We start from the raw sequence: 57420 nt of genomic DNA, 5'->3' as shown, positions 1-57420 counted from the left end.
CGCTGACGTCGACGCCCTGGCCGACGTGTTGGTGCGCGCCGTGGTGCCGATCGGGGTCGCCGCCGTGCTCGCGATCGCGGCGACCGTGATTGTCGGAATCATCTCGGTGCCCGCCGCCGGCATACTCGCGATCTGTCTGGTGGTCGCCGGAGTAGTCGCGCCGTGGCTAGCGGGCCGTGCCGCCGCGGCGCAGGAAACCCTTGCCCGCCAGCATCATTCCGAGCGTGACACGTCCGCGCTCGTCGCACTCGAACATGGACCCGAACTTCGTGTCGCCGGCGCACTGCCGCGGATCATCGCCGAATCGCAACGGCGGCAACGCGCCTGGGGTGCAGCCCTCGATGCAGCCGCACGGCCCGCCGCCGTCGCCGAGGCCATGCCGACGGCCGCAATCGCGGTCAGCGTGCTCGGTGCGGTGGTGGCTGGAATTGCCATCGCGCCTACGGTTGCGCCGACGACGCTGGCAATCCTGATGTTGTTGCCGCTGTCGGCATTCGAGGCGACCAACGCCCTTCCCGCCGCCGCCATCCAGATGACGCGATCCCGAATCGCCGCACATCGCCTGCTGGACCTGGCCCCGGCCCACCCCGCTGAACCCACAGCGCCGCTATCGCCACCCGCTGTCCACGGCCGGCTATCGGCTGATCTCCGTTCCGGTCACACTGCGGCGCAGTCGATTCATGCGGCGGTCGACCTCACACCGGGGGCCCGGCTGGCTGTCACCGGCGCCAGCGGTTCGGGCAAGACGACACTGCTGATGACGTTGGCCGGCCTGCTGCCGCCAATATGCGGGCAGATATACCTGGACGGAATTGAGCTGAGCCGCCTCGATGAAGCCGAATTACGCAGCAGGATAACATTTTTCGCCGAGGACGCGCACATCTTCGCCACCACGGTCCGGGACAATTTGCTGGTCGCCCGGGGCGACTGCACCGACGAGGAACTGACGGCCACCCTGCAGCTGGTCGGCCTCGGCGGGTGGCTGACCGGCCTGCCGGCGGGCCTGGCGACCGTGTTGACCGGTGGCGCACAAGCGGTCTCGGCCGGTCAGCGCAGGCGGTTGCTGCTGGCCCGAGCGATCCTCTCGCCCGCCAAAATCGTGCTGCTCGACGAACCCACCGAGCATCTCGACGCGGCCGACGCCGAGCTTTTGCTCACTGATCTACTGAGTAGCGATTCCACGTTGCTACCACAACGGACCGTCGTGGTGGCGACTCACCAGCTGCCCGACGACACGTGCTGTGCCACGCTGGCCATCACAGATGTCGCCGGCGCGGCATGAACTCCAGCGACAGCAACACGAACATCAACGGAACTACCTGCCTCAGCGTGACCAATGCATACCGGCGGCAGTCCATTGCGTGAAACTTGCGCAGGTACCGGTACAGCGACTCCAGCGCGATCAGCGGATCCAGCACATGTATCAGCCGGTAGAACATGCGGTGCAACCAGCTGCGCTGCCCTTCATCGAACAGTTCCGGGAACGCCGCGAAGGCCAGCGATACCCGTTGTCCCCCAGCATTTTTGGTGGCTTCGATCATGTCGATGGTGAGACGTTCGTCCAGGCCGTTGGGCGCCCCGCGGCGGCGCCACGGCACGTCAAGCGAGATGTCACTGCCGGCGCCGGCCGTGGTGAAGCGGTCGAAGCCCTGTGCCTTGCCCGACGCGTCCCTGGCGATGATCAGCTGCACTCCCGGGAATCGGCCCTCCAGTACGCCGTCCAGGTTCATGCAGAAGCCACGATCGGTGCGGGTCCCTTTGGGTGAAGCCACCAGCACCTCGGTCAGCTCGGCCCGCTGCTCGTCGTCGAGCGCCTGTTCGGCCACGATCTCGGTGGTGATGCCGGCGTTATGGGTACGCCGCACTGCCTGACGGAGATTGCGGAATTTGCGGCCAACCATCTCGAAGCTGGAAACGTCGACAACGACATCTCGCCCAATCGGGATGGCCCGCAACGCTTGTCCGATTACCGCGGGGTCGGTCCACAGGTCCAGCCGCCGCTCACTGCAGCCGACCACAACCATCCGCCAGCCACGGGTGTGGCACATCGCGGCGAAATCGGCTACCAGTGTGCGAAATTGCGCTTCATCACCGACGGGATCCCCGCTGACTACCGCGAACCCCAGCCGGGTCCGGTAGGCCAGCGCCGCTGCCCCCTCAGCGCTGAAGTGGTAGCACTTGCCCGTCTGCATGGCGAAGGGCGCCAACGGGTCTTCCTTGGTCGCGCTGATCAACGCCCACACCCGGAGCAGATCTTGTTGCCGTGGATGCGCCGTCGTCGACCACATCAGCACCAGGCCCGAACCGGCGACCAACACGTCACCGAGCAAGTCGAACGACAGCACATGGGCACCCAGGCCCACCAGCAGGAAGCCGGCCGCCGCACCAGCGTGCATCGCCGTTACCGGACGGCCCAGAAAGATTCCGCGGGCGATCAAGGCCACCGCGGCCAACACCGTCAGCGACCAAGCCAACCGGCCGGCGGCCTGCCAGTTTTCGTGCCGGTAGTTTCGGGCCAGCAGTGAGATCAGCCAGCACGCCGCGCAGAAGACGGCCAAAGCACCGACCCAGCGCGCCCGCACCGAACCGACGTTTACGACAACACGCTGGTGGGCGCGCAGCCTCGCGAGGACGTCGACCGACGACTCTTTCACACTCACCTCCCGATGAGCTGCGTCTACCCGAAAACGTTACGCCGAATCACCGCCGTGACGAGGGTCTTCGGCACCTGACCTGTCTATCGGCCGGCGGCCGGAAAGTATTTCAGGACGCCTTCTTGCACCACGGTCGCGACGAGTTGCCCCGAGCTGTCGAAGAAATGCCCGCTGCCCAGGCCACGCGAATCCGCGGCCACCGGCGACGACGTCGAATACAGCACCCAGTCGTCGAAATTGACCTGCCGGTGAAACCACACCGAGTGGTTGGCCGAGGCGGCAAAAATTCGGTCGAAACCCCAGGACAGGCCGTGGGTGGTGATCACCGAGTCCAGCACGGTGGTATCCGATGAGTAGAGCATGGTCGCGGTGTGCAGCACGGGATCGTCAGGCATCGCGCCCAACGCCTTGACCCAGACCCGGTTGTAGCCGAGCCGGTCACCCTTGTCCCGCATCACCCACGACGGGTCATTCGTGTAGCGCCATTCGATGGGCTGCAGCGCGTTGACGAAATGCGGAACGGTTTGCTCGTAGCCCCGCAGCAACTCGCCGATCGTGGGCAGCGCGTGCGGCTTGACCACCTCTGGGGGTTCGACGGCGTGCTCGAGGCCGGCGCCGCCGGACATGTAGGAGACCAGCGCGGAGGACAACAGCACACCGTCCTGCACCGCATCGACGCGCCGGTTGGCGAAGCGACGCTCGTCGCGCAGCCGCTGCACGTGGAACTCGATGTCCTTGCCGGTGTCACCGCCATTGATGAAGTGCACCGAAAAAGCGCTCGGCGGCAAGTCGGCACGGATCAGGCTGCGGCTGCTGGCGACGAACGACTGCGCCATGAGCTGGCCACCGAATGTCCGCATCGGGTTCTTGCTGGGATGGGAACCGACAAACCGGTCCTCGGAGATGCGATTGAGATCCAGTACGTCCAGCAGTTCCTGAAAGTCCGACACGCTCTAGACGTCGTCCTCGCCGATCCGGTGCACATGGATCAGGTTCGTCGAACCCACTGTGCCCGGCGGCGCACCCGCCACGATGACAACCAGGTCACCGCGCTTGTAGCGGCCCATTTCGAGCAGCGACTTGTCCACCTGGCGGATCATGCCGTCGGTGGACGTCATCATCGGGACGATGAAGGTTTCGGTGCCCCAGGTCATCGCGAGCTGACTGCGCACCTCGGGCCACGCGGTAAAGGCCAGCAGCGGCAGCGGGGTGTGCAGACGCGCCAGCCTTCGCACGGTGTCGCCGGATTGGGTGAATGCGACCAGCGCCTTGGCGTCCAGCCGCTCGCCGATGTCGCGCGCGGCGTAGGAGATCACTCCGCGCTTGGTGCGCGGCACGTGAGTCAGTGGCGGAGCGGCCGTCGAGTTCTCCTCTACGGCGCACACGATCCGCGACATCGTCTGGACCGCCAGCAGCGGGTACTTCCCCACCGACGTCTCACCGGAGAGCATCAACGCGTCGGCGCCGTCCAGCACGGCATTGGCGACGTCGGAGGCCTCGGCCCGGGTCGGCCGGGAATTCTCGATCATCGAGTCGAGCATCTGGGTAGCCACGATGACCGGCTTGGCGTTCTCCCGGGCGATCTGGATCGCCCGCTTCTGCACCAGCGGAACCTCTTCCAGCGGCAGCTCCACACCCAGGTCGCCGCGCGCCACCATGACGGCGTCGAAGGCCAGCACGATGGCCTCGAGGTTGTCGATGGCTTCCGGCTTTTCCAGCTTGGCGATCACGGGGACACGCCGGCCGATCCGATCCATGATCTCGTGCACCAGCTCGACGTCCGACGGCGAGCGGACGAAGGAAAGCGCCACCATGTCGACGCCGAGGTCCATCGCGAAGGTGAGGTCCTCGATGTCCTTTTCCGATAGTGCCGGCGCCGAGACGTTCATCCCGGGCAGGGAGATGCCCTTGTTGTTGCTGACCGGACCGCCCTCGGTGACCGTGCAGACCACGTCGTCACCCTCGACGTGATCGACCAGCAGCCCGACCTTGCCGTCGTCGACCAGGACCCGGTCTCCGGCGACGGCGTCCTGGGCCAATCTCTTGTAGGTGGTGGACACCCGGTCGTGGCTGCCGTCGCAATCGGCGACGGTGATCCGGACGGTTTCGCCGTCGGCCCAGTAGGTGGGCCCGGTGGCGAAGCGGCCCAGCCTGATTTTCGGGCCCTGCAGGTCGGCGAGCACGCCGACGGCCCGGCCGGTGGCGTCGGAGGCTGCTCGGACCCGCTCATAAGCGGCCTTGTGGTCCGCGTAGTCGCCGTGGCTGAAGTTCATTCGGGCGACGTCCATTCCGGCTTCGACGAGCGCCCTGACCAAGTCATCCTGCGCAGTGGCCGGACCGAGAGTGCAGACGATCTTTCCGCGTCTTGTCACGACGACAAAGCATAGTCGTGCTTAGCTGCCTGCGGTGCGCCTCGGCGATGCTACGCATGCCGCCGAGGCGCCTCCCCGGCCCAAAAGACTTGAGCACGATCGATTGATCAGGTGTATCTTTTTGTCTGACAACAACTTTGCAACAGGAGTCGAGTCTATGTCCGGCAGGGATGGCCAACCCGCCCCAGACGGTTCGGGAGTGGTTTTACCGATGTGCAATTGTGGCCGAAAAAGTCTGTTTGAGCAGGCGCTTACGTGGGCAACTACTGCGTCATGATTGCACGCCCGTTCCTTCGTATCGCAGGTCCAGCGGCTGCGGCCGTGTGGACCGTCAGCGCATCCGTCCTTTCCGGCATCGCCGTTCCGTCGGCGTCGGGCGAAGCCTGCCCCGATGTCGAGGTGGTGTTCGCCCGCGGCACCGGTGAGGATCCCGGCGTCGGCCCAACCGGTCAGGCCTTCATCGACAACCTGCGTCCTCGCATCGGCGCGAAGTCGTTAGGCGTATATCCGGTCAACTATCCCGCCAGCGACGAGTGGGCCACTGGCGTCGACGGCATCAGAGACGCTGGCGCCCACGTCGTTTCGATGGCCGGCACTTGTCCCAATACGCAGATGGTGCTCGGCGGCTATTCGCAGGGCGCGGCCGTGATGGGCTTCGTCACCTCGTCTGCCGTGCCCGACGGGATCGATCCGACGACCGTTCCCAAACCGCTTGATCCCCAAGTCGCCAGCCACGTCTCGTCGATCGTGCTCTTCGGCCTGCCCAACGTCCGCGCGATGGAATTCCTTGGACAGCCGCCGGTCGCCATCGGTCCCCTGTACCAGGCGAAGACCATCAAGGTATGCGCAACCGACGACCCGGTGTGCTCGCAGGGGCTCAACTTCGCGGCCCACAATGCGTACGCGGATGACGGCATGATGATCGACCAAGGCGCGGCTTTTGCCGCCAGCCATCTTGGCGCCAGCGCCCCTGCGCCGGGTGGTTTTGGAAGCTGAGTCACGCTGACCTCGACAACCGACGGCGGTGAGCCGGCTGACCGTGCGTTGCCGGGAGTCGAGGTTACCCGCTGAAAACGGTTGGCACCAAAGGGAAACCGGGTAGGTTACGCAGTACCGTCCACGCCGTCATCGCCACCACGATCGTGATCGCTGTCGGTATTGACCGCAATGACTGGCCGCGGCTGCGGCGCAGCAGAACCCAGCCCGCCAGCAGGGGAAGGCCGACGAGCAAGAAGACATTGTCGTAGATGCTGGCGACGAAATCGCCGTGCAGCAGATCGTGGGTCATTCGCAGGCCGCCGCAGGCGGGGCAATTCCAGCCGGTGAGCCATTTGAACGGGCATTGCGGGTACACCGACTGCGTGTTGTGCGGGTCGACGAAGCCGATATAGCCGAGCGCGCCGGCCAGCAGCGCGGCCGAACCGGCGGCGCCATAAAGGCCCGGGCGCCGTCGTCGATGATTCCGGGCGTCCGACGTCGGGAAGGTTCGATCAGGTTCCATCGCGCAATGGGCGTCCTTGGGCGTCGCTGACCTTGTCGGTCAGCATCAATACGGCGTCGATGATGCCCCAGATGATTGCGCCCAATCCGCACGTCACCCAGCCCACCAACAGCTGCGCGATACCCAAACCCGTTTCACCGATGTAGATGCGCCCGATACCGGCGATGCCGAAAAGTCCAAGTAGTTGCAACAGGCCCGCGACGACCTTGGACTTATCCGAATAGGGTTGCCCGGTAACCGGATGCCGGCCATACGGCGCGGACGGGTCGTAGTTCCCACCGAAGTACTGCGGGGGGAAGGGCGGCGGGTATCCGGGTTGCTGTTGGTAGGGGCCAGGCTCTGGCGCACCGGACCACGGCTGGTCAGTCACCGTTTCAGCATGCCAGATCGGTCTCTATCGACGCTGCCGACGGCTCCTCAACCGGGCTCTCCAGCCCTGGCGGGCTGTGACGGGAGTTGGGGTCGGCTCTTCGACTTCAGGTTCTTCAGCTTCGGGCTCTTCGGCTTCGGCTTCGGGCTCGTCGGCCTCGGGCTCTTCGGCTTCGGGCTCTTCGGCCTCGGGCTCTTCGGCTTCGGCGACCTCAGGCTCCGCCTCCGCCTCTTCGATCTCAGGCTCTTCGGCCTCAGCCTCTTCAGCCCCGTCCTCTTCGGCCTCGGTTTCTTCGGCCTCAGGTTCTTCAACCTCGACTTCTTCAGCCTCGGCTTCGTCAGCCTCAGGTTCTTCAGCCTCGACTTCTTCAGCTTCGGCTTCTTCGTCCTCAGCCTCTTCCGCCTCGGGTTCTTCGGCTTCCGGCTCCTCGGCCTCAGCCTCCCCCGCCTCGACTTCTTCAGCTTCGGCTTCTTCGTCCTCAGCCTCTTCCGCCTCGGGTTCTTCGGCTTCCGGCTCCTCGGCCTCAGCCTCCCCCGCCTCGACTACTTCAGCCTCGGCTTCTTCAGCCTCAGCCTCTTCCGCCTCGGGTTCTTCGGCTTCCGGCTCCTCGGCCTCAGCCTCCTCGTCCTCAGCCTCTTCAGCCTCAGCCTCTTCGACCTCGGGCTCCTCAGGCTCTTCGACCGCAGGCTCGACAACCTCAGCCTGGACGGTTTCGGGTTCTTCCGCCTCGACCTCGGCGGCCTCCGTCTCCGCGGCTTCCGTCTCCGATGGCTCAGAACGCTCAGATGGCTCTGATGGCTCCGGTGACTCAGATGCCTCAGATGGCTCTGAAACTTCAGCCTTTGCCGTGTCAGCCTCCGCTACTTCGGCAGCGTGAACCGTGTCCGCCGAATCACCTGCGTCGTCGCGGCCCGAAGTAGCCGCAGTTCCCGCAACGGTCGCCGCCGCGGCCGTCTCTTCCGAAGCGCTGACCTCTGCCGGCTCGAGTTCACGCTCTTCCTCGGCGACCTCCACATGACCACGCACCGTCGCCCGATCCTCGCGGCCCTTCGGCGCCAAGATGACGTACACCACCGCGCCGATGAACACGAAGGTCGAAGTGAACGAATTGATCCGGATGCCGGCGATATGTGTGGCGGTGTCATCACGCAGCAGCTCCACACAGAATCGGCCGACGCAGTACAAGGCGACGTAGAGCCCGAACAACCGGCCGTGCCCGATCGTGAATCGGCGGTCCAAATAGATCAATGCGGCGAATACCAGGACGTTCCAAATCAATTCGTAGAGGAACGTCGGCTGCACAACGAGCGCAACCTGCCCCGTCGAGACACCGTCCAGCGAATGGACGTCAACGAATCCCGCGGGATCGCGCCGATAGAAAATTTCCAGTCCCCACGGCAGCGTGGTCTCCCGGCCGTAGAGCTCTTGGTTGAAATAGTTTCCGAGACGGCCGATAGCCTGCGCCAGTACGACCCCGGGTGCAACCGCATCCAGGAAGGCCGGCAACGGAATTCCGCGTCGCCGGCAACCGATCCACGCGCCGACCGCCCCCAGGGCGACGGCACCCCAGATACCCAGGCCGCCATCCCAGATTCGCAGCGCCGCACCCAGTCCGGCCCCGCCCGGTCCGAAATACGTCGGCCAATCGGTGGCCAAGTGGTACAGCCGGCCGCCTATCAACCCGAAGGGGACCAGCCACAGTGCAATGTCGTAGATAACGCCGCGCTCACCACCGCGGGCGACAAAGCGCCGGTCACCGATCAACAGCGCGACGATGATGCCGGTGATGATGAAAAACGCGTAGGCACGCAAGGGCAGCGGCCCAAGGTGCCAGACCCCGCGCGGCGGGCTGGGAAAATACGCGAGCCACGTCGTCGTCATGCGGACACCCTCCGACGCACACCGGCGGCAAGTTCCTCGGTCAGCGCGCGCAATCTGGGCAACCCCTCGCCCAACGCCGACACCAACGCCGAACCGACGATGACACCGTCGGCATAGCCGCCGATCTGCGCGGCTTGCTCTCCCGACCGCACACCCAGGCCGACGCCGACGGGTATGTCAGAGACCGCCTTCACCCGGGCCACCAATTCGGGGGCAGCATGCGACACGGCATCGCGGGCCCCGGTCACACCCATCGTCGAGGCCGCGTAAACGAATCCTCGTGAGGCCTCGACGGTGGTCGCCAAACGTTCGGGCGTGGACGACGGCGCCACCAGAAATATGCGATCCAATCGATGCTCCTCGGATGCCGCCAGCCACTGTTGGGCCTCGTCGGGAATGAGGTCGGGAGTGATCAAACCATGCCCGCCGGCCGACGCCAGGTCCCGCGCAAATGCGTCAACCCCATAACGCAGCACCGGATTCCAATAGGTCATCACCACCGCACGACCACCGGCGCTGCTGATCGCCTCCACCGCGGCCAACGTGTCGCGCACCCGCACTCCCCCGGTCAGCGCGGCTTCGGTCGCCCGCTGGATGGTGGGGCCGTCCATTCCGGGATCCGAATAGGGCACGCCGACTTCGATTATGTCGCAACCGGATTCGACGAGTGCCGTCATCGCGTCCACGGATGCCGGGACGTCGGGATAACCGGTGGGCAGGTAACCGATCAGTGCCGCGCGGCCCTCGGCGCGGCACGAATCGAAAAGCCCACTGAGCCTGCTTGCTTCGCTTTGTTCGGTAGTCTTCATCGCTTATCCGCGTCGGGGCTCAGCAGGCCGAACCACTTGGCGGCCGTCTCGACATCCTTGTCACCGCGACCGGACAGATTCACCACAATGACTGCGCCCCTGCCCAACTCGACACCCAGCTTCAAGGCACCGGCCACCGCATGCGCGGATTCGATGGCCGGAATGATGCCTTCGGCGCGACACAGCAGACCGAACGCTTCCATCGCTTCCGAGTCGGTGATCGGTTGGTAGTCGACGCGGCCTATCTCCTTGAGCCAGGCATGTTCGGGACCCACGCCCGGATAGTCCAAACCCGCTGATATCGAATGGGATTCGATGGTCTGGCCATCCGCGTCCTGCAATAGGTAGGAATACGATCCCTGAAACGCCCCGGGCGAACCGCCGGTGAATGTCGCCGCGTGCCTTCCGGTCTCGACCCCGTCGCCGGCCGCCTCGTAGCCGACGAGGCGCACACCGGGATCGTCGAGAAACGCGTGAAAGATCCCGATCGCATTGGATCCGCCGCCGACGCAGGCGGTGACGGCATCGGGCAACCTGCCCGCCTGCGTCTGAATCTGCACCCGCGCCTCCATGCCGATGATCCGCTGGAAATCGCGAACCATGGTCGGAAAGGGGTGCGGGCCGGCGGCGGTGCCGAAGCAGTAGTAGGTTGCGTCGGCGTTGGTGACCCAATCCCGGAACGCCTCATTGATGGCGTCTTTGAGGGTTTGCGAGCCGGTTTCCACGGAGACCACCCGGGCGCCCAGTAGGCGCATCCGCGCGACGTTGAGCGCTTGTCGAGCGGTGTCGACGGCCCCCATGTAAATCACGCAGTCCAGACCGAGCAACGCGCACGCGGTGGCGGTTGCCACACCATGCTGGCCGGCACCGGTCTCGGCGATCACCCGGGTCTTACCCATCCTGCGGGCCAGCAACGCCTGGCCAAGGACGTTGTTGATCTTGTGAGAACCGGTGTGGTTCAGGTCTTCTCGCTTCAAGAAGATGCGCGCCGACCCGGCATGCTCGCTGAGCCGGGTTGCTTCGTACAGCGGCGACGGGCGGCCGGCATAGTGGGTCTGCAGCTTGTCGAGGGTGTCCAGGAAATCCTGATCGACCCGTTCTTTTTCATAGGCGACAGTGACCTCTTCGATCACCGCCATCAGCGCCTCGGGAACGTAACGGCCGCCGTATACACCGAAGTGGCCGCCGGCATCAGGATCGTGGTTTGTCCGTTCGGCGATGGCAGCACTCGTGCGGGGAAGGTCCGGTCGGGATAGATCGGCCATTACCAAGGCTTAACGCGCACGCGGCTCATCAACTGCTAGCGAGCCGGTTTCGGACAGGACGGATGGGTGCCCGCGGTGACCAGATCCGCAACCGCCGCGCGCGGGTCGCCACTCTTGACCAGACCTTCACCGACCAGCACCGCGTCAGCGCCCGCGCCGGCGTACGCCAACAGATCGCCGGTGCCACGCACACCGGATTCGGCAACGCGGATGACATTGCTGGGCAGCCCGGGTGCGATCCGCGCAAAGCAGTCCCGGTCAACCTCGAGCGTCGTGAGATCGCGGGCGTTGACCCCGATTACATTGGCGCCGGCCTTCAGCGCCCGGTCAGCTTCTTGCTCGGTGTGCACCTCGACAAGCGCTGTCATGCCGAGAGATTCGGTGCGATCGAGCATCGACACCAATGCCGACTGGTCCAAAGCCGCGACGATCAGCAGCAGCATGTCGGCGCCGTGGGCGCGGGCCTCATGGATCTGATATGGCTGCACCACAAAGTCTTTGCGCAGTACCGGGATGGAAACCGCGGCCCGCACCGCGTCCAGGTCATCGAGCGATCCTTGGAAACGTCGCTCCTCGGTCAGCACGCTGATGATCCGCGCGCCGCCATCTTCATAGGCCTGCGCCAGCTTCGCCGGATCGGCGATGGGCGCCAATTCGCCCTTCGACGGGCTGGCCCGCTTGACCTCGGCGATGACACCGATGCCCGGCTCGCGCAGGGCGGCCATCACATCCAGAGGCGGCGGTGCCGCGGCGGCGGCTGCCTTAATCTCCGTCAGGCTTACGCGTGCCTCGCGCGCGGCAACATCGGCCCGAACTCCCTCGAGAATGGAGTCAAGCACGCTTGCCGGGCTCATGCCTGCGGGCTCCTTCCCACCGTGACCCACGCTCCGCACGCCGAATTCGACGACGTTCAAGAAGGGTAGCGACCTTCAACGCGCACGCCGTCACCGACCCTCGGTGTCCGACTTCCGCGGCGCGTCCGTCGGGTCGCGCCCCTCGTCAAGAGCATCCCAAATCATGCGCTCCGACATGTCGGAAACGGGCTCGGGAGTTTCTTCAGCGTCGTCGCCCTGCGTCGCCGAACGGCGCGCGGCCGGCGCCGCATACTTCGTCGTACCGGCCGACATTGCGACGCGCATCAGCAGGACGGCGGCGATCAAGGTGCACACCGCGGCCGCTACCGCGACCACCGCGCCGGAGTAGTGACGTGCGCTGCCCACCAGCGTCACCACTGGGACGTGGGCGAGATCGGCGCCGCGCGCGGCAACGTCTGGGATCGCCCAGAGACTGGCGCCCAGATACCCGACCGCAAAGCTCGCGGCCGCCAGCAGGCCGGCCAGCGCGCGCAGCGGCCAGCCCCGCACCGCGAGCGCCGCGACAGCCGCGGCCAGCATCAATATCGCCAACGGGAGCAGCGCGGTCGACCACGCGGCACCGGATAGCGACACCTCTTTGGGCGGCCCCAGCCCATCGAAGGACCTGATGACCACCCATGGCAGCCGCGACGCCACCCACAGCCCGCCGGCGGCCACCACCAGCAGCAGTTGGGCTATCCCGATCGTCAGCCTGGGCCGCCGGCCGGGCTGGACGTCAGTCACCCGGGCTCACGTCGGGCGCGGCCAGTGTCTCGGCGGCGGCGATCGCGTTCAGCACGGCCCGCGCTTTGTTTCTTGCCTCGTTGTATTCGTAAGGCCCGTTGGAATCGGCCACCACGCCACCACCGGCCTGGACGTAGGCGGTGCCGTTACGCATCAGCGCGGTGCGGATGGCGATAGCGAAGTCGGCGTTGCCGGCGAAGTCGAGGTATCCGACGACGCCGCCATACAAGCCGCGGCGCGTTTTCTCGACTTCTTCGATCAGCTCCATCGCGCGCACTTTCGGCGCGCCCGACAAGGTCCCGGCGGGAAAGCATGCGGTCACCGCGTCCAGGGCGGTGTGGCCGGCGCTGAGCAGGCCGGTCACCGTGGAAACCAGATGCATGACGTGGCTGTAGCGTTCGATGTGGCTGTAATCCTCGACGCGAACGGTGCCCGGCGCACAGACCCGGCCCAGGTCGTTGCGACCCAAATCCACCAGCATCAAGTGCTCGGCCAATTCCTTCTCATCGCAGAGCAGCTCCTTTTCCAGCAGCTGATCTTCTTCGTCGGTCTGTCCGCGCCACCGGGTTCCGGCGATCGGATGCGTCGTTGCCCGGCCGTCATGGACCGTGACCAACGCCTCCGGGCTGGATCCCACGATCGAAAAGTCAATGGCGCCATCGCTATTCGGCACTTGCAGCAGATACATGTACGGGCTCGGGTTGGTCACCCGCAACATCCGGTACACGTCGATGGGATCGACGTCGGTGTCCATCTCGAAGCGCTGCGACGGCACCACCTGAAAAGCCTCACCGGCCGCGATCTGGTCCACCAGGTAGTCGACGATCTTGCCGTACTCCTCGACGCTGCGCTGGGCACGGTGTTGTGGTTCGGGCTTGCTGAAAGTGGCGACCGTCGAGGGCAGGGGCTGGCCGAGCGCCGTGGTCATCACGTCAAGCCGGGCGATCGCGTCGTCATAAGCCCAGTCGACGCGCTCGTCGGTGCCGTTCCAGTTCACCGCGTTGGCGATCAGGGTGATGGTGCCCTCGTGGTGGTCCACCGCGGCGATGTCGGTGGCCAGCAGCAGCAGCATGTCGGGTAGGTGCAGGTCATCGACGGCCAGTTCGGGCAGTCGTTCGAGCCGCCGCACCATGTCGTAGGCGAAGAAACCGACCATGCCCCCCGACAGCGGCGGAAGCCCCGGCAGGGCCGCAGTAGCCAGCAGCTCCAAGGTGGTGTGCAGGGCCTGCAGCGGGTCCCCTCCCGTGGGGGCATCCTGTGGCACCGCGCCCAGCCATATCGCTTGCCCGTCACGCACCGTCAATGCCGTCGGCGACCCGGCGCCGATGAACGACCAGCGCGACCACGACCGGCCATTTTCGGCCGATTCGAGCAGAAACGTCCCCGGGCGGTTGGCGGCGAGCTTGCGGTATGCCGATAGCGGAGTCTCGCTGTCGGCCAAGACCTTGCGCGTCACCGGAACCACCCGGTGCTCGGCCGCCAGTACGCGGAAATCCTCCCGCGTGGTTGTGGCTGCAAGGTGGGGGTGCACGCAGGTATCTTCCCAGACGCGCAGAGCAGATCCGGTAATCGACCGTGCATCCTGGGATTCGAATGTGTGCGCTGGGCGAAAAGCCGTCCGCACTTCCACCCTCAACGCACAGCGAAGGCCCTCGGCCGGCAATCGGGCAATCCGGGCGTAGCGTGACGACGATGCGGGCCATGTAGTGGCCCGAGGAGGAGTCAGGCAATCCGGGCGTAGCGTGGCGGCCATGAAAACTGGTGACACCGTGGCCGACTTCGAGCTTCCCGACCAGACCGGCACGCCACGGAAACTCAGCTCCCTGCTATCCGACGGGCCGGTGGTCTTGTTCTTCTACCCGGCCGCGATGACGCCGGGCTGCACGAAAGAGGCCTGCCACTTTCGCGACTTGGGCCAGGAGTTCGCCGCCCTGGGCGCCAGCCGGGTGGGGATCAGCACCGATGCCGTGGCAAAGCAGGCCAAGTTCGCCGACAAGGAGCACTTCGACTACCCGTTGCTCTCCGACGCCGACGGCAGCATCGCCACGCAGTTCGGGGTCAAGCGGGGTCTGCTTGGCAAGCTGATGCCGGTCAAGCGAACGACGTTCGTCATCGACACCGACCGCACGGTGCTCGACGTGATTTCCAGCGAAATCAGCATGGACACCCACGCGGACAAGGCGTTGGCGACGTTGCGCGCCCGCTCCTCGGCCTAGGCCTACGGGATCACCGCCAGGAACAAGTAGGCGGCTAACAACACCAAATGCAGCTCACCCTGTAGCCGGGTGGCCCGGCCAGGCACCACCGTCAGGACACTGACCAGCACGGTCAGCGTCAGCAACACCAGTTGGGTCGAGCCGAGGCCAAGCAATAGCGGGCCGCTGAGCCACAGCGAGGCGAGCGCAATGGTCGGGATGGTGAGCCCGATGCTGGCCATCGCGGAGCCATACGCGAGGTTGAGGCTGATCTGGACGCGTCCCTGCCGCGCCGCGCGGGCCGCGGCGAGTGTCTCCGGGAGCAGCACCAGCAAGGCGATCACCACGCCGACGAACGATTGCGGGAATCCGATGGCCGCTACCCCGCGCTCGATGATCGGCGATTCCACTTTTGCCAAACCCACCACCGCGACCAGCGCGGCGAGCAGTAACCCCAGGCTGGTCCACGCCTCCCGGGCGCTCGGCGGGTCGGCGTGAGTGTCGTCGTCGACTGCGCCTTTTTGCCTGACCGGCAGGAAGAAGTCGCGGTGCCGAACCGTTTGGGTGAACGCGAACAGCAGGTAGAGCCCGAGCGAGGCGACGGCGGCGAAGGCGAGCTGTGCCGGGGAGAACTTCGGACCCGGCTGAGTGGTGGTGAACGTGGGAAGCACCAGGCTCAGCGTCGCCAAGGTGGCGACCGTGGCCAGGGCGGCGCCGCTGCCCTGCGGGTTGAACAGCGTCACGCCGTAGCGCAGCGAACCCAGCAACAGCGACAGCCCGGCAATCCCGTTGGTGGTGATCATGACCGCGGCGAACACCGTGTCGCGGGCCAGCGTCGCCGCCTCGGGCCCGCCGGATGCCATCAGCGTGACGATCAGCGCGACTTCGATGACGGTCACCGCGACGGCAAGCAACAACGATCCGAACGGCTCACCAACCCGGTGTGCGACCACTTCGGCGTGGTGAACGGCAGCCAAAACCGCCCCGCCCAGCAGCACCGCCTCGATCAGCCCGAGAACTGGCCCGATGTCCTCGCCCCAGCTCAATGCCAGCGCGACCAGTGCAAGCAGCGGCACCACCAGCGTCCAGGACACCCACTTCACTGGAAAGTTTCCTCCCAAGAACCATTGATGGCTACGCAAAAATGTTGCAGCACAGCATGATTCGAGAATCGAAGGCGAGCGGGCCGGGCCGCCGAATCCGCCCCCTGCCACCTACCCCGGTGGCTACGAATCACGCTGCGCCACAACCCATTTCGCATATCAGCCGAGCAATCGCGGCCACAATACAACCGCTCCAAGTGTACCAGCGCGCCGAGCGACGACCCGATGGGCCGTCTCAGTAGCATGCTCAGCATGCCGCCAAGCGATGGCCACAGCGACGGCCGTAACGCGAGCCTGAAAGAAGGGCAGGTATTCGCCGGATACACGATCGTGGAGCGATTGGGTGCCGGCGGGATGGGTGAGGTGTATCTGGCGCAGCATCCCCGCCTGCCCCGCCGTGACGCGCTGAAGATCCTGCCCAGCGGCCTCACCGCCGACCTCGAGTTCCGGCAACGCTTCAACCGGGAAGCCGACCTGGCCGCGAGCCTGTACAACGAGCACATCGTCGGCATCCACGACCGCGGTGAGTTCGAAGGTCAGCTGTGGATCTCGATGGACTACGTGCAGGGAACCGATGCGGCCCAACTGCTGCGCAGCCAATACCCGTCCGGGATGCCCCGCACCGAGGTAGTGGAGATCATCACGGCCATCGCCGACGCGCTTGACTACGCCCATTCGCGCGGGCTGCTGCATCGCGACGTCAAGCCGGCCAACATCCTGCTCGGCGACGGCCATCCACGCCGGCGGATCCTGCTTGCCGATTTCGGCATCGCCCGCCAACTCGGCGAGATCAGCGGGCTCACCGCAACCAACATGCTGATGGGGACCACGGCGTATTGCGCGCCCGAGCAACTCCAGGGCGCCGATCTCGACGGGCGAGCCGACCAGTACGCGCTCGGTTGTACCGCTTATCACCTGTTGACCGGCGCTGCCCCGTTTCTTGCCTCCAACCCCGCCGTGGTCATTACCCAGCACCTCACCGCACCACCGCCGCTGATCAGCGCGCAGCGCCCCGAACTGGCACATCTCGATGCCGTGATCACCAAAGCGCTCGCCAAGAACCCCGACGATCGCTATGCCACGTGCGCGGATTTCGCGGCCGCCTTCGCCGCCCCGCCGATGTCTGACGATGCCGACGCGGCGGACGACACGGGGTCTTTCACCGGTCCTACGCAGGTGATCGCGACATCGCATGCCAGTGTGCCGAAGCCACGCCGTCGCCGGATCCAGCCGGCGACGGTGATCGTCGCACTGGTCGCCGCGGTGTTGGTCGCGGTGGCAGTAGTGCTCGGCGTCCGCCTGCTGAGCGGTCAATCCAACGTTCCGGCCGATAACGCTTCGGGCCAGTCATCGGGTGCGCCGGCCAGCAGCGCTGAGCCCACGCCAATGCCGACATTGCAGCTGTCCAAGAATCTCACCGATCAAGCCGGGGTCCTGACCGCGGGGGAACGCATCATGGTCGAGCGCGCCCTTGCCAAGCTCTACAACGAGCGCGGCCTGCGGCTCTGGGTGGTGTACGTGAAGGACTTCGGCGGCCTCAAACCCGCCAAGTGGGCTGAGAAAGTCATGCGCGCCAACGGTTTTGCCGATACCGATGCGATCCTCGCAATCGCGACAGATCCGCCGGCCTTCTCCTTCCGGGTGCCGGCCGCGGTCACGGAAGGCAAGGCCATCGATGTCGAGCTGATCCGTCGCGACCGCATCGAGCCCGCCGTTTTCAAGCGCGAATGGACCCGCGCGGCGCTGGCTGCGGCCAACGGCTTGGACGTGGCACCGCGCTAGCCGTCAGTCCTCGGGTTGAAGCAGCACCGCGGCGTCGAAACAGCTGTGGTCACCGGTGTGGCAGGCACCGCCGGTCTGGTCCACCGTCAGCAGCACGGTGTCGCCGTCGCAGTCCAGTCGCACGGAGTGGACGTGCTGAGTGTGGCCGGACGTGGCGCCCTTGATCCACTGCTCGCCCCGCGATCGCGAAAAGTAGGTTGCCTCACGGGTTTCCAGGGTGCGGGCCAATGCTTCGTCGTCCATCCACGCGACCATCAGCACGTCGCCGGTGCCGCGTTCCTGGACGACGGCCGTGAACAGTCCGTCGGCGTTGCGCTTCAGTCGCGCCGCGATGTCTGGGTGCAGCGTCATCGAACGACGATCTTTTCCGCCGCCATTGCCGCCTTCACCTGTTCAATGGTCAATTCCCGGAAGTGAAAGACGCTGGCGGCCAGCACCGCATCGGCTCCCGCGGCGACCGCGGGCGCAAAGTGATCCACGGCGCCGGCGCCACCGCTGGCGATGACCGGCACCGTGACCGCGGCGCGGACCGCGCGCAGCATCGGTAGATCGAACCCCGCCTTGGTGCCGTCGGCGTCCATCGAGTTCAACAGGATCTCCCCCACCCCTAGCGCCGCACCGCGGGCCGCCCACTCCACCGCGTCGATACCGGTGCCGCGCCGGCCGCCGTGGGTGGTCACCTCCCAGCCTGACGGCGTCGGAGCCGATCCGGCGGGCACCGTGCGGGCATCGACGGACAACACAATGCATTGCGAGCCGAATTGCCTTGCCATTTCGGCCAATAGCTCCGGACGAGCGATGGCCGCGGTGTTGATCGAAACCTTGTCGGCCCCCGCGCGGAGCAACATGTCGACGTCGGCCACGGTGCGTACCCCGCCGCCGACGGTGAGCGGGATGAACACCTGCTCGGCGGTGCGGCGCACCACCTCCAGCATGGTGGCCCGCCCCGACGAGGATGCGGTCACGTCGAGGAAGGTCAGTTCGTCGGCGCCCTCGGCGTCATAGGCTGACGCAAGTTCCACGGGGTCGCCCGCGTCGCGCAGATTCTCGAAGTTGACGCCCTTGACCACCCGGCCACCGTCGACGTCCAGGCACGGGATCACTCGCACCGCAACATCATTACCTGGGCACACGTCAGTAGTCCTCCGGTTCGCCTGTGCCGCGCAAGATCTCGAGGATCTGGGTGTGCACGCCCGGAGCGGCTGCCAGCGCCGATCGCGACGCCGGGGTCCACGGTTCGCCGGCCAAGTTGGTGACGACGCCGCCGGCGGCCCGCACCAGCGCCACACCGGCTGCGTGATCCCATACGTGACTGCCGAAACTTATGGCGCCACCCAGTATTCCGTCGGCGACGTAGGCCAGGTCAATGCCGGTGGAACCGTGCATGCGCAGCCGTGAAGACACTCGGCTGAGGTTCTCCAGCACCGCCACCCGATAGCGGCCCGGGAAGCGGCCCCGGGAGTCCGCGCTGAACGATCCGGCGGCAACGAGCGCGTCGGAGAGTTCTGCGGGCGCCAACGACGGCTGTGCGACACCATTTTTCATCAGCGGGCCACCGGCCACGGCGGTGTAGCGCTCGCCGGTGAACGGTAACCAGGTCAGGCCGGCCACCGGCTCGCCGTTGTGCAGCAGACCCAATAGGATCGCGGCCATCGGCGATCCGGCGGCGTAATTGAACGTGCCGTCGACGGGGTCCAATACCCAGACCCACGGCGAGTCGACGTCCGGACCGCCGAATTCCTCGCCGTGCACCTCGATTCCCGTCGCGGCTACCAGCGCGGCAACGACCTGGCGCTCGATCGCGAGGTCGACCTCGGTCGCGAAATCATTGCCCTTCTTGGCCACCGCAGAGTCGGCGCGGTGGCCGGCCAGAAACGGCTCGGTGGCGGCGTCGAGGATCTTCGAAGCCTCGACCACCAACGCGTCCAAATCCATTGCGGTTTACTCCCGCACCGCGGCCAGCGCCTGCGGCAACGTGAATCGCCCGGCGTAAAGGGCCTTGCCGACGATGGCGCCCTCGATCCCGCGGTCGGTCAAGGTGGCAATGGCGCGCAAATCATCCAGGCTGGATACCCCGCCGGAGGCGATCACCGGTGCCTCGGTTCGTTCGGCGACACCGGCCAGCAGGTCGAGATTGGGACCGCCCAGGGTGCCGTCTTTGGTGACGTCGGTGACGACGAAGCGCGAACACCCTTCGGCGTCAAGGCGTTCCAGTACCTCCCACAAGTCACCGCCGTCGGTTTCCCAGCCGCGTCCGCGCAGTCGGTGCTCGCCATCAACGATCTGGACGTCCAAACCGACGGCGACCTTGTCGCCGTGGTCGGCGATCGCCCGCGCGCACCACTGCGGATTTTCCAGCGCCGCAGTACCCAAATTGACCCGCGCGCAGCCGGTGGCCAGCGCAGCAGCCAGCGAATCGTCGTCGCGGATGCCACCGGACAGCTCTACCTGAACATCCAGCTTGCCCACCACTTCGGCGAGCAGTTCGCGGTTGGAGCCGCGGCCGAAGGCGGCGTCCAGGTCCACGAGATGGATCCACTCGGCGCCGTCTCGCTGCCAGCCCAGTGCGGCGTCCAGCGCCGAGCCGTACTCGGTTTCGCTGCCGGCCTTGCCCTGCACCAGCCGCACGGCACGACCCTCGACGACGTCCACAGCGGGCAACAGAATCAATCGCATCTTCACAGTCCCCCAACCCAATTGCTCAAGACGGCCGCGCCCGCGTCCCCGCTCTTCTCCGGGTGGAACTGGGTGGCGGCCAGTGGCCCGTCCTCGACCGCAGCCAGGAACGGCACGTGATGTGTGGCCCAGGTCAGCAAGGCTTCGGGCCCACCTTCCCACTGCTGGGCTGCATAGGAGTGCACGAAATAGAAGCGGGTGTCGGCGTCCAGGCCGTTGAACAGCGCACTGCCAGCCGCCGGCTGCACCACGTTCCAGCCCATGTGTGGGATCACCGGCGCGTCCAACCGGGTGACCGCACCCGGCCACTGCGCGCAACCCGTCGTCTCCACACCGAATTCGACGCCGCGGGCGAACATGATCTGCATCCCGACGCACACTCCCAGCACCGGTCGTCCCGCGGCGACCCGCTCTGCGATGATCTGCTGCCCGTCGATTTTGCGTAGTCCCGACATACAGGCCTCGAAGGCGCCGACGCCGGGTACCACCAGGCCATCGGCGGCCAGTGCGGCCTCAGCGTTCGCGGTCACCTCGACCGAGGCGCCGACGCGCTCCAGCGCACGCTGGGCCGAACGCAGATTACCCGAGCCGTAGTCGAGCACCACCACCGATTTGGCTGTCACAGAACGCCTTTGGTGGAGGGCACACCCGACACGCGGGGATCGGGCTCGACGGCCTGACGCAACGCCCGCGCCACGGCCTTGTACTGGGCTTCGGTGATGTGGTGCGGGTCGCGTCCGTAGAGCACGCGCACGTGCAGCGCGATGCGGGCATTCATGGCCAGCGATTCGAATACGTGCCGGTTGATGACGGTGTGGTAGGGCACTGAGTTGCCGGCAATAGTGGTGTGCTGCAGGTGATCCGGTTCTCCGGTGTGCACACAGTAGGGCCGGCCGGACACGTCGACGGCGGCGTGTGCCAGGGTCTCGTCCATGGGGATGAACGCATCGCCGAACCGCCGGATGCCCTTCTTGTCGCCGAGTGCCTGCCCCAGCGCCTGCCCCAGCGCGATCGCGGTGTCCTCGACGGTGTGATGGGCTTCGATCTCGACATCGCCCTTGGTGCGCACCAGTAAGTCGAAGCTGGCGTGACTGCCCAGCGCGGTCAGCATGTGATCGTAGAACGGGACACCGGTGTCGACATCCACTTGGCCGGTGCCATCCAGGTCAAGTTCGATGACGATGTCGGATTCCTTCGTCTGACGTTCTATCCGCGCGCGGCGTGTCTTGCTTTCGGTAGCGGTCACGTTGCTCCTACGGGGGTGGCTGGGGCCAGGTCGGTGCCAGCGATCTGGGCGCTCGCTTTCAAGAACGCGTCGTTCTCGGCGGCCAGGCCGATCGTGGCGCGCAGGTAACCGGAAATCCCGACGTCGCGGATCAGGACGCCGGCATCAAGATAGTGCTGCCAGGCGGCCGGCGCGTCGGTGAATTCGCCGAACAGCACGAAGTTGGCGTCACTGGGGACCACGCGAAAACCCATGTTGGTCAAGGCTGTTGAAACTCGTTCGCGTTCGGCGATCAGGGTGGCGACGCTGCCCAGCGTGTCGTCGGCGTGGCGCAACGCGGCCCGGGCCGCGGCCTGGGTGACCGACGACAGGTGATACGGCAGCCGCACCAGCAGCATCGCCTCCACCAGTGCCGGCGTGGCGACCAGGTACCCGAGCCGGCCGCCGGCGAATGCGAACGCCTTGCTCATGGTGCGGCTGACGATGAGCTTGGTCGGGTACTCCTCGACCAGCGCCACGGCGCTGGGCTGCGAGGAGAATTCACCGTACGCCTCGTCCACGATCAGGATTCCAGGCACCACGTCGAGCAGCCTGCGCAAGTCCTGCGGCGAAATGCTCTGTCCGGTCGGGTTATTGGGGCTGGCGACGAATACGACGTCGGGCTTGCGCTCGGCGACAGCCGCGACGGCCGCGTCGACGTCGAGGGTGAAGTCCCCGGCCCGAACCGCTTCGATCCACTCGGTGTGGGTGCCGTCGGAGATGATCGGATGCATCGAGTAGGACGGTACGAAACCGATCGCGGTACGTCCGGGCCCGCCGAACGCCTGCAACAGCTGTTGCAGTATCTCGTTGGAACCGTTTGCCGCCCACACGCTTTCGACACCCAGCGCGGTTTCGGTCTGTACCGTCAGATACGCCGCCAGATCAGCGCGCAGGGCTACCGCGTCGCGGTCGGGGTACCGGTGCAGATCGACTGCCGCTTCGCCCACCGACCGCACGACGTCGTCGACCAGCGCCTGGGTGGGCGGGTGCGGGTTCTCGTTGGTGTTCAACCGGACCGGCACCGCTAATTGCGGTGCGCCGTATGGCGATTTGCCCCGCAGGTCGTCCCGCAGCGGCAGGTCGTCCAGCGTGGGCCGCGATTGGGTCATCGCTCGAACCTTCGCCGTACCGCCTCACCGTGCGCGGGCAGGTCCTCGGCCTTGGCCAGCGTAATCACGTGCCCGGAAACATCTTTCAGGGCCGCCTCGGTGTAGTCGACGACATGGATGCCGCGCAGAAAGGTCTGCACGGAAAGACCGCTGGAATGCCGGGCACAGCCCGCTGTGGGCAACACGTGATTAGACCCCGCGCAGTAGTCACCGAGGCTGACCGGCGACCACGGGCCGACGAAAATGGCGCCGGCCGAACGGATCCGGCCGGCAACCTGGGCAGCGTCGACCGTCTGGATCTCCAGATGCTCGGCGGCATAGGCATTTACCACCTTTATCCCGGCATCGAGGTCGTCGACCAGGATGATCGCCGACTGGCGCCCGGAAAGCGCGGTACTCACCCGCTCGCGGTGCACGGTGGTCTGCAGCTGGGCCGCCAATTCCGCGTCGGTGGCATCAGCCAGCTGCTCACTTGGGGTGACCAGCACGCTGGCAGCCATCTCGTCGTGTTCGGCCTGACTGATCAGATCGGCGGCGACGTGCGCCGGGTCGGCGGTGTAGTCGGCGAGGATGGCGATCTCGGTGGGGCCGGCTTCGGCGTCGATGCCCACCTGGGAGCGGCAGAGCCGCTTGGCCGCGGTGACGTAGATGTTGCCCGGTCCGGTGATCATGTCGACCGGCGCCAGATCAGCGCTGTCGGTGTCGGTACCGCCATAGGCCAGCAATGCCACCGCCTGGGCCCCGCCGACCGCCCACACCTCGTCGACGCCCAGCAGCCGCGCCGCGGCCAGGATCGTCGGGTGCGGCAAGCCGTCAAACTGCGCCTGCGGCGGGCTGGCCACCACCAGCGAGTCCACCCCGGCGGTCTGTGCGGGCACCACATTCATCACCACGCTGGACGGGTACACGGCGTTGCCGCCCGGTACGTAGAGCCCCACCCGTTCGACGGGAACCCACCGCTCGGTGACGGTCGCGCCCGCTCCCAGCGTGGTCGTCACGTCGGCGCGGCGCTGATCGGCATGCACCGCACGGGTCCGTTCGATCATCACCTGCAGCGCGTCCCGCACGTCGCCATCCAGTCCGGCCAACGCAGCATCGAGTGCTGCTAGAGGCACCCGAACCGTCGCGGGCCGCACACCGTCGAACGACGCACCGAAGTCCAGCGCCGCCTGGGCGCCGCGCTCAGCAACGGCCGCCACGATCGGCCGCACCTTGGGTAGCACGCTCTCAACGTCGGCGCCGCCGCGCGGCAGTGCGGCCCGCAACCGGGCTGCCGTCAACTCCGCGCCCCGCAGGTCAATGCGGGCCAGCGGCGCAGGCTTAATCGTCACGTGGACCATTGTCCCAGAGCAGCTCAACTGGATATCCGACCGGTAGTGTGGCCCCATGTCCGCAAAGGATCACCCCAACAACGCCCCGGGCATCCCCATGGTGTTCCCGCCCTGGTTCGAGAAGTTTCAGGTCAAGTACATCAACCCGGTGCTCAAGCCGATCGCGCGCTATCTGCCGGGAACCGCCACCATCGAACACCGGGGCCGTAAGTCGGGGAAGCCGTACAAGACCATCGTGACCACCTATCGCAAAGGCAACACGCTGGCGATTGCGCTGGGCCACGGCAAGACCGACTGGGTCAAGAATGTCATGGCCGCCGGCGAGGCTGACGTGCACTTCACCCGCCGCCACGTGCACATCACCAACACCCGCATACTGCCGGCCGCCTCAACCGGCCCCGAGATCGAGCAGTTGCCGTTCATGGCGCGCGCGCAGCTGCGCCGGATGGCGGTATTCGTCGCCGACATCGCCTGAGCCGGCCGTACCACGCTCAGCGCACGAACACGGTTTTGCCCGTCATCGCCGGCCAGCCCGACGGGGCGTCCTCCCACTGCACGACGCGCTCGACCACCGGCGACAAGTCCAACCCGCCGGCCAGCACGTCCAGCACCTGCGGAATGACGGTGCGCGCGCTGACGCGGCCGGTCACGAATTGCACGCCGTGGGTGTACATCGACAGCAACGGCATCTCGACGCCCGGCTGGTAATAGATGCCCGTATCGGTACAGACGCCGTCGGGCCAGGTCGCACGCAGCGTTGCGCGCAGCAGCGCCACCTCGGCCGAGGTGTGCACGGTAACCGGGTAGCGCTCCCAAGACTTGTCCGGCTTTTCCCGATCGTGCACCACCGCACCGAGCTTGGCGGCAGCGGCCAGGCGGCGCTCGTCTGTGTCGACATAGTCGACATGGGCTCCCAGCGCAGCGGCGAAGGCGGCGGCATACAGCCCGATCGACAGCCGGCCCACCACCAGGACTCGGCGATCGGCCGGATCGAGCTTGGCGAGCTGCTCGGTAAAGGGGCCGACGGCCCGCCAGGCGTCGGGAATGTTGTCCGATAGCGACGCGATGGAAACCGGGTCGACGGTCTCGGGGATCGGTATGAGCATCGCGTCGGCATAGGGCACCAGCACCAGATCCGACATGAAGCCGCCACCATCCAGACCCGAAATCGGGGCCATCCCGTAGGCCGCCATCAACGGCACCGACGCGCATGACCCGGTTGCGCCGCGCCGGCACTCGCGGCAGCTGCCGCAGCTGATCTGAAAGGGCACTATCACCCGGTCGCCGGCCCGGACAGCGCTCACGTCGTCGCCGACGGCGACGACTTCGGCCAGGCCCTCGTGCCCCACGGCGTATCCCGGCGGTAACGGCAGCCGGCCGTGGCAGACGGCGACGTCGAGGTCGCAACACGCCACCATCAGCGGCCGAACCAGCGCCTGTCCCGGCGCGGTGATTGCCGGTTCCGGCACCTCGCGCCACGCGTAGCGGCCGGTCTCTTCGTACGTCAGCTGCCTCATCTCAGCATTCTTGAGCGATTACTCAACTATTGCAAGTATTTTTTAGATATGCCGAGACCTGATCGCAGCCGGGCAGCGCTGATAGACAAAGCCGCCACCCTGTTCCGCCGGCAGGGTTACGCGGCGACCGGCCTCAACCAGATCCTCGACGAGGCCGGCGTCAAACCCGGATCGCTGTATCACCACTTTCCCCAGGGCAAGCAGCAGTTGGCCGCCGCGGTCGTCGACACCGCAGGCGCGAGTATCGAACAGCTGCTGCGCAGCTTCCTTGCCACCGACCGTCCGGTGGCCGACATCGTCGATCGCTGGATCGACCTGCTGGTGGCCGCGCTGAACGGTGACGACCGCGATGGCTGTCCGATCGAACCCATCGCGACCGAGTCGGTCAACGCCAGCCCTCAGGTCCGCGCGGCCTCGGCGCGCGCGTTCCGGGGCTGGTGTGCGGCCATCGCGGAGCGGCTGCGCGGCGAAGGCTGGTCCACGACGGAGGCGCAGCAGGCTGCCGTCGCCGTCATCGCCTTGATCGAAGGAGCGCTCATCCTGTCCCGGATCGCCGGCGACGCGGCGGCGCTCAACGCCGCCAAGCTGGCGGCCCGCACGCTATTGCGGTGTAACTGACCGCTACATGTCCAGGCCGATATCGAGCACCCGTACCGAGTGGGTCAACGCACCCACGGCGAAGTAGTCCACCCCGGTACCGGCATACGTCGCCGCGGTGTCCAGGGTCAGCCCGCCGGACGACTCCAGCAGCACGGTTGGCGCGCGGGAATCGCGTCGCTGCACGGCGGTCTGCGTCTGCCATACCGCAAAGTTGTCCAGCAGGATCAGCTCGGGCTTCTCGGGCAGCACCTCGTCCAGCTGCTCCAGCGAATCCACCTCGACCTCGCACGACAGCTCGGGCGCGGCGGCGCGCACCGCGCGCAACGCCTCGACCACCGATCCCGCTGCGGCAACGTGGTTGTCCTTGATCAAGGCGGCGTCACCCAGCCCGAACCGGTGGTTGACGCCTCCGCCGACGCGGACCGCATATTTCTGCACCACGCGCAGGCCGGGCAGCGTCTTGCGGGTATCACGGATCTTGGTCTTGGTGCCACTCACGGCCTCCACCCACGCCGCCGTGGCGGTGGCGATCCCCGACAAATGGCAGACCAGGTTCAGCATCGTCCGCTCGGCGGTCAGCAGGCCACGCGTTTCGGCTTCCACCGTCAACACGGGCTGCCCGGGCTGCAACCGGGCACCATCGGCAACACGATCGAGCACCCGGTAGCCCTCGTCGCCGATCACCTCGTCGAGCACCAGCAACGCGATATCCACCCCGGCGATCACGCCGGGCTCACGAGGAATCATCGCCGCGGTGGCCAGCGCGCCGGCGGGCACCGTCGCGATCGTGGTCACGTCCGGCCCGTAGTTCAGGTCCTCGCTGAGAGCGCGCCGAATGGTGTCTCGAACTGCAGCCAGTTCCGATTGGGACAGTTTCATCAGCCCACCGCCGCCAACGCCTCCACGCGCGCCGTACGTTGATCGTCGGCCAACCGGACCAGGCTGCTTCGCGCATGCTCCGCCAGCACACCCTCATGCTCGGCGCGGTGGTGGCAACCACGGCTTTCGTTGCGGGCCAGCGCGGCGACGGCCACCGTTCGGGCGGCCACCGCCAGTGCCACGTCCTCGAAATCGCGACGGCTCGCCAACGTCCGAACCGGCGCGTTGCTCAGCGCCGCGGACAGCCGGCGCAGCCCCTCCGCGTCACGCACCACCGAGGCGTCCTGGCTCATCGAGCGCTGTAGTTCGCCGCGCTGCGGTGCGGTGTGAGCGATCGGCTCGGGCATTCTGGCGCGGCGGCGTCCGGCGGCCACCGCGTGCGCGGCCGCGGCCTTTCCGGCGCGACCTCCCACCACCAGTCCCTCCAGCAAGCTGTTGGAGGCCAGCCGGTTGGCGCCGTGCATGCCGGTGCGGGCCACCTCGCCGGCGGCGAATAGTCCGAGCAAACCGGTTTGGCCGTAGACGTCGGTGACCACGCCACCACAGCTGTAGTGCGCGCCCGGAACGATCGGGATGGGTTGGCGAACCGGGTCGATCCCGGCGGCCCGACAGGCTCTGGTCACGGTCGGGAATCGGGCCTCGAACCCGGCGATGCCACGTGCGTCGAGGTAGGCGCACGGGTCGCCGGTTGCCTTCAACCGAGCGTCGATGGCGCCGGCTACGATGTCGCGCGGCGCCAGATCGCCCATCGGATGAACGCCGGCGGTAATCGAATTCCCTTGCCGGTCAAGCAATATCGCACCTTCGCCGCGGATGGCCTCGGTGATCAGCGGACGCCTGCCGCCGCCGCTACCGGCGAACAACATCGTCGGGTGGAACTGGATGAATTCCAGGTCGCCGACCGCGAGACCGGCCCACAACGCCAACGCGATCCCGTCTCCGGTGGAGCCGTCGGGATTGGTGGTCGCGCTGTAGAGGTGCCCGAGCCCACCCGTAGCAAGAATCACCGACGGCGCACTGACGATGCCGCAACCATCCGGTCTCCCGACCAATACCCCGGTCACCGCGGTGTCGTCATGCAGCACTCGCAGCGCGACGTGGCTGCTGCGGATATCCACCACGCCGGCGGCGCGATCGAGTGCCCGCTGCACCTCGGCTCCGGTGGCGTCGCCTCCGGCGTGCACGATGCGCCGCCGCGAGTGGCCACCTTCGCGGGTCAAATCCCAGTGGCCCGGAGCCGATTCGTCGAACCGCGCGCCGTCGCCGACCAATTCGGTGACCGCGCGGTAGCCGTCGGCGACGATCGAGTACACGGCGTCGGAATCGCACAGCCCGGCACCGGCGGCCAGCGTGTCGGCGACGTGGGCGTCCACCGAATCGTCGTTATCGGGCAGCACCACGGCGATGCCGCCTTGGGCGTAGTGGGTCGCGGTCACCCCACGGGTGTCGGCGGCCTTATTGAGTACGACGACGCGGCGACCGGCCCGGTGCGCGGCCAGTGCGGCCGCCAGCCCGGCTACACCGGTGCCGATGACGACAACGTCCGCGGTATCCCGCCAGACTGGACCGGTGGTCATTCGCCACCACCGGGTTGGCCGATTTCGATCATCCGCTGCACGCTGCGCCGGCCGGCCGCGGCCGTCTCGGGGTCGACCTGAACCTCGTCGGCCCCTTCCACCAAACAGCGCAACAGGGCAGCGGGGGTGATCATCTTCATGTACTTGCATGACGCACGGTCGTTGACCGCCTGGAAGTCGACATCGGGCGCTGCCCGGCGCAACTGGTGCAGCATGCCGACCTCGGTAGCGACCAGAACCTTGCGGGCGCGGGTCTGGTGCGCCGCGTCGAGCATGCCACCGGTAGACAGGATCTTGACCCGCTCGGCCGGGAAGGCGCCTTCGCCGGCCAAATACAAAGCCGAAGTGGCACAACCACATTCGGGATGCACGTACAGTTCGGCGTCGGGATTGGCCTGCGCCTGGCCGGTGAGCTCGTCGCCGTTGATCCCGGCGTGCACGTGGCATTCGCCGGCCCAGACGTGCAGGTTCTTGCGGCCGGTCACCCGGCGCACGTGCGCCCCGAGGAACTGGTCCGGGCAGAACAGCACCTCACGGTCGGGGTCGATCGAAGCGACCACCTCGACCGCGTTGGACGAGGTGCAACAGATGTCGGTAAGTGCCTTCACCGCGGCCGTGGTGTTGACGTAGGAGACGACGACTGCGCCGGGGTGTTCGTCCTTCCAGGCACGCAGTTCCTCGGGGGTGATGGAATCGGCCAGCGAGCAGCCCGCTCGCTGGTCCGGAATCAGCACGGTCTTTTCCGGGCTCAGTATCTTGGCGGTCTCGGCCATGAAGTGCACCCCACAGAACACGATCGTGTCCTCGGGCGCCTCGGCGGCGATCCGCGACAAGGCCAGCGAATCCCCCACGTGATCGGCGACGTCCTGGATCGCGGGCAGTTGGTAATTGTGCGCCAGCACGGTAGCCCCGCGCAGCCGCGCCAAGCGGCGAACTTCGGCGGCCCACTGTTCGTCACCGTCGATCCCGGCGTAGCCGGTCGGGGAATTGGTGATGCGGGCAGTCATTGCAATCACGTCATCTGCGAGCATGTCCATGCGGGTCAAAACCGTCACGGCGGCCCCTTTCGCACCGGAGAGGTTTTCGACTTATAATCGAAAACATGCCATATGGTAGCACCTCACACGAGGTACTTGCGGTCGTGTTTCAAGTTCGCAGCGTTTCAACAGGCCGCACACATGGATTAAGCACGGAAAAACCCCAGTTGAACGTGCTGTTATGGGAACGTGCCCAGGATCCGCAGAAGGGTGCATGGTCATTGCCGGGTGGCCGGCTGCGAAACGACGAGGACATGACCACCTCCGTTCGGCGCCAGCTGGCCGAGAAAGTCGACCTGCGCGAGGTGGCACACCTCGAGCAACTCGCCGTGTTCTCCGACCCCCAGCGGGTGCCCGGCACCAGGATGATCGCCTCGACCTTCCTGGGCCTGGTGCCCTCCCCCGCCACCCCCGAACTGCCGTCAGACACTCGTTGGCACCCCGTGAATTCGTTGCCGACGATGGCGTTCGACCACGGACCGATGGTCACTCACGCCCATGCCCGGCTGGTCGCAAAGATGTCCTACACCAACATTGGATTCGCCTTAGCACCAAAGGAATTCGCGCTCTCGACGCTTCGCGACATCTATGGCGCGGCGCTGGGCTACCAGGTGGACGCGACCAACCTGCAGCGGGTGCTGGCCCGGCGCGGGGTCATCAGCCAGACCGGCACCATGGCACAGTCCGGCCGCAGCGGCGGTCGTCCGGCGGCGCTATACCACTTCACCGACTCCCAGCTGCGGGTCACCGACGAATTCGCCGCACTTCGCCCTCCGGGCCAGGCATGAATTTCCCATCGCGAATGATCGGGCACGAATTTCGGGAACTTCACAGTTCCTTGCCAGCCGTACGCTAGCCTGCCTTATGGAGCACACACTCCAGCACGGCTGTCCGGCGGGCTGACCAGCAGGTTTCGCCAGCGCGTTGGGATTGTGACGAGCGGCACGCCGCGCCTCACACGATGCCGCAGGCAATGCCGGTAACTTGAGTAAGAGTTGGTTAAGGCTGTATAAGACCTAGATAAGAAATGTTGGCGCTTTGGACCGCCAGCATTGAACTGCCAAAAGGCTAACTGCGCTGCGATCCCCATCGCCGAAGTGTTCTTGCGCCAGAATGCCGGATGGCCATGAAGGGAGCCTGAATGGCGGAGCTCGGCAATTTGGCAGGCGCGACCGTCGGCACCAGCGGCGCCGAGTGGATCGGCCGCCCGCCGCATGAGCAATTGCAGCGCAAGATCCGCCCGCTGCTGCCCTCCGACGATCCCTTCTACGAGCCGCCCGCGGGCTACCAGCACGCCGCACCCGGAACGGTGCTGCGGTCCCGCGAGGTCGAATTGGCGTTCCTCGGGCTGATATCGCAGTCGATCACCGCCACGCAGCTCCTGTACCGGACGACGGACATGAACGGAAACCCCGAGGCGACGGTGACCACGGTAGTCCTGCCGCCGGGCTTCAAGCCGGGCCAGACCTGCCCGTTGCTGTCGTATCAGTGCGCAATCGACGCGATGACCTCACGCTGTTTTCCTTCGTACGCGCTTCGCCGCCGGGCTAAGGCCCTCGGGTCCCTGGCCCAGTTCGAGCTGCTTCTGGTCAGCGCCGCGCTCGCCGAAGGGTGGGCGGTTTCGGTACCCGATCACGAAGGACTGAAGGGGCTTTGGGGCGCGCCGTATGAACCCGGTTACCGAGTCCTCGACGGGATCCGGGCGGCGATGAGTTCGGAGCGTCTCGGACTATCGCCGACGGCGCCGATCGGGCTGTGGGGCTATTCCGGCGGCGGGCTGGCCAGCGCATGGGCCGCAGAGATGTGCGGCGAGTACGCGCCAGAGCTGGATATCGTCGGCGCTGTGCTGGGATCGCCCGTCGGGAACCTGGGCAACACGTTCCGTCGGCTCAACGGGAGCTTCCTGGCCGGGTTGCCCGCCTTGGTGGTAGCCGCGCTGGCCCACACCTACCCCGACCTCGACGAGGTGATCAACGAGCACGCCAGCGAAGAAGGGCGTGCCGTGCTGAACAGCCTGGAGAAGATGACGACCGTGGAGGCCGTCGTGCGGATGGCCCACAAAGACATGGGCAGCTACCTCGACAAACCGCTCGAAGAAATCTTGTCCACCCCGGCGGTGGCACACGTTTTCGAGAACACCAAACTGGGCGCCGCGGTGCCCACGCCGCCGGTATTGATCGTGCAGGCCGTGCACGACTACCTCATCGACGTCAACGACATCGACGAACTGGCCGACGCCTACGCGGCCGGCGGAGCCGACGTCACCTACCACCGCGACGCGTTCAACGAGCACATCTGTTTGCACCCGTTGTCGGCGCCGATGACCCTTCGCTGGCTCACTGACCGGTTCGCCCGCCGGCCGCTGACCGACCACCTCATCCGGACCAAGTGGCCGACCATGTTCAACCCGATGACCTATGCCGGAATGGCGCGACTGGGAATCATCGCCGCCAAGGTGATCACCGGGCGCAAGATCAGTCGGCGTCCGCTCTAAGGCCGGCCTCTAACGCGGGCTAGGAGACCGGAGCCCCTGAGTTTTCGGTAAGCACCGTCGAGGGCGGCTCGTCGGCCGGGTAGGCACCCAGGTCGTCGCGGGCGCTTCCGGCCGCAAGCAACGCGTACACCAGCGAAGCGGCCGCAGCCGGTGACATGAGCGTGGCGGCGATCTGAAGTGGCCGGCGGGCGAAGAACACCGGCGGCGCCTGCCTGACGTAGGTCAGCGAGTGATCGCCATTGGCCAGCGTGACGGTGTCGAAATTCAACGCGCCGTAGTGCAGGCGGACCAGCAGCGCACCTACGGCCGCCGCGACGACTGCCGCACCCGCCGATCCGATCGCGAGCCCGGCGACCATACCTGGGCCCCTGTGCTCTCGCCACTGCCAGGCCAGCACCGATGCCACCACCGCTACGACTCCGAGCAGCCCCAGCAATAGGAACGGGGCGACAAAGAAGTTCTGTGATTCGCTGCCCAGATATTCGTGCACCCGTTCACCGGAACGCGCTATCGCCACCACCGCGTGGATGGACGGCGCTATCCATGCCCACAATGCACCGACCAACACCCCACTTGCCGACAGGCCCAGCACCACCGCCAAGATCATGCGGGTCGGCGGGGTACCGTCCGGCGCGGCGGGCACCGTGGGCCCTGCGGGATCGGGGGGCCCGACGGGTTCGAAGCGTTCGGTCACCGCTGGGCCTCCAGTTCGGCCGAGTCAACCTGTCCGTGCCGCGAGCATCGCGCCCACCAGCCATCCGGACGCACCTGCACAACCATTCGCCGCCCGCATTCCGCGCAGAACCGGGGAGGCTCCAGACCTAACTGGGCGGCCGTCGGGCTGGCCGTACCCGCCAATTCCCCGGTGTAGACGTTATAGACGCCGGCGGCCACCGGAGCGCCCAGTTTTCCAGCCACGTTTTCGACTTCTACAAGCTGGCGTTGAGCGCTTTGATCGGCATCTGGAGATCGTCCAGCAGTTCCAGATCGGCTTCGGCCGGGCGGCCCAGGGTGGTGAGGTAGTTGCCGACGATCACGGCGTTGATGCCGCCCAGAATGCCTTGCTTGGCACCTAGGTCGCCCAGGGTGATCTCACGTCCACCGGCAAAGCGCAGCATGGTGCGCGGCAGCGCCAGCCGGAAAGCACCCACCGCCTTCAGCGCCTCGGCGGCCGGCAATACCTCCAGATCGCCGAACGGGGTGCCAGGGCGCGGGTTGAGGAAGTTCAGCGGGACCTCGTCCGGCCCCAGCTCGGCCAGCTCGGCGGCGAATTCCGCGCGCTGCTCCAGCGTCTCGCCCATCCCGAGAATGCCGCCGCAGCACACTTCCATGCCGGCGTCGCGCACCATCGACAGCGTCTGCCAGCGCTCTTCCCAGCTGTGCGTGGTGACGACGTTGGTGAAGAACGAGCGCGCCGTCTCGAGATTGTGGTTGTAGCGATGCACACCCATCGCCGACAGCCGCTCCACCTGCTCGGGGCTCAGCATTCCCAGCGAACAGGCGATGTTGATCTCGACTTCGTTGCGTATCGCCTCGATGCCCGCCGCGACCTGTGCCAGCAGCCTCTCGTCGGGTCCGCGTACCGCGGCCACGATGCAGAATTCGGTGGCTCCGGACTTGGCAGTCTGTTTGGCCGCCTCCACCAAGCTGGGGATGTCCAGCCAGGCGCTGCGCACCGGCGACGCGAACAGGCCCGACTGGGAGCAGAAATGGCAGTCTTCCGGGCAGCCGCCGGTCTTCAGGCTGATGATGCCCTCGACCTCGACCTCGGGCCCGCACCAGCGCATCCGCACCTCGTGCGCCAGCGCCAAGAGCTCCTCAAGCCGCTCGTCGGGTAGCTGCAGCACTCGCAACACCTGCTGCTTGCTCAGACCCTCGCCACGCTCGAGCACCTGCTGGCGCGCTTCGGCCAGAATGTCGGAGGCGTCGGGGCTATGTGGGCCATCCTGGCCGGCGTCAGAAGTCGGTCGCGTCGGCGCTTGAGTCACCAGGTACTCCCCTGCATTCTTTTCGGGTGCCACATGCGTCATTGCGGCCTTAGTCATCGCGGTATTCAGGCTAGGGTAGCGGGCGCGCTTCGGTTACTTGGCGCACACCGGCTGCGAGGGCCAGTCCAGGGGTGTATTCGGGGCCCGATGCCGACGGCCCGATCCCAGGCCCGTCGGTGCTGCCTCCTAGGCTCCGATCAGTCTATTTCCCGATTACTCAATGATTGTTCAGCTTCTCTGCGTCACCGTCTCTCCGACAAACATCTACGTGTCACTTTCGGGCGCTCCCGAGTCGTGACTCGGGCCGAGAGGTGAGACATGTCGTATGTAAGTGCTGCCCCAGAGCTACTGGCGACCGCTGCCAGCGATCTGGCCGGCATTGGCTCCCACATCACCGCCGCCAATTTTGCAGCGGCGCTGCCGACCAGCGCAGTTGTCGCGGCAGGTGCCGACGAGGTCTCCGCGGCGATTGCGGCTTTGTTCGGCAGTCACGCCCAGCAATACCAAGCCCTCAGCGCGCAGGTGTCGGCGTTCCACGACCAGTTCGTCCAAACCCTTACCGGCGGCGCGAACGCCTATGCGATCGCCGAAGCCGCCAATGCCTCGCCTATCCAGGCACTGCTCGACGCGATCAATGCCCCGTCCGTCGCGCTGACCGGGCGCGCCCTGATCGGCAACGGCGCCAATGCCACCACACCTGGCGGCAACGGCGGCGTCGCGGGCTGGCTCTACGGCAACGGCGGGGCCGGCGCGGCCGGCGCACCCGGCCAGGCCGGCGGCAACGGCGGAGCTGCCGGACTCATCGGCGTCGGCGGCGCGGGCGGGGCCGGCGGTAGCGCCGGAGGCACGAATTGGACGGCCGGCACCGGCGGCAACGGCGGCGCCGGCGGCTGGCTCTACGGCGCCGGCGGCGCCGGCGGCGCCGGCGGCCTGGGCACCGCCGACCCCCTGTACGGATTCGTGGGCAGTGGCGGCAACGGCGGCCACGGTGGCGCCGCGGGGCTACTGGGCGCCGGCGGCGCCGGCGGCGTCGGCGGCACCGGTCTGGGCGGGTTCGGCATCGGGGGAACCGGCGGCAACGGCGGAAGCGGCGGAAGCATGTTCGGCGACGGAGGTATCGGCGGCGCCGGCGGCAACGGTTCAGCCCTCATGCACGGCGGTACCGCCGGCAACGGCGGATCGGCCGGACTGATCGGCAACGGCGGCACCGGCGGAGTCGGCGGGGCCGGCATGGCCGGCGGCAACGGCGGCAACGGCGGGCAACTGTTCGGCAACGGTGGCGACGGCGGCCAGGGCGGAACCGGCCAACTCGCCAACCCCACGCTGGGATTCAAGAGCATCGACCCAGGCCACGGGGGCACCGGCGGCAACTCCTACCTATTCGGCAACGGTGGCAACGGCGGCCAAGGTGGCACCGGCTGGGCCGGCACAGACGCGACGCAACCACAGTTCGCCGCCGCAACGCAAAACGGGGTGAACGGGGTCAATACCGGTAATACCGCTACGTCCGGCACTGCCGGCTCAACTGGCACTGCTACGCAGAATGGTGGGAACGGCGGAAATGGCGGACCAATCGAAAAAACCGATCTGAACAGCCACCCTGTCCCAGGCTTCCCAACCGGCAATGGCGGCAATGGCGGGAACGGCGCCAACGGTGGTACCGGGGGCACCGGTGGGGATGTTAGCGGCATGGGCGACACCAGATACGTCCAGCGTGCGGGGAACGGCGGCATCGGGGGGGCTGCCCTCGGCGAGGGCGGCAACGGCGGAAACGGCGGCAACGGCGGTTCAGCAACCGACTTCCCCAATCCCGCCAGCACCAGCAATGGCTTCGGCCACATTGGTGGCACCGCTTTTGCGGGTGTCGGCGGCAACGGCGGAAACGGCCACGCCGCCACCCTGTCCGGCGGCGACGGCGGCAACGGGGGCGCCGGCGGCAGCGGCGGAAACGCGGGGATGATCTTCGGTAACGGTGGTCACGGCGGCGCCGGGGGCACCGGCGGGGGCGGCGGTGCCGCCCTATCCGGCGGAGACGGCGGTAACGGCGGTAACGGCGGAACCGCGACCGGAGCCAATGCCGTTCATGGCTATAGCCAACTCAACCAAAAGGTCTCCGGAGGCGCCGGGGGTAATGGTGGCGATGCCTTCGGTGTCGGCGGCCATGGAGGTAACGGCGGTGTCGGGGGTACCGGCGGCCATGGTGCGCACTACTTCGGCTCCGGTGGCGACGGCGGGAGCGCCGGATTCGGCGGTATCGGCGGCGCAGGCGGTCACGGAGGTGATGGCGGAGCCGGCGGCCAGGGCGGCAAGGTGGTAGCGAGTGCCGGCACCGCGAATCCGGATGCCGGTAGCGGCGGGACGGGTGGGAACGCAGGCCATGGCAGCGATGGCGGCGATGGCGGCCATGCCGGACTCACCGGTACCGGCGGCGTGGGCGGAATGTTCGGTACGGCCGGCCATCAGGGCGCCACTGCCGCCGGGGGCGCCGGCGGCGGCGGTGGAGCCGCGGGCACGCCGGGCGCCGCCGGAGCCGCCGGCACTGTCAAACTCCCAGGGGCCACCAACTTCAGTCCCGACCAGCATGGAGCTATCCCGGGCAATGCCGGCGCGGCGGCCAGCGCGGGAAACAACGGCCAAGCCGGCTAGCGTCCAAAGCTGGGCTCATCCCGGCGCCGGGTTGACCGGTGTTCAGGCCACGGCCGGGGTATACCCCCATCATGGGCACTGCGCACGTCCTCTACTTCGCCCACCACGGGCTGTTGCTGGCGATACCGGCGTTTCTGCCGGCGGTGATCGTCGTCGGCGTGGTGCTCTACATCGCGCTCAGAGACCGCCGCAGCTGAGAAAACCAGGATTGACGAACGCTCCGGGTGGGCATTCGAGGTTCGAACCAACTCAGCAGCCTGGCACGGGAGGCAATCGCAATGGGACTGTCAATTGTTGCGGAGGCGCCGGCGCGCGGGGCCGGCCTGGATCAGGTGATCGGCCTGTCGATCGCGGCGACGGTGATCGTGGTGGTGATGCTCTGGGTTGGCCATGCACACCGCAGCCATCGCATCAGCTGGCTGGGCCGATTCGCCGACTGGATGGCCGTCAAGTTCAAGCGCCCGTCCTGGGTCGCCCTACCGGTCCTGGTATTCACCACGTCGATCATTTGTGCGCTGTTCGGATTCATCTGGGATGTGAGCTGGCATATCGGCAACGGCCGTGACCCCGGTCCGCTGGCCAACCCCGCTCACTACTTCATCATCATCGGCCTGTTCGGGATTTTCCTGGCCGGCATGATCGCGATTGTTCTGCCGTTCGACCAGCCGGGGCCCGCACCGGTGCGGATCACCCGCAACTGGCACACCCCGGTCGGCGGGGTGCTGATGGCCGGGTGCGGAATGTACGCCCTTATCGGCTTTCCCCTAGACGACATTTGGCATCGCCTCTTCGGACAAGATGTAACCCTTTGGGGCCCAACACATCTGATGATGATCGGCGGTGCAGGGTTTTCGCTGTTCGCCGTGTTGATGCTGGAGTATGAGGGTGGCCGGACCATGCAGGAGGGCGAACCCGAACGCCGGTTCGTCAAATTCCTGCGCTACCTGTCCTGCGGTGGCCTGCTGATCGGCTTGTCCGTCTACCAGATCGAATACGACTTCGGCGTCGAGCAGTTCCGGCTGGTGCTGCAGCCGATGATGATCGCCGGGGTGGCGGCGCTGGGATTGGTGGTGGCCCGCATCACGATGGGACGTGGCGCAGCGATCCTGGCGGCGCTATTCGCCATCGCGCTGCGCGGCGGCGTTGCGTTTCTGGTGGGCCCGGTCCTGGGCGCACCCACGAATTGGTTCCCGCTGTATTTGGGTCCGGCCGTGGTGGTCGAGTTGCTGGCACTGACGCCCTTGTACAAACGGCCGATCGCGTTCGGCGCGGTCGCCGGTCTGGGAGTGAGCACCGTTGGGCTCTGGCTGGAGTCGCTGTGGATCGGGGCCGTGTACCACTACCCGTGGCCGACGAGCATGTGGGGCGAGGCCCTGGCGATGGCGGTGCCGGTGGCGGTGCTAACCGGGGTGTGCGGAGCAATGATGGGGATGGTGCTCACCGGGCAACGGCTACCCCGCCGTGCCATCGGTATCTCGATGGTGGTGGCAACGGTGGTGGTGATCGGGGGTGCGGTCGCCAACGGGCTGCACATCGTGGTGCCGAAACAAGACACCGCAACCATTGCCCTGACCGAACTGCCCAGTCCTCCCGGACAGCGCATGGTGTCTGCGGATGTGCAGCTCAATCCGCCCAACATAGTCAGCGATAACCCCGCCTGGCTGTCGATTCTGTCCTGGCAGGGCCGGATGGAAAATCAACGCGGTCTGGTGATCGACCGTCTGGAACGGGTTGGCCCCGGCCACTACCGGTCCACTCAGCCGGTTCCCGTCTGGGGGTCGTGGAAGACGCTGTTGCGGGTTCAGGACGGCTACACGATGACGGCGGTGCCGATCTACGAGCCCGCCGACGACGCCATTCCCGCGGCCGAGGTTCCCGCGCTGGCGTCCAGCACCCGGCCGTTCGTCCAGGAGATCACCATCCTGCAGCGCGAACGCGACCAGAACAGCCCGACGTGGCTGTTCAACGCCGGCTCGATCGTGGTGCTGATCCTGACCCTGATGGTGATCGCCGGCATCACCTGGGGTGCCGGGCGAATCAACACCGAGACCATGCCTCAGCAAGTCGAGGAGGACAAGCATCCACTCCCGCGGGCGGCGTAGATCGATGACGATCAATCGCCTATTCCCCGCGGTTTGGGCGGCGGTGGTGATCGTGGGCCTGGTGGTGTCCTGCAGTCATTCGCCGCCCAAGCCCTCCGGCCAGGGTGTGTCGGTTGACGTCACGATTGCCAACGGCCAGGTGACTCCCACCAACGCCACGCTGCAGGCCAAGGTGGGCGAGCAAATCACGCTGCGGGTGACCAGCGACACCACCGACGAGCTGCACGTGCACTCGACACCGGACCACAAGTTCCAGGTGGCCGCCGCGCCCAACCAGACCTTTCAGTTCAGCGTCGACGTCCCGGGCAAGGTCGACGTAGAACTGCATCATCTCAAGCGGACAATCGCCACAATCCAAGTGAACTCGTGACCAGCGAGAGCGCCACTGTCGTTCTGGCGCACGGGCTGGGCGGGTCGGGCGACCTTCCGGTGCCCTACGCATACGCGATGGTGGGCGCCGCGTGGGCGTTGACCTTCACGTTTGCTCTGGTGGCCTTCGCCTGGCGGCAGCCGCGGTTCGACCCGGCCCAGCCTGGCCGCCCGTTGCCGACGGCGGTGACGACGCTGGTCGACTCCCGGATCGTTCGCTGGACGGCGGCAACGTTGGCACTGCTCTTTGCTCTTTGGGTGGTCGCGGTCGGCTTATGGGGGCCGCAGACGTCGGACAATGGCCTACTCGGGGCGTTCTACGTGCTGCTGTGGGTCGGCGTGGTGGCGGCGTCCCTATTTTTCGGGCCGGTCTGGCGGGTGATCTCACCGGTCCGGACGGTGTATCTGCTGCTGCAGCGCATCATCCCGCGGGTTCGTGAGCCGCGGGTGTCCTATCCCGAGTCGTGGGGGTATCGCCCTGCGGCGCTGGGCCTGTTTGCGTTTGTGTGGATGGAATTGGCCAGCCCCGATCCGGCTGCACTGTCATGGGTCAAGGTGTGGCTGCTGACGTATGCGCTGGTCTTGCTCATCGGGGCGTGGCTGTGTGGCCAGCGCTGGCTGGCCCGGGCCGATCCGTTCGGCGTCTACAGCGTGGCGGTGTCCCGGCTCTGCCCGTTTCGGCGGAATGCCGACACCGGCAGGATCGTCATCGGGAACCCCTTCGACCATCTGCCGTCGCTACCCGTGCGGCCCGGTGTGGTGATGATGCTGTCGGTATTGCTGGGATCCACCGCCTTCGACAGCTTCTCGTCGTCGCCGACGTGGCGCAATTTCTCCGACCGCCTGGTGCGCGGCGTGCATGCCGTGCCCGACACCGTGGCATCATCGGGCCTGCGGACCCTCGGGCTGATCGTATTCATTTCCGTTGTGGCGCTGACGTTTTCGTTTGCGGCGCGGGCGACGGGTGGAGTGGACACCGAGCAGCGTCGCGCACTGCCGGGCCAGATGGCGCATTCGTTGATCCCCATAGTGGTGGGCTACATCTTCGCCCACTACCTGTCGTATCTGGTGGAGCGCGGTCAGCAGACGCTCATCGCCCTGGCCGATCCGGTGAGCCGCGGCTGGCACGTCGCCTATGTGTTGTCCATGCACCCGCCGGTGCTGGCCACGATCAAGGTGGCCTGCGTGGTCACCGGGCACATCGTGGCGGTGATCGCGGCGCACGACAAGGCATTGCGCCTGCTGCCGGCCGGTCACCAGCTGACCGGGCAGCTGACCATGATGCTGGTCATGGTCTTCTACACCTTCACCGGCCTCTACTTGTTGTTCGGCGGCTGATCGGCCTGGATCGGATGCTCGGCGCGCTTGCTGCCGTCCCAGCGGCGCAGGCCGGCGAAGTGGCCGTTGATCTGCGCGGGCCGGCCCGCGATACGCAAGGCGCGCCCTAGTTGCGAGCCACCGACCCGGCGCGCCAGCGTGACGTGGGCGGTCCATTGGCCCGGCAGGCTGTTCGTCATCGGAGCCGGCAGCAGATGCGCAGCACACAACCGGTGCACTTCGGCATGCAGGTCCAGCAGCGAGCGGGTGGGCACCACCAGTCGGGTGAAGACCACGTTCGCGCGCCCGAACAGCACCGGCGCCCCGATGGCACAGGCCATGGGGAACGCGGCGGCGGCCGGACGCAGCAGTTCGTCGACCTCGGCGTCGATACGTTCGGCAACGGCCAGCGTCACATGGGGACGACTGGCCGGTGCCTGACTAGGTATTCCGGCCGCGGCTAGTTCTTCCCAGATGCGACGCACCGCCGCCTCGGTATCGCGGTCGAAGACCAGCTCGATCGAATGCACCATCAGCAGACCAGCGCGCTCACCCAAGCGCGGTCGAACGCCGCCGCGCTCAGCGCCGCGAAGTCCGAGACCGCAGCGGCACCGGCCGGCAGTGCCGCCCGCACCGGCGCCAACCGAGCCAACGCGGACCGGTTGGAGGTTTCCACCGGACCAGGCCGCTGCGGCCAGCTGCCGATCACCAATCCGCAGCACGAAACACCTTGTGCGGCAAGCGCTTCCAAGGTGAGCGCGGTGTGGTTGAGGGTGCCCAGTTCCGCGCTGACCACGACCAGGGCCGCGGCAGCCAGGTCGACGGCAAGGTCGCGCAAGGTGACGCCGCCCTCGGCCAGTTCCACCAGCAATCCCCCGGCGCCCTCGACCAGCGTCAGCCGTCCGGGGCGGTCCAGACTGCGGATGACCCCCAGCACATCGGCCCGGGTGGGTAGCGCCGCCTGGGCCAGCTCGGCTGCGGCCGCCGGCGCCATCGGCTGCGGATACCGCGCCAGGCCGGCGAGTTCGCTCACCCCGGATAGTCGGCCCACCTCGGCGAGATCGTCGTCGCCGGCGTCGGTGCCGGTCTGGACGGGTTTGCACACCGCCACCTCGATCCCCGCCTGACGGGCGTGCGACGCCAGCGCCGCGGTGGCGACCGTCTTGCCGACGCCGGTGCCGGTCCCGGTGATGACCAGGACGGTCAACGGCGCGCCACGGATAGGACCTCGGTCAGCACGCGGCGGGCGAGCGCGAGATCGTCGGCGTCCAGCGAGGCGCGCGCACTCAGCCGCAGCCGCGACGTCCCGGCGGGCACCGTCGGCGGCCGGAAGCACCCCACCTTCACACCGGCATCCAGGCAGGCGGTAGCCGCGGCCAGCGCCACCTCCGGATCCCCCAGGATCACCGAAATCACCGCAGACTGCGGCGTTTCCGGAACATCGCAGGCGCTGGCCAATTCGCGCGCATTTCTCAGCACCGCTTCCGGCCGCCACGCTTCGGCCTGCAGCACACCTAAGGCGGCCAGCGCCGAACCCACCGCCGCCGGCGCCAGGCCGGTGTCGAAGATGAACGGCCGCGCCGCGTCGATCAGATGGGCCCGCACCGAAGCAGGCCCCAGCACTACCCCACCCTGGCTACCCAGCGCCTTGGACAACGTGGTGGTCACCACCACATCGGGAGCGCCCGCTAGGCCGGCCTCATGCAACAGCCCGCGCCCGCCGCCGCGCACCCCCAGCCCGTGTGCCTCGTCGACGATGAGCAGGGCGTGACGCCGACGGCACACTTCGTGCAGCTCGCGAACCGGTGCCAGCGCGCCGTCGGCGCTGAACACCGAGTCGGTGATGACGACGGCGCGCTGTTCCTTGCGCGATCGCAGTGCCCGGTCGACGGCGTCGACGTCGCGATGCGGCGCCACCACCACCCGCGCCCGCGACAACCGGCAGGCATCCACCAGCGACGCGTGCGAATAGGCGTCGGAAACCAACAGCGAACCCGGACCGGACAAGCCGACGACGGCTCCCAGGTTGGCGGTGTATCCCGAGGAGAACAGCAGTCCCGCCGCGGCGCCGACGTAATCGGCGAGCTCGGACTCGAGCTCCTGGTGCAGCTCGGTGTCGCCGGTGACCAGTCGCGAACCGGTGGCACCGGCGCCCCAGATGCGCAGGGCCTGCACACCGCCTTCGATCACGTTGGGATGCTGCGATAGACCCAGGTAGTCGTTGGAGGCCAGGTCCAGTTCGGTAGCCACGGCCGGCCGCGGCCGCAGCGAGCGGCGCAGCCCGGCCGCGCGGCGCTGTTGCTCCACCGTCTCCAGCCAGGACAGCGGTGAGAGATCGATCGGTGCCGGCACGCCTTTCATTGGGGTTCAGCCTACGAGGCGCGCGGCCTCCACCATCGCGGAGGTGATCTGGGCGATCTCGGCGGGCGGACAAATATAGGGCGGCATGGCGTAGATCAGGTTGCGGAATGGGCGCAGCCATACGCCGCGGTCCAGCGCCGCGGGGGTGGCAACCGCCAGATCGACCGGCCGATCGCACTCGATCACGCCGATCGCGCCGCACACCCGCACGTCGGTCACCGCGGGCAGGGCCCGGGCGGCTTCCAGGCCGGCAGCCAGTCCGGCCGATATCTCGGTGATCCGCGACCGCCAATCCTGACCGAGCAGTACCTCGACGCTGGCCACCGAGACCGCGCAGGCCAGCGGATTGGCCATGAAAGTGGGGCCATGCATGAGCGCGCCCGCTGCACCCGAGCTGATGGTGTGGGCGATGTCGGTGCTGCACAGGGTGGCGGCCAGGCTGAGATACCCGCCGGTCATCGCCTTGCCCACGCACATGATGTCCGGGCTGACGCCGGCGTGGTCGGCGGCGAACAGCTCTCCGGTGCGGCCGAAGCCGGTGGCGATCTCGTCGAAGATCAGCAACACGTCGTGACGCTGGCAGATATCGCGCAGATCGGCCAGATACGCCGGGTCGTGGAAGCGCATCCCACCCGCGCCCTGCACCACCGGCTCGACGACCACCGCGGCCAGCTCCGCGGCGTGCCGGGCCAGTTGCGCCTCGAACGCCACGCTGTAGCCGGGGTGGTAGTCGCGTGGCACCTGCGGGGCGAACTCCTGGCGGGCCAGGATGTCGGTCCACAGCGAGTGCATGCCGCCGTCGGGGTCGCAAATGCTCATCGGCGTGAAGGTGTCGCCGTGGTAGCCACCACGCCAGGTCATCAGTCGGTACTTTCCGGGTTGGCCGCGGCCGCGCCAGTACTGCAGGGCCATTTTCACCGCGACTTCCACCGACACCGATCCCGAGTCGCTGAAGAAGACGGTCTCCAGACCCGCCGGGGTGATATCCACCAGCAGCTTGGCCAGCCGGGCGGCCGGCTCGTGGGTCAGGCCGCCGAACATGACGTGGTTCATGACGCTCAGCTGCCTGGTCATGGCCGCATCCAGAACCGGGTGCCCGTGCCCGTGTATCGCCGTCCACCACGAGCTCATCGCATCGAGCGCTTGGATCGGCCGGCCGTCGCGGATCACCGTCAGCCAGGCGCCGTGGGCGCCGACCGCGACCACCGGCGGCTGGGATTCGGCCCCGATGGTGCTGTAGGGATGCCACACGTGGGCGGCGTCTATCGCGCTGATGCGTTCGGGCGTCCACCCGGGCCCCGATGCCTCAGCCGCGGTCATGGAGACCGAGGGTAATGCCGCCGCCGGTCGCACAAACCGCGGCCATCGGGGAGCATGCATGGCATGGCTTCGCCGATTCGGCCCGAAAGCACCGGCTCAGACGAAAAGGCGCCGCAGATTCTCAAGCTGCGGATAGTCCCCTGGGACGTGATATGCACCGTCACGGTGCTGGGCGTGCTATTGATCCTGGTCTCGATGACCAGCTGGCCGCAGCAGCTGTTCGGTTTCGCCGAAAACGTCTGTGTGACAGACGATTGCCCGCCGGTTCCCTACGGCCTCAACTACTACATCTATCCGCTGATGTGGGGCGGCATCGGCGCAGCCGTAACCGCGGCCGTGATCGGACCGTTCGTGTCCATGGTGAAGGGCTGGTACATGTCCTTCTGGCCGATCATCGCGATCGGCGTCCTCACTGTCACCTCGGTGCTCGGCTACGCACTGACCGGTTTCAGTGAACGGTATTGGCACTGATCTTTACTGAGACCGAAATCACAACTGCCCATACAACTTTGGGCACACCCAATCACCGTCCGGTCACGTTACGACAAATAATCCTTCGCCCCTCTGGCAATCGAACTTTGCTGTTGTCAGAGTGTCTGTAGTGACTGGTGTGACTACTGCGGCGCCAGGCCCCGGCGCGGCGGCCACAACGCCAACGCACACAGAGCCCGACAGGGCCAAGGAGATTGCCAAGGAGATTGGAAGCACAATGAAACGCATATACGCCTTCGCAGTCGGTCTGGCGATCACTGTTGCCCCGGTGGTGGCCTTCCCCGGCATTGCGTCCGCCGACCCTGTCACCATGGCGACGGACTACCAGCAGGCCGCCGACGCCGTCATCGCGCGCGGGCTCGCACAGCGCGGCGTGCCGTTCTCCTGGGCCGGCGGCGGCGTCACCGGACCCACCCGCGGCACCGGGACCGGCATCAATACCGTCGGCTTCGACGCTTCGGGCCTGATCCAGTACGCCTACGCCGGCGCCGGGCTCAAGCTGCCGCGGTCTTCGGGCCAGATGTACAAGGTCGGCCAGCGGGTTCTGCCGCAGCAGGCACGCAAGGCGGACCTGATCTTCTACGGCCCCGAAGGCACCCAAAGCGTCGCGATGTACCTGGGTAACGGCCAGATGCTGGAAGTCGGCGACGTCGTCCAGGTCTCGCCGGTGCGCACCAGCAACATGGCGCCCTATCTGGTCCGGATCCTCGGAGCCCAGCCGTCCCAGGCACCGGTGCAGCAAGCGCCGTTGCAGACCATGCCCGGGCAACTCACGCCGGCGCAGACCGCGCCGGGGCTGACCACACCGGCCCAGACCGCACCAGGGCAAACCGCACCGGGGCAAACAACGCCGGGCCTGACCACGCCGGCGCAGACGGTGCCAGGCCAAACCGCGCCCGCTCAGACGGTGCCGGGGTTGACCACGCCCGCCCAGACCGTGCCCGGCCAGACCGCACCCGCCCAGACCGTGCCGGGCCAAACCGCACCCGCCCAGACCGTGCCGGGGTTGACCGCGCCGGCCCAGACCGTGCCCGGCCAGACCGCGCCGGCCCAGACCACACCAGGACGGACCCTGCCCGGACAGCAAGTGCCCGCGCAGCAGGCGCCGTTGCAGCCCGCTACCACCGTCCCGACGCGGTAACCCGTACCACCGGCTGAATCCCCTCGACACCCGCCACCTGTCCCCTTCCTGACTGCGCTGCTGCTCAGCGGGAGGAAAGCAGGTGGCGGGTTTCGGTAAATTGGCTGACGATCATGATCAGCCTGTCACCGCCCCCAACTGCGACACCGGTCGCGATGGGTACCCGCACGACAGGTTTCTATCGCCATGATCTGGACGGCTTGCGCGGTATCGCGATAGCGCTGGTCGCCGTCTTTCACGTGTGGTTCGGCCGGGTTTCCGGTGGCGTCGACGTGTTTCTGGCGCTGTCGGGCTTCTTCTTCGGCGGCAAGATGCTGCGCATCGCGCTCAATCCCGGGCTGTCGTTGTCGCCGGTGACCGAGCTGGTTCGGTTGATCCGGCGCCTGCTTCCGGCCCTCGTTATCGTGCTCGCCGGGTGCGCGTTGCTCACCGTCCTGGTGCAGCCGCAGACGCGCTGGGAGACCTACGCGAATCAGAGTCTGGCCAGCCTCGGCTACTACCAGAACTGGGAACTGGCCAACTCGGCTTCCGACTACCTGCGCGCCGGCGAGGCCGTCAGCCCGTTGCAACACATCTGGTCCATGTCGGTGCAGGGCCAGTTCTATGTCGCCTTCCTGTTCCTGATCGCCGGATGCGCATATCTCTTCAAGCGCTCGCTGGGCAAGCACCTACGGACCCTGTTCGTGTTGCTGCTGAGCGGGTTGACCCTGGCGTCGTTCGTCTACGCGGTGATCGTCCATCAGAGCGATCAGATGTCGGCGTACTACAACAGCTTCGCGCGGGCGTGGGAATTGCTGCTGGGAGCGCTGGTGGGCGCACTGGTCGCGCACATCCGCTGGCCGATGTGGCTGCGCACCGCGCTGGCCACGATCGCACTGGCCGCTGTCCTGTCGTGCGGGGCGCTCATCAACGGCGTCAAGGAATTTCCCGGTCCCTGGGCGCTGGTTCCCGTCGGAGCGGCGATGGTGATGATCCTGGTCGGGGCCAATCTGGCGGCTCAGCCGGGTGCCCACTTGCCGCTGCCCAACCGCGTGCTGGCCGCGGGCCCGCTGGTGACGCTGGGCGCCATGGCCTACTCCCTGTACCTGTGGCATTGGCCGCTGCTGATCTTCTGGCTCTACTACTCGGGGCACCGGCAAGCCAACTTCGTCGAGGGCGCGGCGGTACTGCTGGTTTCGGGGGTATTGGCCTACCTGACGAATCGGTTTGTCGAGGAGCCGCTGCGCTACCGGGCACCCGCGGCAGCCGCCACGCCCGCCGCAGCAGCCCCGCCGATTGCCTGGAACCTGCGATTGCGCCGCCCGACCATCGCGCTGGGATCGGCCGTGGCACTGCTGGGCGTCACCTTGACCGCAACCTCGTTCACCTGGCGTGAGCACCTGATCGTCGAACGCGCTTCCGGCAAAGAGCTCAGCGGGCTCAGCGCCGTGGACTATCCCGGCGCGCGCGCGTTGACCGACCATGTGCGGGTGCCAACGCTGCGGATGCGGCCCACGGTGCTGGAGGTCAAGGAGGACCTGCCCGCTTCCACCAGGGACGGCTGCATCAGCGATTTCGTCAACCCAGCGGTGGTCAACTGCACCTACGGCGATCCCGACGCCGCCCACACGGTCGCGCTGGCCGGCGGCTCGCACGCCGAGCACTGGCTGACCGCGCTGGACCTGCTGGGCCGCCTGCACCACTTCAAAGTGGTGACGTACCTGAAGATGGGCTGCGCGCTGTCCACCGAGCAGGTCCCGCTGATCATGGGCAACAACGCCGCATATCCGCAGTGCCGCGAATGGGTGGAAACCACGATGGCCAAGCTGGTTACCGACCGCCCCGACTACGTGTTCACCACCTCGACCCGACCGTGGAACATCAAGCCCGGCGACGTCATGCCCGCCACCTACATCGGTATCTGGCAAACCTTGTCGGAAAACAACATTCCCATCCTCGCGATCCGCGACACCCCGTGGCTGGTCAAGAACGGCCAGCCGTTCAACCCCGCGGATTGCCTGGCCAAGGGCGGCAATTCCGAGTCATGCGGGATCAAGCGGTCCGACCTGCTGTCCGAGCACAACACCACCCTCGACTTCGTCGCACAGTTCCCACTGCTCAAGCCGATCGACATGTCCGATGCGATCTGCCGGCCAGACTTCTGCCGAGCCGTCGAAGGAAACGTCCTGATCTACCGCGATGCCCATCACCTGACGCCCACCTACGTGCGCACGATGGCCCCTGAGCTCGGTCGCCAGATCGCGGCGATCACCGGTTGGTGGTGACCGTGCCGGCCGGCCGGCGCAGCTAAGGTCTAATGATGTCGTCGTCCGAAAGTGAAGCCGAGATTGCCGACACCTCGCCGGCAATGGCGATGGTATGGCCAGGTACGGCCTTTCCGCTCGGCGCCACGTATGACGGTGCAGGCACCAACTTTTCGCTGTTCTCCGAGATCGCAGACAAGGTCGAGTTGTGTCTGATCTCCCGGGAAGGTGAAGAAACCCGAATCAATCTGGACGAGGTCGACGGATACATCTGGCATTGCTATCTACCGAACGTCACGCCGGGCCAGCGCTACGGGTTTCGGGTGCACGGACCCTTCGACCCGGGCGCGGGTCATCGATGTGATCCGAGCAAGCTGTTGCTCGACCCGTACGGAAAATCCTTCGTCGGCGACTTCGAATTCAGCCAGGCGCTGTACTCCTACGACATGGCCGTCGCAGCCGAAGACCCGTCGCAAACCGGTACTCCCCCGATGATCGACTCGCTGGGCCACACCATGACCAGTGTGGTGATCAACCCGTTCTTCGACTGGGGATCCGACCGCGCCCCGGGCACCCCCTATCACGAGACAGTGATCTACGAGGCCCATGTCAAGGGCATGACCCAGACCCATCCCGGCATCCCGCAGGAGCTGCGCGGCACCTACGCGGGGCTGGCGCACCCGGTGATCATCGATCACCTCAAGTCGCTCAGTGTCACCGCCATCGAGCTGATGCCGATTCACCAGTTCATGCACGACCACCGGCTGTTGGACTTGGGGCTGCGAAACTACTGGGGCTACAACACTTTCGGCTTCCTGGCCCCGCACTACCAGTACGCGTCGACGCCAAAGCCCGGCGCCGCCGTAGCCGAGTTCAAAGCGATGGTGCGGGCCTTCCACGAAGCGGGCATCGAAGTCATTCTCGACGTGGTCTACAACCACACCGCCGAAGGCAATCACCTGGGACCCACCATCAATTTCCGCGGCATCGACAACGCCGCCTACTACCGGCTGGTCGACGGGGACCTGCGCCACTACAAAGACTTCACCGGCACCGGTAACAGCCTCAACGTCCGCGGCCCGCACACGTTGCAACTGATCATGGACTCGCTGCGCTACTGGGTTCTGGAAATGCACGTAGACGGCTTCCGGTTCGACCTGGCGGCCACCCTGGCCCGCGAGTTCTATGACGTCGACCGGCTTTCGGCATTCTTCGATCTGGTGCAGCAGGATCCGGTTGTCAGCCAGGTCAAGTTGATTGCCGAGCCTTGGGATATTGGCGAAGGCGGCTACCAGGTCGGCAATTTCCCAGGTTTGTGGACCGAATGGAACGGGAAATACCGCGACACTGTGCGCGACTACTGGCGGGGCGAGCCCGCAACCCTGGGCGAGTTCGCTTCCCGGCTGACCGGGTCGTCAGACCTGTACGAGGCGACCGGGCGCCGGCCCAGCGCCAGCATCAACTTCGTCACCGCCCACGACGGCTTCACGCTCAATGACCTCGTCTCCTACAACGAGAAACACAACGAGGCCAACGGCGAGGACAACAAGGACGGCGAGAGCCACAACCGGTCGTGGAACTGCGGGGTCGAGGGCCCCACCGACGACCCGGACATCGTGGCACTGCGTTGCCAGCAGATGCGCAACATCATGGCCACCCTGATGGTCAGCCAGGGCACCCCGATGCTCCTGCACGGCGACGAGATGGGGCGCAGCCAACAGGGCAACAACAACGTCTACTGCCAGGACTCCGCCTTGTCCTGGATGGACTGGTCACTGGTCGAGAAGAACGCCGATCATTTGGCGTTCACCCGCAAGGTGACCCGACTGCGTCGCAAACATCCGGTGTTTCGGCGACGCCGATTCCTCAAGGGCCAACCCATCCGCAGCGGCGCCGAAGTCCGCGACATCGCCTGGTTGACGCCGGCCGGCCAGGAGATGACGGAACAAGACTGGGACAACGACTTCGGCAAGAGCATCGCGGTGTTCCTCAACGGCCGGGCCCTGCCCGAACCCGGCCGGCGCGGCGAACGCATCGTCGACGACTCGTTCCTGCTGTGTTTCAACGCCCATGAGCACGAGGTCAACTTCGTCATGCCCCACGACGACTATGCCCAGGAATGGACCGTCGAGCTCGACACCACCGTCCCCACCGGTGTCGCAGAACGGGTCGTCAAGGATGGCGAGGAGATTGCACTGCCGGCGCGATCGGTGCTTATCCTGCGTAAGACGCTGTGACACATGGCTTTTCCGGTTCTGTCGACCTACCGGTTGCAGCTGCGCGGCGCGTCGAGCGGATGCGGCTTCACCTTCGCCGACGCCGAGAACCTGCTGGACTACCTTGACGAGCTCGGGGTGTCGCACCTGTACCTGTCGCCGATCCTGACCGCGGCAACAGGATCGACGCACGGTTACGACGTCACCGACCCCACGACGGTGTCAGCGGAACTCGGTGGTCCCGAAGGCCTGGCGAGGCTATCCGCGGCCGCGCGGGCACGCGGGATGGGGCTGATAGTCGACATCGTGCCCAACCACGTCGGGATCGACCAGCCAACGCAGAACCCGTGGTGGTGGGATGTGTTGCGGCACGGGCGTTCCTCGCCCTACGCGACGTTCTTCGATATCGACTGGAATCTGGCCGACGGCCGAATTGTCTTGCCGGTGTTGGGTTCCGACGAGGACGTTGCCGGCCTGACGGTCGACGGTGAACTGCTGCGCCTGGGCGACCTGGCGTTCCCGATTGCGCCGGGCACCGGCGCCGGCACCGGCACCGAAGTGCACGACCGTCAGCACTACAAACTGGTGGGCTGGCGCAGCGGCGTGGTGGGCTATCGCCGCTTCTTCTCGATCACCTCGCTGGCCGGACTGCGCCAGGAAGATCGCGCGGTGTTCGACGCCGGTCACGCCGAAGTCGCCCGCTGGTTCGCCGCAGGCCTGGTCGACGGCGTGCGCATCGACCATCCCGACGGATTGTCCGATCCCGGCACGTATCTGGCGTGGCTGCGCGAGCTGGTGGGCCCGGATGCCTGGATCGTGATCGAGAAGATCCTGGGTGTCGACGAGGCGCTGGAACCGACCCTGCCGGTGGCCGGCACCACTGGCTACGACGCGCTGCGCGAAACCGGTGGCGTGTTCATCGATCCGACGGGTGCAGCGGCGCTGACGGAGTTGGTGGCATCGGCCGGCGTCGACTACGGCGCCATGCCCGCGTTGTTGGCCGAGCTGAAGATCCGCGCGGCTACCGACACGCTGAGCAGTGAAATGGCCAGGCTGCGACGGTGCATCGCGGCGGCCGCGGGCGCTGACGACCCGCTGCTGCCCGAGGCGGTGGCCGCCCTGCTCACCCATATCGACGTGTACCGCTGCGACTATCCCGGCCTGGCCGCGACCCTGCCCACCGCATTGGCCGCAACCCAAGCCGCCGCGCCGCAATACGGCCCCGCGCTGCAGATACTGGCCGCCGCGTTGGCCCGCGGCGGCGAGCCGGCCAGCCGGTTGCAACAGCTGTGCGGCGCGGTGACCGCCAAGGCGGTCGAGGACTGCCTGTTCTACCGCGACGCCCGGCTGGTGTCGCTCAACGAGGTGGGCGGCGAACCCCACCGATTCGGCGTCGGCGCCGCGGAGTTTCACCACAGTGCGGCCACCCGCGCCCGGATGTGGCCGCACACCATGACGACGCTGACCACTCATGACACCAAACGCGGTGAGGACGTGCGCGCCCGAATCGGCGTGCTGTCACAGGTGCCCTCGCTGTGGACGGAATTCGTCGCGCGCTGGGAGATACACGCCCCCTCCCCGGATGCCGCGACCGGACAGTTCTTGTGGCAGAACATCTTCGGAGTGTGGCCGGTCAGCGGCGAGGTCAGCCTTCAGCTGCGCGAGCGACTGCACGGCTACGCCGAAAAGGCCATTCGGGAGGCGGCTTGGCACACCTCCTGGAACGACCCGAACGCCGAATTCGAAGACGCGGTGCATCGTTGGCTCGATACCGTGCTCGACGGGCCGGTGGCCGACGAACTCACCAAACTCGTCGCCCAGCTCAACCCGCATGCCGCCAGCGACGCGCTGGGCCAAAAGCTGCTGGCGCTGACCGCGCCCGGCATACCCGACGTCTACCAGGGCACCGAGCTCTGGGACGACAGCCTCGTCGACCCCGACAACCGGCGTGCGGTCGACTACGCCATTCGCCGGGCGGCTCTCAAAGAGTTGCAGCATCCCAAGATTCGGGTCGTGACCACAGCGCTTCGGTTGCGCCGCGCCCGTCCGGAAGCCTTCAGCGGCGGCTATCTGCCGGTTCTTGCCGATGGGCAGGCAAGCGACCATGTGGTGGCATTTCGTCGCGGCGAGGACATCTTGGTCGCGGTGACCCGCTGGACGGTGCGGCTACACGAAACCGGTTGGGGCAACACCGTTGTGCCGCTGCCAGAAGGCTCCTGGACCGACCGGCTGACGGGCGCCGTGGCCAGCGGACCGACCTCAGCTGCCGAATTGTTCGCCGATCTGCCCGTCGTACTGCTCGAGCGCGATCGTGGCTGAATTCCGGGTCTGGGCGCCCAAACCCGAGCTGGTACGCCTCGACGTCGACGGCTCGGTGCACCCGATGACCCGCACCGACGGCGGCTGGTGGCACGCGACGGTCGAGGCGCCACCCGACGCCCGGTACGGATACCTGCTCGACGACGACCCCACCGTGCTGCCCGACCCGCGATCGGCGCGCCAGCCCGACGGTGTACATGAACGATCTCAGCTCTGGGATGCCGCACGAGCCGCTTGGACCGATGACGACTGGCCCGGCAAGACCGCGGCGGGCGCGCTGATCTACGAACTGCATATCGGCACCTTCACCGCCGGCGGCACTTTCGACTCGGCCATCGAAAAGCTGGACTATCTGGTCGATCTGGGGATCGACTTCGTCGAGCTGATGCCGGTCAACTCGTTTGCCGGCACGCACGGCTGGGGATACGACGGCGTGCTGTGGTATAGCGTGCACGAACCCTACGGCGGCCCCGACGGGCTGGTCCGATTCGTCGACGCTTGCCACGCGCGTGGTTTGGGTGTGCTGATCGACGCGGTCTTCAACCACCTCGGCCCGTCGGGAAACTATCTGCCGCGGTTCGGGCCCTACCTGTCGTCGGCCAGCAACCCGTGGGGCGAGGGCATCAATATCGCCGACGCCGACTCCGACGAGGTGCGCCGCTACATCATCGGCTGCGCGCTGCGCTGGATGCGGGACTTCCACGCCGACGGCCTGCGCTTAGATGCCGTGCACGCGCTGGTGGATGTCACCGCGGTGCACATTCTCGAAGAGTTGTCCACCGAAACCGATTGGCTAGCAACACAATTAGGCCGTCCGCTATCGCTGATCGCCGAAAGCGATCTCAATGACCCGCGGCTGATCACCCCGCGCGAGGAGGCCGGTTACGGAATCACCGCGCAGTGGGACGACGACATCCACCATGCCATCCACACCGCCGTCTCCGGGGAGCGGCAAGGTTACTACAGCGACTTCGGATCGCTGGCCACACTTGCGCACACACTGCGCCACGGCTTCTTCCACGCCGGCACGTATTCGTCGTTCCGGTGCCGGCGCCACGGGCGCCCGCTGGACACCGCCCGCATCCCGGCCACTAGATTGCTCGCCTACACCTGCACCCACGACCAGGTCGGCAATCGCGCGCTCGGCGACCGGCCGTCGCAAAACCTCACCGCCGGCCAGCTTGCCGTCAAAGCGGCACTGGTACTCGGATCGCCCTACACTGCAATGCTTTTCATGGGCGAAGAGTGGGGAGCGAAAACGCCGTTCCAGTTCTTCAGCTCGCATCCCGAACCGGAGCTGGCCCGGGCCACCGCCGAGGGACGAAAGGCCGAATTCGCCGAACACGGCTGGGACGCCTCAAAAAAGGGAGACCTCCCCGACCCACAGGACCCGCAGACATTTCAGCGCTCAAAGCTGAACTGGGCTGAGCCGGAGTCCGGCGATCATGCCCGGCTGCTGCAGCTGTATCGCGACCTGATCGCGCTGCGGCATAGCGAAGCCGAGCTGGCCGACCCCTGGCTGGACCACCTCGTCGTCGACTACGACGAAGACGAACGCTGGATCGTGCTGCGCCGCAATCGAATTGCGATCGCCTGCAACCTCGGCACCGGGGCGGCCAGCGTGCCGGTCACCGGAGAGTTGGTGCTGGCCTGGGATTCACCCAAGGTCGGCGCCGAGACGACCGAGCTGCCTGGGCACTCGTTCGCGATATTGCGCGCCTGACACGTTTAGGCTGAACCATGGATGGCGTCCGGTTCACCCGCGACGAACTCAAGCAGTTCAGCGGCAAGACGCTGCCGGACCTGATCTCCGATCAGGTCCGGCTACTGTTCGTCGGCATCAACCCAGGATTGAGAACCGCTGCGGTGCAGGCCCATTTCGCCCCGCGTGGCAATCGCTTCTGGCCGGCGCTCTATCGTGCCGGCATCACCGAGTACCTGATCGACGCCTCGTCTGGGTTTGCCGCCGCTGACCGGGACTACGTGTTGAGCCGCGGGATCGGCATCACCAACCTGGTGGAGCGGGCGACCGCGGGCGCCGACGAACTGACCGCCGGCGAACTGATCACGGGTAGACAGAAACTGGACCGGATGGTTCAAGACCTCTCACCACGGGTGGTCGCCGTTCTCGGAATCACCGCATACCGGGCGGCCTTCGGCGACCGCCAGGCCAAGCTGGGCAAGCAGCTTTCCCCATATCCCGGCTATCCCGGCTATCCCGGAACCGAGCTGTGGGTGCTGCCCAACCCGAGCGGCCGCAACGCCCACGCGACATTGCCCCGCCTCGCGGACGCCTACGCCGAGGCCGCTCAAGCGGCCGGCATTCGCCTCACCCCGGCTACACGCTGCGGCGACCGGTAACCAGCACCGCCTCGGCTATCGCGTCGGCGAGCGGCTCGATCTCACCGGCAGTCAGATCGGCGATGGTGATGCGCATTCCGGGAGCGCTGCGGATGCGGAACCGCGTCCCGGGCGCAGCCCCCCAGCCGGCATTGAGCAGCCGGCTGATGGCGACCGCCTCGTCGGGAACCGGAATCCACACGTTGAGCCCGGACCGGCCGAAAGCGGTGACGTCGCGCTCGGCGAGGGCGGCGCACACCCGCACGCGGTTGTCGGTGTAGCGCTGCTCGGCGTCGTTGACGCGTTCCGTCGCCGCGTCGTCCGACCAGAGGCTCACCGCGAGTTCCTGCAGCAGGTGACTCACCCATCCCGGCCCGAGCCGCAGCCGCCCATGCACTCGCTCGACCGTGCGCCGGTCTCCGGCCAGCACGGCCAGGCGCAGGTCGGGCCCACAAGCCTTGGACGCAGACCGGACAAAAGCCCAGCGGCGCGTCGACCCGGCCAGGGTATGCAGTGCGGCGCCGGCGATCCCCGCGCAGTGATCGTCCTCGACAACCAGCACGTCGTCAGCGCGGCCGGCCAGCAGGCTGCGCAGCGCGCCGGCCCGATCCGCGGACAATGCCGCCCCGGTCGGGTTCTGCGCACGGCTTGTCACCAGCACCGCTTGCACACCTCGGCGCAACGCCCGGGCCATGTCCAGAATCACTGGGCCCTCGTCGTCGACTCCCACCGGTTCGGCCGAAAGCCCCAGTGCGGCAATGAGATCCAGCAGATTGGCCCAGCCCGGGTCCTCGACGGCAACCCGGTCGCCCGGGCGCAGGTACGCGCTGAGCACCCGCTCGATGCCGTCCAGCGCGCCGCTGGTCACCGCGAGGTGCTTGGCGGGCACCCGGTCTGCCTGCAGAGCGGCGCGGGCGATGTCGGCCAACTCGGCCGACATCGCCGACTGCCCGTATAGCAGCGGCCGCCGCCCCGCCGGTCCCGGCCAGTGTGCGTCGGCGATCGGCAACAGCGCGGGGTCGGGATTCCCCGTCGACAAGTCGCGCGCACCCGCGGGGACGGCAAGACCTAGCAAGGACCGGGGCGTGGTGGCGGGCCGGCTCCGCACCCGCGTTCCGCGCCGCCCCGCGGTTTCGACCGCCCCACGGTCGCGCAGCAGTCGGTAGGCCGCGGCGACGGTGTTGGGGTTGACGCCGAGCTCGGCGGCGACCTCGCGGATGGGCGGCAAAGCGTCGCCTGGCGACAGCTCGCCGTGCGAGATGGCCGACTCCACGTTGGCGGCTATCGACTCGGCACCCGTCCCCTCGATCCTGTAATGTACTGGCACATAGTCTATTATGTACTAGTACAAAATTAAGGGCAATCCGATGGAAACCGCTTACCACCCCACGCAGCGAACAACGCCCACCCGTTATCGCGAACGCGCGCACTACGACCGCGTGACCGTCCACGGCATCCTGGACGAGGCGCTGGTGTGCCACCTCGGCTATGTCAGCGACGACCGGCCGGTGGTGCTGCCCACCACGCACTGCCGTGTCGGCGAAACCCTGTACCTACACGGTTCTACCGGCAGCGCGCCCATGCTCGCCGCGAAGCGAGCCGGCCTGCCGGTATGCGTCACCGCGACGCTCGTCGACGGGCTGGTGCTGGCCCGTTCGGCGATGCATCACTCGCTGAACTACCGCTCGGTAGTGGTGCTGGGTACCGCACGACTGGTGGAAGACCAGACCGAGAAGCGACGGGCCCTGGCTGCCCTGCTCGACCACATCCGGCCCGGTCGCGCGGCCGACTGCCGGCCCCCGAACGCGCGCGAGCTGGCCGCGACCGCGGTGCTCGCGCTCGATCTGGTCGAAGTCTCGGCCAAGGTGCGCGACGGCGGAGCGGTGGACGATCCGCAAGACCACGCACTGCCATACTGGGCGGGCGTAATACCGCTGCACCTGGTCGCGGGAACCCCCCAACCCGCCGGGCGTGCGTGTCTGCACGCAGACACGCCGCAAAACCCGTACAACCAGGCACCTTCGCGGGCAAGAGGGGGCAATAGCTAGAGCAGCAGGTAGCGGTAAGCGGGTGAGCCGGGGCGCAGGCTTTCGAAGTGGATTTCCGTCGCCCGCATCCGGGCCAGCAGCCCGTCCAGGTCCGCGGCCGACCCCAGCTGAATGCCGACCAGCGCCTCCCCGGTCTCCCGGTTGTTGCGCTTGACGTATTCGAACAACGTGACGTCGTCGCTGGGGCCGAGCACGTCGTCGAGAAACCTGCGCAGCGCCCCGGGCTCCTGCGGAAAGTCCACCAGGAAGTAGTGCTTGAGGCCCAGGTGCACCAGCGAACGCTCCAGCACCTCCCCGTACCGGGAAACGTCGTTGTTGCCGCCCGAAATCAGGCACACGACCGTGGAGCCGGGCTCGATGTCGGCCTCCAGCAGGCCGGCAACGGACAGCGCACCGGCCGGTTCGGCGATGATGCCCTCGTTCTGGTACAGGTCAAGCATCGCGGTGCAGACCGCACCCTCGTCGACCGTGGTTATCGAGACCATGTCGCCGGCGGCCGCC

The 57420-nt window shown here is 66.9% G+C and carries 52 protein-coding genes and 2 pseudogenes (2 of these 54 running past the window's edge); 21 read left to right on the top strand and 33 right to left on the bottom strand.

From position 1 onward, the window contains the following. Nucleotides 1–1282, top strand: partial view of a thiol reductant ABC exporter subunit CydC gene (cydC, locus tag BST12_RS06600; protein WP_083112269.1) — the 3' portion only. It extends 365 nt beyond the left edge of the window; 1282 of the gene's 1647 nt are visible here — the last part of the coding sequence; its start codon lies off the left edge, out of view; it ends in the stop codon at nucleotides 1280–1282. Here cydC and BST12_RS06595 read toward each other — a convergent pair. From BST12_RS06595 to pyk, 3 genes are all read right to left on the bottom strand, one after another. Continuing rightward, nucleotides 1257–2654: a bifunctional lysylphosphatidylglycerol flippase/synthetase MprF gene (locus BST12_RS06595; RefSeq protein ID WP_139801517.1), complete on the bottom strand. Its 1398-nt coding sequence runs from the start codon at nucleotides 2652–2654 to the stop codon at nucleotides 1257–1259. The two genes, cydC and BST12_RS06595, sit on opposite strands and share 26 nt — an antisense overlap. An 83-nt stretch (nucleotides 2655–2737) precedes the next feature. Beyond that, entirely contained in the window at nucleotides 2738–3604 is an 867-nt protein-coding gene (locus BST12_RS06590) for an acyl-CoA thioesterase II (RefSeq protein ID WP_083112264.1), read from the bottom strand. A 3-nt stretch (nucleotides 3605–3607) separates the two neighbouring features. Next, nucleotides 3608–5026 carry a pyruvate kinase gene (gene pyk, locus BST12_RS06585; RefSeq protein ID WP_083112262.1) on the bottom strand — a complete coding sequence of 473 codons (1419 nt, stop codon included), beginning with the start codon at nucleotides 5024–5026 and terminating at the stop codon, nucleotides 3608–3610. A 255-nt stretch (nucleotides 5027–5281) separates the two neighbouring features. Here pyk and BST12_RS06580 point away from each other — a divergent pair, with 255 nt between their 5' ends. After that, a complete protein-coding gene (locus BST12_RS06580) occupies nucleotides 5282–6022 on the top strand; it encodes a cutinase family protein (protein WP_083112260.1) in 741 nt (246 codons plus the stop codon). A 64-nt stretch (nucleotides 6023–6086) separates the two neighbouring features. Here the strand turns inward: BST12_RS06580 and BST12_RS06575 are convergent, their stop codons facing one another. The 8 genes and pseudogenes from BST12_RS06575 to BST12_RS06540 all read right to left on the bottom strand — a co-directional run bounded on the left by BST12_RS06575 (nucleotide 6087) and on the right by BST12_RS06540 (nucleotide 13981). Further along, the gene (locus BST12_RS06575; protein ID WP_083112258.1) at nucleotides 6087–6527 is read right to left on the bottom strand and encodes a DUF2752 domain-containing protein; all 441 of its coding nucleotides are present in this window, start codon (nucleotides 6525–6527) and stop codon (nucleotides 6087–6089) included. Then, nucleotides 6517–6908: pseudogene (locus tag BST12_RS06570) on the bottom strand (NINE protein). The gene BST12_RS06575 and the pseudogene BST12_RS06570 overlap by 11 nt, the downstream one beginning before the upstream one ends. 457 nt (nucleotides 6909–7365) lie before the next feature. Then, nucleotides 7366–8778 (bottom strand): annotated as a pseudogene (locus BST12_RS06565) (prolipoprotein diacylglyceryl transferase); the annotation flags it as partial. Beyond that, complete coding sequence (gene trpA, locus BST12_RS06560; RefSeq protein ID WP_083112250.1) at nucleotides 8775–9587, bottom strand: tryptophan synthase subunit alpha; 813 nt, start codon at nucleotides 9585–9587, stop codon at nucleotides 8775–8777. The pseudogene BST12_RS06565 and the gene trpA, both read right to left, overlap by 4 nt. Then, complete coding sequence (gene trpB, locus BST12_RS06555; RefSeq protein WP_083112247.1) at nucleotides 9584–10852, bottom strand: tryptophan synthase subunit beta; 1269 nt, start codon at nucleotides 10850–10852, stop codon at nucleotides 9584–9586. The genes trpA and trpB overlap by 4 nt, the downstream gene beginning before the upstream one ends. 35 nt (nucleotides 10853–10887) lie before the next feature. Beyond that, nucleotides 10888–11706, bottom strand: coding sequence for an indole-3-glycerol phosphate synthase TrpC (trpC, locus tag BST12_RS06550; RefSeq protein ID WP_083112384.1), 819 nt, complete (start codon nucleotides 11704–11706; stop codon nucleotides 10888–10890). A 90-nt stretch (nucleotides 11707–11796) separates the two neighbouring features. Beyond that, the gene (locus BST12_RS06545) at nucleotides 11797–12450 is read right to left on the bottom strand and encodes a TIGR02234 family membrane protein (RefSeq protein WP_083112246.1); all 654 of its coding nucleotides are present in this window, start codon (nucleotides 12448–12450) and stop codon (nucleotides 11797–11799) included. Continuing rightward, on the bottom strand, nucleotides 12443–13981 hold the full coding sequence (locus BST12_RS06540) for an anthranilate synthase component I (protein ID WP_083112244.1): 1539 nt from the start codon (nucleotides 13979–13981) through the stop codon (nucleotides 12443–12445). The genes BST12_RS06545 and BST12_RS06540 overlap by 8 nt, the downstream gene beginning before the upstream one ends. A 220-nt stretch (nucleotides 13982–14201) precedes the next feature. On the opposite strand from BST12_RS06540, the gene BST12_RS06535 reads away from it, so the two are divergent. Further along, a complete protein-coding gene (locus BST12_RS06535; RefSeq protein ID WP_083112242.1) occupies nucleotides 14202–14666 on the top strand; it encodes a peroxiredoxin in 465 nt (154 codons plus the stop codon). Between the two features lie 2 nt (nucleotides 14667–14668). On the opposite strand, the gene BST12_RS06530 is transcribed toward BST12_RS06535, so the two are convergent. Then, a complete protein-coding gene (locus tag BST12_RS06530; protein ID WP_139801515.1) occupies nucleotides 14669–15748 on the bottom strand; it encodes a calcium:cation antiporter in 1080 nt (359 codons plus the stop codon). A 252-nt stretch (nucleotides 15749–16000) separates the two neighbouring features. On the opposite strand from BST12_RS06530, the gene BST12_RS06525 reads away from it, so the two are divergent. Continuing rightward, nucleotides 16001–17530, top strand: coding sequence for a serine/threonine-protein kinase (locus BST12_RS06525; protein WP_083112382.1), 1530 nt, complete (start codon nucleotides 16001–16003; stop codon nucleotides 17528–17530). A gap of 3 nt (nucleotides 17531–17533) precedes the next feature. Here BST12_RS06525 and hisI read toward each other — a convergent pair whose 3' ends face one another. From hisI to hisD, 8 genes are read right to left on the bottom strand one after another with little or no spacing between them, the layout of a single operon-like run. Then, complete coding sequence (hisI, locus tag BST12_RS06520; protein ID WP_083112240.1) at nucleotides 17534–17881, bottom strand: phosphoribosyl-AMP cyclohydrolase; 348 nt, start codon at nucleotides 17879–17881, stop codon at nucleotides 17534–17536. Continuing rightward, entirely contained in the window at nucleotides 17878–18663 is a 786-nt protein-coding gene (hisF, locus tag BST12_RS06515) for an imidazole glycerol phosphate synthase subunit HisF (protein ID WP_083112237.1), read from the bottom strand. Before hisF ends, hisI begins: the two co-directional genes overlap by 4 nt. Before the next feature lies 1 nt (nucleotide 18664). Next, nucleotides 18665–19465 (bottom strand): inositol monophosphatase family protein, encoded by an 801-nt coding sequence (locus tag BST12_RS06510; protein ID WP_083112236.1) that lies wholly within the window; start codon nucleotides 19463–19465, stop codon nucleotides 18665–18667. A 6-nt stretch (nucleotides 19466–19471) separates the two neighbouring features. Then, a complete protein-coding gene (priA, locus tag BST12_RS06505; protein ID WP_083112234.1) occupies nucleotides 19472–20206 on the bottom strand; it encodes a bifunctional 1-(5-phosphoribosyl)-5-((5-phosphoribosylamino)methylideneamino)imidazole-4-carboxamide isomerase/phosphoribosylanthranilate isomerase PriA in 735 nt (244 codons plus the stop codon). A 2-nt stretch (nucleotides 20207–20208) separates the two neighbouring features. After that, on the bottom strand, nucleotides 20209–20829 hold the full coding sequence (hisH, locus tag BST12_RS06500) for an imidazole glycerol phosphate synthase subunit HisH (RefSeq protein ID WP_083112233.1): 621 nt from the start codon (nucleotides 20827–20829) through the stop codon (nucleotides 20209–20211). Next, nucleotides 20826–21452, bottom strand: coding sequence for an imidazoleglycerol-phosphate dehydratase HisB (gene hisB, locus BST12_RS06495; protein ID WP_083112231.1), 627 nt, complete (start codon nucleotides 21450–21452; stop codon nucleotides 20826–20828). The genes hisH and hisB overlap by 4 nt, the downstream gene beginning before the upstream one ends. Next, nucleotides 21449–22582, bottom strand: coding sequence for a histidinol-phosphate transaminase (locus BST12_RS06490; RefSeq protein ID WP_083112228.1), 1134 nt, complete (start codon nucleotides 22580–22582; stop codon nucleotides 21449–21451). Before BST12_RS06490 ends, hisB begins: the two co-directional genes overlap by 4 nt. Next, nucleotides 22579–23922, bottom strand: a complete 1344-nt coding sequence (hisD, locus tag BST12_RS06485; RefSeq protein ID WP_083112226.1) for a histidinol dehydrogenase — start codon at nucleotides 23920–23922, stop codon at nucleotides 22579–22581. The genes BST12_RS06490 and hisD overlap by 4 nt, the downstream gene beginning before the upstream one ends. Nucleotides 23923–23968: 46 nt before the next feature. Here hisD and BST12_RS06480 point away from each other — a divergent pair, with 46 nt between their 5' ends. Continuing rightward, a complete protein-coding gene (locus tag BST12_RS06480; RefSeq protein WP_083112225.1) occupies nucleotides 23969–24388 on the top strand; it encodes a nitroreductase family deazaflavin-dependent oxidoreductase in 420 nt (139 codons plus the stop codon). 16 nt (nucleotides 24389–24404) lie between these two features. Here BST12_RS06480 and BST12_RS06475 read toward each other — a convergent pair whose 3' ends face one another. Beyond that, nucleotides 24405–25430, bottom strand: coding sequence for a zinc-dependent alcohol dehydrogenase (locus BST12_RS06475; protein ID WP_083112223.1), 1026 nt, complete (start codon nucleotides 25428–25430; stop codon nucleotides 24405–24407). Between the two features lie 48 nt (nucleotides 25431–25478). On the opposite strand from BST12_RS06475, the gene BST12_RS06470 reads away from it, so the two are divergent. Beyond that, a complete protein-coding gene (locus BST12_RS06470; protein WP_083112221.1) occupies nucleotides 25479–26048 on the top strand; it encodes a TetR/AcrR family transcriptional regulator in 570 nt (189 codons plus the stop codon). A 3-nt stretch (nucleotides 26049–26051) separates the two neighbouring features. On the opposite strand, the gene nadC is transcribed toward BST12_RS06470, so the two are convergent. From nadC to nadA, 3 genes are read right to left on the bottom strand one after another with little or no spacing between them, the layout of a single operon-like run. Next, a complete protein-coding gene (gene nadC, locus BST12_RS06465) occupies nucleotides 26052–26909 on the bottom strand; it encodes a carboxylating nicotinate-nucleotide diphosphorylase (RefSeq protein ID WP_083112219.1) in 858 nt (285 codons plus the stop codon). After that, nucleotides 26909–28486: an L-aspartate oxidase gene (locus tag BST12_RS06460; protein ID WP_083112218.1), complete on the bottom strand. Its 1578-nt coding sequence runs from the start codon at nucleotides 28484–28486 to the stop codon at nucleotides 26909–26911. The genes nadC and BST12_RS06460 overlap by 1 nt, the downstream gene beginning before the upstream one ends. Continuing rightward, a complete protein-coding gene (nadA, locus tag BST12_RS06455; protein WP_083112216.1) occupies nucleotides 28483–29541 on the bottom strand; it encodes a quinolinate synthase NadA in 1059 nt (352 codons plus the stop codon). The genes BST12_RS06460 and nadA overlap by 4 nt, the downstream gene beginning before the upstream one ends. 47 nt (nucleotides 29542–29588) lie before the next feature. On the opposite strand from nadA, the gene BST12_RS06450 reads away from it, so the two are divergent. Continuing rightward, on the top strand, nucleotides 29589–30311 hold the full coding sequence (locus BST12_RS06450) for an NUDIX hydrolase (protein ID WP_083112214.1): 723 nt from the start codon (nucleotides 29589–29591) through the stop codon (nucleotides 30309–30311). 353 nt (nucleotides 30312–30664) lie between these two features. After that, nucleotides 30665–32017, top strand: coding sequence for a lipase family protein (locus tag BST12_RS06445; RefSeq protein WP_083112210.1), 1353 nt, complete (start codon nucleotides 30665–30667; stop codon nucleotides 32015–32017). A gap of 19 nt (nucleotides 32018–32036) precedes the next feature. Here BST12_RS06445 and BST12_RS06440 read toward each other — a convergent pair whose 3' ends face one another. The 3 genes from BST12_RS06440 to bioB form a co-directional block, all read right to left on the bottom strand. Next, nucleotides 32037–32624, bottom strand: a complete 588-nt coding sequence (locus BST12_RS06440; protein WP_083112381.1) for a DUF2567 domain-containing protein — start codon at nucleotides 32622–32624, stop codon at nucleotides 32037–32039. Between the two features lie 83 nt (nucleotides 32625–32707). Beyond that, nucleotides 32708–32935, bottom strand: coding sequence for a biotin synthase auxiliary protein BsaP (gene bsaP, locus BST12_RS06435; RefSeq protein WP_083112202.1), 228 nt, complete (start codon nucleotides 32933–32935; stop codon nucleotides 32708–32710). Nucleotides 32936–32946: 11 nt separating this feature from the next. Beyond that, nucleotides 32947–34005 (bottom strand): biotin synthase BioB, encoded by a 1059-nt coding sequence (bioB, locus tag BST12_RS06430; RefSeq protein WP_083112380.1) that lies wholly within the window; start codon nucleotides 34003–34005, stop codon nucleotides 32947–32949. 318 nt (nucleotides 34006–34323) lie between these two features. Between bioB and BST12_RS06425 the strand changes: the two genes are divergently transcribed. The 5 genes from BST12_RS06425 to BST12_RS06410 all read left to right on the top strand — a co-directional run bounded on the left by BST12_RS06425 (nucleotide 34324) and on the right by BST12_RS06410 (nucleotide 40460). After that, nucleotides 34324–36651 carry a PE family protein gene (locus BST12_RS06425; RefSeq protein ID WP_083112200.1) on the top strand — a complete coding sequence of 776 codons (2328 nt, stop codon included), beginning with the start codon at nucleotides 34324–34326 and terminating at the stop codon, nucleotides 36649–36651. Nucleotides 36652–36722: 71 nt separating this feature from the next. Further along, the gene (locus BST12_RS34180) at nucleotides 36723–36848 is read left to right on the top strand and encodes a hypothetical protein (RefSeq protein ID WP_264061299.1); all 126 of its coding nucleotides are present in this window, start codon (nucleotides 36723–36725) and stop codon (nucleotides 36846–36848) included. An 81-nt stretch (nucleotides 36849–36929) separates the two neighbouring features. Beyond that, nucleotides 36930–38753, top strand: a complete 1824-nt coding sequence (locus BST12_RS06420; protein ID WP_083112379.1) for a hypothetical protein — start codon at nucleotides 36930–36932, stop codon at nucleotides 38751–38753. Between the two features lie 4 nt (nucleotides 38754–38757). Next, nucleotides 38758–39123: a hypothetical protein gene (locus tag BST12_RS06415; RefSeq protein WP_083112198.1), complete on the top strand. Its 366-nt coding sequence runs from the start codon at nucleotides 38758–38760 to the stop codon at nucleotides 39121–39123. Beyond that, nucleotides 39120–40460, top strand: coding sequence for a hypothetical protein (locus BST12_RS06410; protein WP_083112195.1), 1341 nt, complete (start codon nucleotides 39120–39122; stop codon nucleotides 40458–40460). The genes BST12_RS06415 and BST12_RS06410 overlap by 4 nt, the downstream gene beginning before the upstream one ends. Here BST12_RS06410 and BST12_RS06405 read toward each other — a convergent pair. Genes BST12_RS06405 through BST12_RS06390 form a run of 4 tightly spaced genes read right to left on the bottom strand, consistent with a single transcriptional unit; the run spans nucleotide 40439 to nucleotide 44120 of the window. Next, the gene (locus tag BST12_RS06405; RefSeq protein WP_083112179.1) at nucleotides 40439–40972 is read right to left on the bottom strand and encodes a 2'-5' RNA ligase family protein; all 534 of its coding nucleotides are present in this window, start codon (nucleotides 40970–40972) and stop codon (nucleotides 40439–40441) included. The two genes, BST12_RS06410 and BST12_RS06405, sit on opposite strands and share 22 nt — an antisense overlap. Then, nucleotides 40972–41646: a dethiobiotin synthase gene (bioD, locus tag BST12_RS06400; RefSeq protein WP_083112176.1), complete on the bottom strand. Its 675-nt coding sequence runs from the start codon at nucleotides 41644–41646 to the stop codon at nucleotides 40972–40974. The genes BST12_RS06405 and bioD overlap by 1 nt, the downstream gene beginning before the upstream one ends. After that, entirely contained in the window at nucleotides 41643–42800 is a 1158-nt protein-coding gene (locus BST12_RS06395; RefSeq protein WP_083112175.1) for an 8-amino-7-oxononanoate synthase, read from the bottom strand. Before BST12_RS06395 ends, bioD begins: the two co-directional genes overlap by 4 nt. Before the next feature lie 6 nt (nucleotides 42801–42806). Next, nucleotides 42807–44120, bottom strand: a complete 1314-nt coding sequence (locus tag BST12_RS06390; RefSeq protein ID WP_083112174.1) for an adenosylmethionine--8-amino-7-oxononanoate transaminase — start codon at nucleotides 44118–44120, stop codon at nucleotides 42807–42809. Nucleotides 44121–44183: 63 nt separating this feature from the next. Between BST12_RS06390 and BST12_RS06385 the strand changes: the two genes are divergently transcribed. The 7 genes from BST12_RS06385 (at nucleotide 44184) to BST12_RS06355 (ending at nucleotide 54892) form a co-directional block, all read left to right on the top strand. Beyond that, nucleotides 44184–44591 carry a hypothetical protein gene (locus BST12_RS06385; RefSeq protein ID WP_083112378.1) on the top strand — a complete coding sequence of 136 codons (408 nt, stop codon included), beginning with the start codon at nucleotides 44184–44186 and terminating at the stop codon, nucleotides 44589–44591. A 238-nt stretch (nucleotides 44592–44829) separates the two neighbouring features. Continuing rightward, complete coding sequence (gene ripD / locus BST12_RS06380; RefSeq protein WP_083112170.1) at nucleotides 44830–45753, top strand: NlpC/P60 family peptidoglycan-binding protein RipD; 924 nt, start codon at nucleotides 44830–44832, stop codon at nucleotides 45751–45753. Between the two features lie 113 nt (nucleotides 45754–45866). Beyond that, nucleotides 45867–48017 carry an acyltransferase family protein gene (locus tag BST12_RS06375; protein ID WP_083112169.1) on the top strand — a complete coding sequence of 717 codons (2151 nt, stop codon included), beginning with the start codon at nucleotides 45867–45869 and terminating at the stop codon, nucleotides 48015–48017. 35 nt (nucleotides 48018–48052) lie between these two features. Next, on the top strand, nucleotides 48053–50233 hold the full coding sequence (gene glgX / locus BST12_RS06370; protein ID WP_083112377.1) for a glycogen debranching protein GlgX: 2181 nt from the start codon (nucleotides 48053–48055) through the stop codon (nucleotides 50231–50233). A gap of 3 nt (nucleotides 50234–50236) precedes the next feature. Next, nucleotides 50237–52531 (top strand): malto-oligosyltrehalose synthase, encoded by a 2295-nt coding sequence (gene treY / locus BST12_RS06365; RefSeq protein WP_083112168.1) that lies wholly within the window; start codon nucleotides 50237–50239, stop codon nucleotides 52529–52531. After that, on the top strand, nucleotides 52524–54254 hold the full coding sequence (gene treZ / locus BST12_RS06360) for a malto-oligosyltrehalose trehalohydrolase (protein WP_083112167.1): 1731 nt from the start codon (nucleotides 52524–52526) through the stop codon (nucleotides 54252–54254). Before treY ends, treZ begins: the two co-directional genes overlap by 8 nt. A gap of 17 nt (nucleotides 54255–54271) precedes the next feature. Beyond that, on the top strand, nucleotides 54272–54892 hold the full coding sequence (locus tag BST12_RS06355; RefSeq protein ID WP_083112166.1) for a mismatch-specific DNA-glycosylase: 621 nt from the start codon (nucleotides 54272–54274) through the stop codon (nucleotides 54890–54892). Here BST12_RS06355 and BST12_RS06350 read toward each other — a convergent pair. After that, nucleotides 54870–56198 (bottom strand): aminotransferase class I/II-fold pyridoxal phosphate-dependent enzyme, encoded by a 1329-nt coding sequence (locus tag BST12_RS06350; protein ID WP_083112165.1) that lies wholly within the window; start codon nucleotides 56196–56198, stop codon nucleotides 54870–54872. The genes BST12_RS06355 and BST12_RS06350 overlap by 23 nt on opposite strands. Nucleotides 56199–56238: 40 nt before the next feature. Between BST12_RS06350 and BST12_RS06345 the strand changes: the two genes are divergently transcribed. Next, the gene (locus BST12_RS06345; protein ID WP_083112164.1) at nucleotides 56239–56919 is read left to right on the top strand and encodes a pyridoxamine 5'-phosphate oxidase family protein; all 681 of its coding nucleotides are present in this window, start codon (nucleotides 56239–56241) and stop codon (nucleotides 56917–56919) included. On the opposite strand, the gene ilvA is transcribed toward BST12_RS06345, so the two are convergent. After that, nucleotides 56916–57420, bottom strand: the 3' portion of a protein-coding gene (gene ilvA, locus BST12_RS06340; protein ID WP_083112163.1) for a threonine ammonia-lyase. 779 nt of this gene lie beyond the right edge of the window; the window shows 505 of its 1284 coding nt (coding positions 780–1284); the start codon falls outside the window, past its right edge; its stop codon occupies nucleotides 56916–56918. The genes BST12_RS06345 and ilvA overlap by 4 nt on opposite strands.

It is taken from the genome of Mycobacterium angelicum, assembly GCF_002086155.1.
GTDB lineage: Bacteria > Actinomycetota > Actinomycetes > Mycobacteriales > Mycobacteriaceae > Mycobacterium > Mycobacterium angelicum.
This window is presented reverse-complemented; position numbering and strand designations above follow the sequence as displayed.

Coding starts and splice junctions, on each gene's coding strand:
- ripD (WP_083112170.1), top strand. CDS start 44,830: ATGAAACGCATATACGCCTTCGCAGTCGGTCTGGCGATCACTGTTGCC.
- BST12_RS06445 (WP_083112210.1), top strand. CDS start 30,665: ATGGCGGAGCTCGGCAATTTGGCAGGCGCGACCGTCGGCACCAGCGGC.
- treY (WP_083112168.1), top strand. CDS start 50,237: ATGGCTTTTCCGGTTCTGTCGACCTACCGGTTGCAGCTGCGCGGCGCG.
- BST12_RS06375 (WP_083112169.1), top strand. CDS start 45,867: ATGATCAGCCTGTCACCGCCCCCAACTGCGACACCGGTCGCGATGGGT.
- trpA (WP_083112250.1), bottom strand. CDS start 9,587: ATGAAGACTACCGAACAAAGCGAAGCAAGCAGGCTCAGTGGGCTTTTC.
- BST12_RS06475 (WP_083112223.1), bottom strand. CDS start 25,430: ATGAGGCAGCTGACGTACGAAGAGACCGGCCGCTACGCGTGGCGCGAG.
- BST12_RS06460 (WP_083112218.1), bottom strand. CDS start 28,486: ATGACCACCGGTCCAGTCTGGCGGGATACCGCGGACGTTGTCGTCATC.
- BST12_RS06490 (WP_083112228.1), bottom strand. CDS start 22,582: ATGACCCAATCGCGGCCCACGCTGGACGACCTGCCGCTGCGGGACGAC.
- BST12_RS06470 (WP_083112221.1), top strand. CDS start 25,479: ATGCCGAGACCTGATCGCAGCCGGGCAGCGCTGATAGACAAAGCCGCC.
- BST12_RS06450 (WP_083112214.1), top strand. CDS start 29,589: ATGCCATATGGTAGCACCTCACACGAGGTACTTGCGGTCGTGTTTCAA.
- BST12_RS06415 (WP_083112198.1), top strand. CDS start 38,758: ATGACGATCAATCGCCTATTCCCCGCGGTTTGGGCGGCGGTGGTGATC.
- BST12_RS06510 (WP_083112236.1), bottom strand. CDS start 19,465: ATGGATTTGGACGCGTTGGTGGTCGAGGCTTCGAAGATCCTCGACGCC.
- glgX (WP_083112377.1), top strand. CDS start 48,053: ATGTCGTCGTCCGAAAGTGAAGCCGAGATTGCCGACACCTCGCCGGCA.
- BST12_RS06420 (WP_083112379.1), top strand. CDS start 36,930: ATGGGACTGTCAATTGTTGCGGAGGCGCCGGCGCGCGGGGCCGGCCTG.
- BST12_RS06385 (WP_083112378.1), top strand. CDS start 44,184: ATGGCTTCGCCGATTCGGCCCGAAAGCACCGGCTCAGACGAAAAGGCG.
- trpB (WP_083112247.1), bottom strand. CDS start 10,852: ATGGCCGATCTATCCCGACCGGACCTTCCCCGCACGAGTGCTGCCATC.
- priA (WP_083112234.1), bottom strand. CDS start 20,206: ATGCGATTGATTCTGTTGCCCGCTGTGGACGTCGTCGAGGGTCGTGCC.
- BST12_RS34180 (WP_264061299.1), top strand. CDS start 36,723: ATGGGCACTGCGCACGTCCTCTACTTCGCCCACCACGGGCTGTTGCTG.
- BST12_RS06535 (WP_083112242.1), top strand. CDS start 14,202: ATGAAAACTGGTGACACCGTGGCCGACTTCGAGCTTCCCGACCAGACC.
- BST12_RS06480 (WP_083112225.1), top strand. CDS start 23,969: ATGTCCGCAAAGGATCACCCCAACAACGCCCCGGGCATCCCCATGGTG.
- BST12_RS06440 (WP_083112381.1), bottom strand. CDS start 32,624: ATGATCTTGGCGGTGGTGCTGGGCCTGTCGGCAAGTGGGGTGTTGGTC.
- trpC (WP_083112384.1), bottom strand. CDS start 11,706: ATGAGCCCGGCAAGCGTGCTTGACTCCATTCTCGAGGGAGTTCGGGCC.
- BST12_RS06395 (WP_083112175.1), bottom strand. CDS start 42,800: ATGAAAGGCGTGCCGGCACCGATCGATCTCTCACCGCTGTCCTGGCTG.
- BST12_RS06525 (WP_083112382.1), top strand. CDS start 16,001: ATGCCGCCAAGCGATGGCCACAGCGACGGCCGTAACGCGAGCCTGAAA.
- hisI (WP_083112240.1), bottom strand. CDS start 17,881: ATGACGCTGCACCCAGACATCGCGGCGCGACTGAAGCGCAACGCCGAC.
- BST12_RS06425 (WP_083112200.1), top strand. CDS start 34,324: ATGTCGTATGTAAGTGCTGCCCCAGAGCTACTGGCGACCGCTGCCAGC.
- BST12_RS06355 (WP_083112166.1), top strand. CDS start 54,272: ATGGATGGCGTCCGGTTCACCCGCGACGAACTCAAGCAGTTCAGCGGC.
- BST12_RS06575 (WP_083112258.1), bottom strand. CDS start 6,527: ATGGAACCTGATCGAACCTTCCCGACGTCGGACGCCCGGAATCATCGA.
- nadC (WP_083112219.1), bottom strand. CDS start 26,909: ATGAAACTGTCCCAATCGGAACTGGCTGCAGTTCGAGACACCATTCGG.
- BST12_RS06405 (WP_083112179.1), bottom strand. CDS start 40,972: ATGGTGCATTCGATCGAGCTGGTCTTCGACCGCGATACCGAGGCGGCG.
- BST12_RS06390 (WP_083112174.1), bottom strand. CDS start 44,120: ATGACCGCGGCTGAGGCATCGGGGCCCGGGTGGACGCCCGAACGCATC.
- hisD (WP_083112226.1), bottom strand. CDS start 23,922: ATGGTCCACGTGACGATTAAGCCTGCGCCGCTGGCCCGCATTGACCTG.
- BST12_RS06345 (WP_083112164.1), top strand. CDS start 56,239: ATGGAAACCGCTTACCACCCCACGCAGCGAACAACGCCCACCCGTTAT.